Genomic DNA, 42,385 nt, shown 5'->3' with positions numbered 1-42,385 from the left:
GGTGTTTTTTTTTTTGGGGGGGGGGGGGGGGGGGGGGGGGGGGGGGGGGGGGGGGGGGGGGGGGGGGGGGCGTGCCGGGTCGGGGGTTCCCCCCCGCACCCGGAACGTGCGGGTTACTCGATGGCGGCCGCGATGTCCGCGGTCATCTTCTGCCACAGCTGAACGGGGTCACCCTGGTTGCTGATGATCGCGGCCTCGGTCACGCCCCAGAACTGCCAGACCTTGCCCATCTGCGGGATGTTGGGCATCGGCACGGCGGTGGCGCCGACGGCACCGAAACCGGCGGTGATCGGGTCGGAGCTGGCGGCCTCGAACGCGGCGATCAGTGCCGGCGGGCGGCCGCCGACCTCATAGAGCGCGGTCTGCACGTCTTCGCTGCCGATGTAGTTCACCAGGAACTCGTTCGCGGCGATGGCGTTCTTGGTCTTGGCGCTCACCATGAAACCCGCGACACCCACGAAAGGCTGAGCGGCCTGGCCGCCGGCAGACGGCACGGCGTCGACGGACACGTCGATGCCGGCAGCCACGGCGTCCGGCACGTTCCACGGTCCGGTGAGGAGGAACGGTGAGGCGCCGGCGTAGAACTTCTCCTTGGCGATGTCGCCGGTGAGGTTCACGCTCATGCGGCCTGCGGCACCCTCGGCGGCGAGCCACGTGGCGAAGGCCTCTCCGCCGGCGTTGCCGACGGTGAGGTCCTCGGGGTTGTAGCTGCCGTCGGCGTTGGTGCCGAAGACCGGGGCGCCGAAAGAGGTCTGGAACGGGTACAGGTGGTACGGGTCGGCTTCGGGGCCGATCTGCACGAGGTACGGGAACTCGGTGCCGGCGGCGATGCCGGCGGCGGTCATGTCGTCGAAGGTGGCCGGGGCGGTCGCCGCGAGCGCGGTGTTGCGCAGCAGGGCGATGTTCTCGATCGAGTACGGCACGCCGTAGGTCTTGCCCTCATAACTCATGGCGGTGACGGCGACCTGCTGGTAGTCGGCCGCGGTGTCACCGAGCTCGACGGGCTGGACCACGCCGTTGCTCACGAAGTTGCCGAGCCAGTCGTGCGCCGCGACGGTGATGTCCGGACCCTTGCCGGTGGGCACCTGGGCGATGAACTCTTCCTGGATCTTCGCGAAGTCCTTCTGGACCAGCTTCACCTTGACGCCGGACTCCTTGGTGAAGGCCGCAGCAGCGTCCTTCAGCACGGCGGCGCGGTCGGCGTCCACCCACACGGTCAGTGTGCTGGAATCGGCATCCGACGTGCTGCCGCCGGATTCGGATCCTGCCGAGCATCCGGCCAGGGCCAGGGATGCGGCGACGGCTAACGCGCCGGCGGCGCGCAGGCCATTCTTCTTCACCATCATTGGTGTGCCTTTCATAATCAACATTGACGTTTAGTGCAAGCGGTTACATGTATACCTGCCATTTCGGCGAATGGCAACCCCGGAGTCTGGTTATCCGGAGATAACCGGCACCATTTGCCCGGCAGATTTGTGGAAGCGCTTGCAGTCACCCGAAAATGCCGTAGTCTGTCCGTCATGACAGGCACAGAGTGGTGGCGTACAGCCGTTATTTATCAGATCTACCCACGGTCGTTCGCTGACGCGAACGGCGACGGCATGGGCGACCTCGCGGGCATCCAGTCGCGGTTGCCGCAGCTGGCCGAGCTGGGGGTGGATGCCATCTGGTTGTCGCCCTTCTACCGGTCGCCCCAGCGTGACGCCGGCTACGACGTCTCCGACTACTGCGACGTCGACCCGCTGTTCGGCACCCTCGCCGACTACGACTCCATGCAGGCGGCCGCACACGCCCTCGGCATCCGGGTGATCGTGGACATCGTGCCGAACCACTCCTCCAGCGACCACCCCTGGTTCCAGGCCGCGTTGGCCGCCGGTCCCGGCAGCGAGGAGCGCGGGCACTACATCTTCCGCGACGGACTGGGCGAGAACGGCGAACTGCCCCCGAACAATTGGGAGTCCGTGTTCGGCGGCAACGCCTGGACCCGCACCGTCGATCCCGACGGGACCCCTGGCCAGTGGTACCTGCACCTCTTCGACACCACCCAGCCCGACTTCGACTGGGACAACGAGTGGGTGCGCGCCGAATTCCGCGACGTGCTCCGGTTCTGGCTCGACCGCGGCGTCGACGGCTTCCGGGTGGACGTCGCCCACGGCATGATCAAGGCCAAGGGCCTGCCCGACTACACGCCTCCCGCGGACGGCGGCAGCATGGGCGGCGCGACAACGGCGCTCGAACCCGGCGTCGTGGCTGAGCCCGTGGCCGGCGCCCCGTACTGGGCCCAAGACGGTGTGCACGACATCTACCGCGACTGGCGGCTCGTGCTCGACGAGTACGAAGGCGACCGCATCCTGGCCGCCGAGGCCTGGGTCGACCCGCTGGAGCGGGTGGCCCAGTGGGTGCGCTCTGACGAGATGCACCAGGCGTTCAACTTCGCCTACCTGGAGACCCCGTGGCACGCCGAGCCGCTGCGCCGCGTGATCGACGACTCCCTCGCCGCGTTCAGCGCCGTGGGCGCCCCGAGTACCTGGGTGCTCTCCAACCACGACGTGGTGCGCCACGCCACCCGGTTGGCCCTCACGGCCGACAACCTCCAGGGCCACGGCATCGGCCCGAACACCGTCGGCCTGCCCGACACCGCCGACGGCCTTCGCCGGGCCCGCGCGGCCTCCGCGCTGATGCTCGCGCTGCCCGGTTCCAGCTACATCTACCAGGGTGAGGAACTCGGCCTGCCCGAGGTCGTCCACCTGCCGGACGCCTCCCGCGAGGACCCCACCTGGTTCCGCACCAACGGCGAACGCTACGGCCGCGACGGTTGCCGCGTGCCCATCCCGTGGGAGGCCGCCGAACCGTCGTACGGTTTCGGCCCGACCGCCGCCAGCTGGCTGCCGCAGCCGGCCGAATGGGCCGGTCTGGCCCGCGACGCCCAGCAGGGTGTGCCCGGCTCCACGCTGGAGCTGTACACCCTCGCACTGGCCCTCCGCCGGGAGCACGCCCTCGGCCTGGGCTCGGTGGACTGGCAGCCCTCCCCCGCCGCGGATGTGCTCGTATTCCGCAACGGGAATGTCACCGTGGTGGCCAACACCGGCGACCAGCCCGTGGAACTGCCGGCCGGTGAGGTGCTGCTGAGCAGCGAACCCCTCATCGGGCGCACCCTGCCCGGCGACACGACGGCCTGGCTGCGGGGCTGACACCCGCCCTGCGCCGCGCCCCTGCGCTGCACCCCTGCACCCCCTGCTCTCCCACCTCGCTCCCAGCGAGTCGGGCGCAGGGGGTGACAGACTCTAGGTGGCCCTAGCCTTCCGCGGGGCCATTTTCCAGCAAGGAGCATTCCGTGACCGACCAGGACGTCGATTGGCCGACCGACCTCCAGGCGATCCGCACCGAGCTCACCCGGTTCATGATGTCGTACAAGTTCGCGACCGACGAGATGATGACCAAGGTCAACATCCTCAAGGAAGAGTTCAGCGCCATCCACGACTACTCCCCGATCGAACACGTCAGCCATCGGCTGAAGTCGCCGGAGGGGATCCTCAAGAAGGCCAACCGCAAGGGCTACCCCCTCAATCTCGAGGGCATCCGTGAGAACATCCAGGACATCGCGGGTATCCGCATCACCTGCAGCTTCATCTCGGACACCTACCGGGTGCTGGAGATGCTGACCAGTCAGCGGGACATCACCGTGCTGCAGGTCAAGGACTACATCAAGAACCCCAAGCCGAACGGCTACAAGAGCCTGCACCTGATCGTGGCGATCCCGGTCTTCATGTCCGACCGGGTGCAGCCCGTCACGGTCGAGGTGCAGATCCGCACCGTCGCCATGGACTTCTGGGCCAGCCTGGAGCACAAGATCTTCTACAAGTACGACGGCGCGGTTCCGGCCGCGCTGGTCGGGGAACTCAAGCAGGCCGCCGACGTGGCCAACCGGCTCGACATCGACATGGAGCGTCTGCACGACCAGGTGGTGTCGCTGGGCGAGACCTCGGAGGCTGTGACGGCCCGTACCGCCCAGCAATCCCCGCATGGCGCAGACGGCCTGGCGCCGTTCCCGCTCCCCCGGTCGCTCCTCGAGGCCTTCCTCGACAAAGCCGTCTGACCCTGAGCTCGCGAGAGCGGCGTTCTGGTCGCTTCGGTGCCCCCGAAGCAGCCACACGAGCGCTTTCGCGGTACTCCTCACGCGAGGGCGGCACTACGCGGCCAGAGCCGCTCGGGCTCGGAAGGCCGGGCTAGTTGGTGTTGGCGTAGAGCCAGGCGAGGGGATCGACCTTGGTGCCCTTGAGCCCGCCGATGCGGATCTCGAAGTGCAGGTGCGGGCCCGTTGACATTCCGGTGGATCCGACCTGGCCGATGACCTGGCCGACCTTCACGACGTCTCCGGTCTTCAGGAGCATCGAACCGTGGATCATGTGCGCGTAGACGCTGGAGACCAGTTCGCCGTCGATCATGTGGTCGATGACCATGTGCACGCCGAGGCTGGCCTCGCCGTCTTCGGTGTAGCTGACCACACCGTCGGCGATCGCCTGGATGGGCGCACCGAGTCCGGGGTTGAAGTCCTGGCCGCCGTGGTTGACCGAGCAGCCCGCGCAGTTGCGGTAGCCGAACTGGTCGCCCACGTGCACGCCGACCGCAAACGGCCACTGGATGGTGCCGTTCGGGTTGTTGCTGAAGCTGTCTTCCATGCGGATGCCGCTCGCGGCCGCGACCTCGGCGATGGACTGCGACTGGTAGCTGTCCTGCTCCACCGTGATGGTGTCGGCGCCGTTGGCCAGGTTGATGACCTGGGCCGGCTCGTTGCCGTTCGTGGGCTTCTTGGCCTCGAGGGCCGCCGCCTGCACGTCACTCGAAGACAGCAGCGCATCGGCGGGAACAGAGGTGGCGACGGCCATCAGGGCGACGAGGGACATCGCAATGATCGAGCCGCCCTTGGTAGCAAGCACGCGCATGCGGTGGTGGCCGGAGCGGGTCGATGCCGAACCGCGCTTCGCGGAGGCCGGCAGCGCCCGGGTGCGCGGCACGAAGTCGGGCAGCGTGCGCTCGGGCTCGGCAGGCTCCGTGGGGGCCGCTGAGGCTGCTGCCGGCGCGGCGGCGGGCGTTGGCTCGTCGCTGGCCTGTTCGGCGCGCAGCTGGGCTCGCAGGGCCGCGCGGGACGGCAGGATGATGGTGGTGGTCGTGGTGTTCGGCGAGACGTCGGTCGGAATCTGCTCGTAGGCCGGCTCGGCGGGCAGGGCCAGGTCGCGTTCCTTGATGACGACGGCCTCGAGGTGGGGTTCGGCCAGCTCGGCACCGACCAGGCGGTGCGCCTCGGGCGACAGCTCAGCTGCACGCTCGGATTCTTCGTCTGCGACGACAACAAAGTCGGGGGTTTCGCGATCGACGGTCTCGGCTACCGGCGACCCCTCAGCGGGGAGCGTCGCACGGCGCTCGAGCTCGCGCTGCTCGCGACGGGTGAGCGCGCGCGGCGGCGCGACGGTTTCACCGGTCGGTTCGTTCGAATTGTGCCAGCCGAGCTCGCTCTGTGAGGGGTCACTGGAGTCGGGTGCGGAGGCATCCGACAACGGGGCGTGACGTGACAAAGGGAGGGTACTTTCGGCGCGATTTACAGGACTAATGGCTCGTGGTGTGACCCGAGCCAAAGTAACGAATAGATAAAGGCTAGCTTGCGAGGCGCGAAATCGCCATTTGATGTTGTCGAATCACACCCGAAAACGGGGTACTCCCCACCCTGTGGAGGATGCGCGGGAGCAGCTCGGCGTGATAGCGAATCCGGCGTCTGGCCCGGCATGTCGCGGTGAAAGTACCGGCGACGGGCCCCCGATTGCTAAATGTCGTCATCCGCCATAAATTGCTCGAAAAGTTTCGCGAGCAAAGGCTCGGCGGCGGCGTAAAGGTCGGGAGCGGCGGCGATGAGAAGGCTGAGGCCTTCACGGTCGTCGCCGAACGCGCCCACCTTGGCCCCGGCCTCGGCGGCGACCAGAGCGCCGGCGGCGTGGTCCCAGGGGTGCAGTCCGCGTTCGTAATAGAGGTCGAGCCGGCCGGCGGCGACCGAGCACAGGTCCAGCGACGCGGCGCCCATCCTCCGCACGTCGCGCACCCGGTGGATGAGCCCGTGCAGAACCTGCGCCTGACGGGTGCGGCGCGCAGAGTCATAGGAGAATCCGGTGCCGAACATGGCCAGCGACAGCGGCACCCCGCCGGGCACCTGCAGGCGTCGCCCGTTCAGCTCGGCGCCGCCGCCGGCCCGCGCCGAGAAGAGTTCGTCGATGGCCGGGTTTCGCACGGCTCCGGCCAAGGCGCTCCAGGTGGCCGGGTCGGCGTCGCCCTCCACCACGGCGATGCTCACGGCGTAGAACGGGATGCCGTAGAGGTAATTGACGGTGCCGTCGATGGGGTCGACCACCCAGGTGAGACCTGAGGTGCCCGTGGTGGCGGTGGACTCCTCGCCGTAGAAGCCGTCGTTCGGCCGCGCATCCGCGAGCAGGCCGCGGATGAGCGCCTCGGTCTCCCGATCCGCGAGAGTCACCACGTCTTCGGGAGACGACTTCGACGCCGCGATCTCCACCCCCTCCGCGCGCCGGCGCCTGGCCAGCTCTCCGGCCGTCACGGCGGTCTGCCGGGCGAGGGTGAGCAGTTCGGTCGAGGTGGGAGTGGTCATCCGCCCACGGTACGCCAGGGCGCCGACCGGCGTCAGGTCCGAAGAGGCGACAGGAGGGTTAACGAGAGAAACGCGCCGGAGTCCGGCGCGTTTCTGCTGGTGCTGGTGATGCGGTACTGCCCCATTCTTGCTGTGGCGAGTGCGAGATTCGAACTCACGAAGGCTACGCCGTCTGATTTACAGTCAGATCCCTTTGGCCGCTTGGGTAACTCGCCAGTGCATACCCGGCCATATGTAGCCACGTGACCGGAGACGCTCAGACAGAATACAAGCCGAAGGGCCCAAGTGCGAAATCAGCCCCGGCGGCCGGTGCCCAAACCGGTGGATATGATCACTGCGTACCCCTTCTTGCACGCCGGTAAGGAACCCGAATGGTCGGCATCGATGAGGTCGCCCGCCGCGCGGGCGTCTCCACAGCCACGGTTTCGCGCGCCCTGAGCGGCAACGGCCACGTGTCGCCCGCGACCAGGCTCAAGGTCAAGGCCGCGGCGCTCGAGCTGGGCTATGTGGTGTCTTCGAACGCGTCCAGCCTGGCCTCGGGGCGCATGAAGAATATCGGCGTCGTTGTGCCGTTCCTCAACCGCTGGTTCTTCTCCAGCGTCGTCGAGGGCGCGCAGAAGGAGCTGTTGCACAACGGCTACGACCTCACCCTGTACAACCTCACCGGCGGCGGCGACGAACGCCGCAGCGTCTTTGAGCACTTCCTGCTGCGCCAGCGGGTGGATGCCGTGATCGCGATCTCCCTCGAACTCACCGAGAGCGAGGTGGCCAGGCTGCACGCCCTGGGCAAGCCCCTGGTCGGCGTCGGCGGTCCCATCGAGGGCGTGCGCACCCTCACCATCGACGACGTTGCCGTGGCCAGGCTCGCCACCGAGCACCTGCTGGCCCTCGGCCACACCCGCATTGCCCACATCGGCGGCAACAAGGACTTCGACCTCGACTTCCACCTGCCCACCAACCGGCGTTTCGGCTACGAGGCCGCCCTGGAGGCCGCGGGCATCGGCCAGGCTCCCGAGCTGTTCCAACCGGCCGACTTCACCATCCGCGGCGGTTACCAGGCCGCCAAGCAACTGTTGGGCAGCCCGCACGACCGCCCGACAGCGATCTTCGCCGCGTCCGACGAAATGGCGATCGGCAGCATCCTGGCCGCCCGCGACCTGGGCCTGGTCGTGCCCCGTGACGTCTCGGTGATCGGCATCGACGACCACGAGCTGGCCGATTTCTTCGGCCTGAGCACCATCGCGCAGTTCCCGCAGGGCCAGGGGGCCAAGGCCGTGGAGATCCTGATGGATCAGCTGCACCCAGGCCAGCACGACCAGGCGGCGTTGAACACCCCGATGCCCTTCGAGCTCATCGTGCGCTCGAGCACGGCGCGCCCCGGCGACTGACGCCGGGGAACTTGCCGATGGGCGGCATCCCGCCCTTCTCGGTAACATGGCTGACATGGCAGATTCAACGTTCGACATCGTCAGCAAGGTCGACCCCATGGAGATCGACAACGCGCTCAACCAGGCTCACAAAGAGGTGGTTCAGCGCTACGACTTCAAGAACGTCGGGGCGTCCATCGAGATGAGCGGCGAGAAGGTGCTCATGAAGGCCAATACCGAGGAACGCGTCAAGGCGATCCTCGAGGTGTTCGAGTCGAAACTGATCAAGCGCGGCATCTCGCTGCGCAGCCTCGACGCCGGCGAACCGTACGCCTCGGGCAAGGAGTACCGCATCGAGGCCAGCATGAAGGCCGGCATCGACCAGGAGAACGCCAAGAAGATCAACAAGATCATCCGCGACGAGGGCCCCAAGGGCGTCAAGAGCCAGATCCAGGGCGACGAGCTCCGCGTCTCCTCGAAGAGCCGCGACGATCTGCAGTCCACCATGGCCCTGCTCAAGGGCAAGGACCTCGACGTGGCCCTGCAGTTCGTCAACTTCCGCTGACCGACGGCCGGAGTCAGGGCGCGTATGCGCTCAGCCAGCGGGTGAGGGCGGCGTAGGCCACCTCCCGCGGGGCGGTGGCGGAGAGAACCACGTCGTGCAGCGCCCCCTCGATGCGGGCGACGGTCACCGTGGATCCGAGCCGCACGGCGGCCCTGGCGATGTCGTCGACCACCAGCACGCTGTCGGTGTGGCGCATCTGGTCGCTCCACCGCGGCAGGATCGTCGACCGCGCCGACAGCAAGGTGAGAATGGGCACGTCGATGCCCAGCCCGGCCGCCACGGCGGCGTGGCCCTCGATCACGGCGTTCAGCCAGGCCCGGTGCGCCGGGAAGCCGCGCGCCGGACGCCAGCGCGGCTCGTAGGACCATTCACCGCCGAAGTCGGCCGAGACCGAACGGCTGTAGAAGCCCAGGTCCACCTGCGGCAGGGTGCCCAGCGGCTGCACGCGGGCGCCCAGCTGCACCAAAGGTGTGAGGAAGGCCCTCCCGACGCCGCCGGTCTGAAACTCCAGCCAGGGGCTGTTCAGCACCAGGGCCTGCGCCCGGCCCGGGTGCCTGGCCGCCCACAGGCTCAGGGTGAGGCCGCCGGTGGAGTGGCCCATCAGCACCAGACGCCTCCGTGACGGCCGTTCGGCGTCTTCGCCGTGGCCCATCGCGGTGAGGGCCGCTTCAATATCGGCGTCGTAGGTCGCCAGGTCGGCCACGTAGCCGGGCGTCTGATGCTCGCGCAGGCTGCGGCCGTACTTACGCAGGTCGAGGGCGTAGAACCGGGCGCCCAGGCCGTGCCAGCGCTCGGCGAGGCCGGTCTGAAAGAAGTAGTCCGACCATCCGTGCAGGTAGAGCACGTCGGTGCCGTGCGCCGGGGCGAACGGTGAGACCAGGTCGGTCAGCGGCGGCCGGAAGCGCACCAGCGTGGCGACGACATCGCCTTCACCGTCGCTGCCGAGTGGCAGCGTGGCCTGCTGGAAGCGCTCCCCCAGCAGGTCCTCGCGCCAGTCAAGCTCCCCCATGGTCCCCCCTGGACGTTCAGAGTTCGGCGGGAACCTGGGGGCGCGAAATGGCCACCATCTCGTGCCGGGGAACGACCTTGACCCGCACACGGCCGTTCTCGGCGCCGAGCGCCAGCTCGTGCTGGTCGAGCAGGTGCCAGCCGTCCAGGTTGGTGTACAACACTCCGCGTTCGTCGAGCAGGTCGAGGATGCTGTCTTCAGCGGGCGATTCGGGGCGCCACCAGTTGCCCACGTCGTTGATCAGGTGCCGCACGGTCTCCATGGCATCGGACTTGGTGTGCCCGATCAGGCCCACCGGTCCGCGCTTGATCCAGCCGGTGGCGTAGACACCGTACATCTGCTGGCTGGCGGTGCTGGACTCGAATCCCGGTTCGCCCTTCCAGAGAACCTGGCCCTCACGGTTGGGGATCACGCCGCGCTTCTTGTCGAACGGAATGCCCGGCAGCGCGGAGCCGTAGTAACCGACAGCCCGGTAGATGGCCTGGATCGGCACCTCGCGGATCTCGCCGGTACCCACGACGCCGCCGTGGCCATCCGGTGCGGTGCGTTCGTACCTGAAGCCGCCGACATGGCCGTTGCCGTCGTCGGTGACCTCCACCGGGCGGGCGAAGAAGTGCAGGTGCAGGCGCCGAGAGGCCGTGCCGGTCTCGCGCTTCCGCCACTGGTTGAGCACCTTGTCGATCACGAAGACCTGCTTGTTGCTCGCCACCGCGGCGCGGGCGGCATCGTCGTAGTCGAAGTCCTCGTCGTGCACGATGATGTCCACGTCGTTGAGTTCGCCGAGCTCCCGCAGTTCCAGCGGCGTGAACTTGACCGAGGTGGGGCCACGGCGTCCGAACACATGCACATCGGTCACCGGGGAGGCCTTGAGGCCCTCGTAGACGTTGGCGGGGATCTCGGTGGGCAGCAGGTCGTCGGCGTGCTTGGCGAGCATCCGGGACACGTCGAGGGCGACGTTGCCGTTGCCGATCACGGCCACGGACGCAGCCTCGAGCGGCCAGGTGCGGGGCACGTCGGGGTGGCCGTCGAACCAGCTCACGAAGCGGGCGGCGCCGTAGGAGCCCTCCAGCTCGATGCCCGGAATGGCCAGGTCGGCGTCGTGCACGGCGCCGGTGGCGAAGATCACGGCGTTGTAGTGCTTCTTCAGGTCGTCCAGGGTGATGTCGGTGCCGAAGCGCACGTTGCCGAACAGGCGGATGTCGCCGCGGTCGAGAACATCGCGGAGCGCGTTGATGATGCCCTTGATGCGGGGGTGGTCCGGCGCGACGCCGTAACGGACCAGACCGTACGGGGCCGGCAGGTGGTCGAAAAGGTCGATCGAAACATCGAAGTTCCGCTCCGCCTTCAGGAGGATGTCTGCGGCGTAGATGCCGGCGGGGCCCGCACCGACTATGGCCAATCGCAACTTGGTCATGGAAGCCTTTCTAGCTGGATCGCTCGACGATGGTCTCGGCGAAGCGGGTGAGCGCCTTCTTGACCGAGCCTTGCGGCAGGGGCTCGAGGGCGTCGACGGCATCACGGGCCCAACCGTGGGCCTCCGCGAGGGTCTGGGTGGTCACGTCGTGTTCGCGAAGCGCCGCGATGGCGGAGTCGGCGGCCTCGGTGGCCACACCGTTGCTGTTCATCACATCGGCCTCGAGGCGGGCGGCGAGATCCGCGGCGCGCGCATCCGTGGCGGCCCGCTCACGCAGGCGCAGCAGCGGCAGGGTGGCGACACCGGCGCGCAGGTCGGTGCCGGGCACCTTGCCGGTCTCCTCGGGCTGGGGCGACAGGTCGAGCACATCGTCGATGATCTGGAAGGCGACACCGATCCGCTCGCCGAACAGCACGACGGGATCCTCGAACTCGGTGGGCGCGTTGGAGAAAATGATGCCGGCCTGGGCGGCGGCGGCGATCAGTGAGCCGGTCTTGTCGGCGAGCACCTGGATGTAGTGCTCGACGGGGTCCTCGCCCTCCTTGGGCCCCACCGTTTCGTGCAGCTGGCCGAGGACCAGGCGCTCGAAGGTGTCGCCCTGCAGGCGCACCGCGCGTTCGCCGAGCCGGCCCATCAGCTGGTTGGCGCGGGAGAAGAGCAGGTCGCCGGCGAGGATGGCGATGGAGTTGCCCCAGACCACCTGGGCGCTGGGCACGCCGCGGCGCTTCTCGGCGTCGTCCATGACGTCGTCGTGGTACAGCGAGGCGAGGTGGGTGATCTCGATCGCGGCGGCGGCCCTGATGACATCGGGGACGGTGCCGTCGCCGAGGTGCGAGGTGAGCAGGGCGAGCATCGGGCGCACCCGCTTGCCGCCGGCGTCGAGCAGGTACCGGCTGGTGACAGCGGCGATCTCGTCGGCGAAAACGAGTTCGCCGAGCAGGGTCGTCGTCACCTCTTCCAGGCCGGTGTCGATGCTGGCAGCGAGCCCGCGGTCGGCGGAGGTGGAGAAGATTCGATCGCTCAGGCCCAGCTGCGACGTTACCGACGGGCTCCGGCGGGCCACGGGGGCGGTCAATTTCACTCTGTCAGCCTAACGATCGGATCTGGGAGTTTCAGGAAGTTGGAACGGGGGCACCAGCGGTCTTGATTCCACGGTGCAGAGCCACGATACCGACAGTGAGGTTGCGGTACGCGACGGCATCGTATCCAGCGTCGCGCAACCAGGCACTCAGGGTGGGCTGGTTCGGCCAGGCGGCGATGGATTCGCCCAGGTAGTCGTAGGCCTCGGCGTTGGACGAGGCCAGCTTCACGATGCGCGGCATCACGTGGTTGAGGTAAGCGAAGTAGCCCAGCCGGATCGGCGTGAACGGCGGAGTGGAGAACTCGCAGATGACCACGCGGCCGCCGGGCTTGGTCACCCGGTAGAACTCGGCGATGGCCTTCTTGGGCTCCACCACGTTGCGCAGGCCGAACGAGATGGTCACGGCGTCGAACTCGCCGTCCTTGAAGGGCAGCTTGGTGGCATCCGCCTGCACGAACTCGACGTTCGGGTTGTCGCCGTGGCGTTCGCGGCCGACCTTGATCATGCCCTCGGAGAAGTCGGCGGCCACGACGTGGGCGCCGGTGTGCGCGAGCGCGACACTGGAGGTTCCGGTGCCGGCGGCGATGTCGAGGATCCGCTCGCCCCGCTTCGGGTTGACGGCCTTCGTGGTGGCGACGCGCCACAGTGAGGCGTTGCCCACCGACAACAGCGCATTGGTGCGGTCATAGTGGGTCGAGACCAAATCGAACATGGCGGCGACCTGCGCGGGCTGCTTATTAAGATCTGCTCTACTCACCGGTCCAGTCTAGATTGCGGCGCGCGGCCCGGCTATCCGCGGGCGCGGGCGTAGGCTAGACAAGTGAATGCGCCAGCTCTAACGGTTGAGACCTCCCCGATTGCCGACATTCGCCAGCTGATCCTGCTCCTGGATGAGCGTCAGCCGCTGCTGTGGATGCGCCGCAACCAGGGCCTCGCCGGCATCGGCACGGCCCTGCGCCTCGAGTTCTCCGGGCCCACCCGCATGACGGATGCCGCCGCCGCCTGGCGGGACGTCGTCGCGGCCGCCACGGTGACCGACCCGCTGACGCGCACCGGCACCGGGCTGCTGGCCTTCGGTACCTTCGCCTTCGACGACTCGTCCAACCAGACCAGCGTGCTGATCGTGCCCGAGGTGATCGTGGGCCGCGAGGACGGCCAGTGCTGGGTCACCCGCATCTGGCCCACGGGCCAGACCGCCCCCCAGATCCCGCTGACGATGCACGCCCTCGGCGACGAATACCGCATCTCGCTGCTGCCCGGCGCGCTCAAGCCGGCCGGCTACCGGGACGCCGTCACCGCCGCGGTGGCGCACATCGGCGCCCAGGACCTCAGCAAGGTGGTGCTCGCGCGCGACCTCGTCGGCCGGCTGCCCGCGGAGTCCGACCTGCGCCGTCTGTTGAGCGAACTGGCCCTGGGCTACCCGGACTGCTGGACCTACGCCGTCGACGGCCTGGTCGGCTCCAGCCCGGAGACCCTCATCCGCGCCGACCACAACGAGGTGAACGCCCGAGTGCTCGCCGGCACCATTTCCCGCGGGGCGGATGCCGCGGCCGACCTCGAGGCCGCCCTCGCGCTGGCGACGTCGAGCAAGGACGGCGACGAACACGAATTCGCCGTGCAGAGTGTGCTCGCCGCGCTCCGCCCGCACACCTCGGTGCTCACCACGAGCGAGATCCCGTTCACGGTGAAGCTGCCCAACCTCTGGCATCTGGCCACCGACGTCGAGGGCACCCTGAGCGACGGATCCACCTCCCTGGACCTGATCGCGGCGATGCACCCGACCGCGGCGGTGGCCGGCACCCCCACGCAAGACGCGCTGGCGCTCATCCGCGAACTGGAGCCCTTCGACCGCGGCCGCTACGCCGGTCCGGTGGGCTGGGTGGGCGCGGACGGCGACGGCGAGTGGGCCATCGCGCTGCGCTGCGCGCAGGTGACCCCCACCGGCGACGTCACCGCGTATGCCGGCTGCGGCATCGTGCTGGACTCGGACCCCGACCGCGAGCTGGCCGAGACGAAGATGAAGTTCCGCCCGATGGTCGAGGCCTTCGGCTAACAGCCCGCCCGGCCCCGCCCGCCCCGGTCGCACGCCAGGGCAGCCGGCGCCACGCCCGCGGTCGCGGTCGCGCGACGCTCGGGTTCCGTCCCGGCGCCCCTACTGTTCCCGAAGCGGACATGTGCGTCCGGCGCACCGGGCCCAAATGTCCGCTTCAGAAACAGTTGGCGGATGCTCAGCGCGGGCGCCCGCGCACGCGGGCCTACCCGGGCAGGTTGTTGGCCTGGGTCACGATGAGGACAACCACGATCACGTCGACCACGATATTGGTCAGCACCGCGAGGATCGAGAGGATCAGAGCGGTCAGGCCGAGTTCGGGGCGGTTGGAGCGCCGTTTGGCCAGCAGGCCGAGGATCACCCCGGCGGCACCGAGGATCAGGCCGAGCACGGGCAGCCAGCCGCCGAGGAACGCGACGATGCCGACGATCATGGCGGACAGGGCGAGCGGGTCGGCCTTGACCCTGGCCGGCGGAGAGGCGGCGGGTGCTGATGATGCGGTTCTACCGGGCATGACGCGCTCCTTGGCCGTTCCCGCGGGAGTCGCACGGAACGAGAGCAACGGTACCAAACACCCGCCGCCCGACCTGCCCGCGACTGTTACCGCTTCGGACATATGCACCTGGTGCGCCGGGTGCAATTGTCCGCACCGGCAACAGTTGGGCAAGACCCGGCGGTCAGCGGGCCAGGGGGACTTCGAGCAGCATCGGGCGGGCCGCCGGGGCGGTCAGGGCGCTCTCCAGGGCGCTGCGGGTGGCCGCCTGCGCGTAGTCCCAGCCGTAGGCAGCGGCGAGGGCCTCGAGGTTCACCTGCTGGGGAGTGAAGAGCACCCTGTCGATGGCTGATGGAGCGGCCGTGGCCGCCACCTCGAGGCCGTCGAAGATGGTGCCGCCGCCGTCGTTGCCCACAATCACCTGCAGCCGCGGCCGCACCTCTCCGGGCGGGATCAGCAGGGAGCCGGCGTCGTGCAGCAGGGTGACGTCGCCGACGAGCAGCCGAGTGGTGCCCGTCGAGAGCGGATGCGCGCCCGCCTGGCTGGCCAGCGCGATACCCAGCGCCGTGGCGATGGTGCCGTCGATGCCGGCCAGACCGCGGTTGGCGTGTACGGGAATCTTCTTGCCGGTCACCCGGGCGTCCAGCTCCCGGATCAGCCGCGAGGCGCCGAGCACCAGGCGGTCGTGCGGCCAGGAGGCCCGCCAGACGGCATCGGCGAGGATCGCCCGGGTGACCGGCGCCTTCATCGCGGCGAACTCGGCTTTTGTCATGCCGTGGGCGCCGAAGGCCGGAGCGTCGAGCTGGGTGTCCTGGGCCAGGATGCCGCGGCTCGCCATCACCCAGCGGCCCGCCCAGGCCCTGGCCTCGCGGGTGCTCGCGACCGCGATGGCCTCGTCGGTGGCGGCGACGGCACGCACGAACCGGGCCACTCGGTGCCCGGGGTTGTACCACTCGGCGCCGGTCGGGGCCACGACGATGGTCTCCACGTTCTCCCGCAGCACCAGCGCCGGAACCTCCCGGCTCAGGGTGGGGTGGCCGAACACGATCACGCGCTGCACCTGGCCGCCGAAGTCGGGCTCTCCAAGCAGGTCGCGGTAGGCCACGACAAGGTTGGGGCCGAACCTGGAGCCGCTGGACACCTCGGCGATCAGCGGCCAGCCGGCGGTGCGGGCGAGTTGCTCGGCGGCGGGCCCGGCGCCCGCGCCGGCGACGACCACGGTGCGGGGCCCGGGTGACAACGGCAACGATGGTGCGGCGTCGACGATGGCGGCCGCCGCATCCGCCCGCCCGGGCCGTGACCCGTCGGGGGCGCCGGCGACGAGCTCGACAGCGGCCGACAGCGGTTCACGGAACGCCAGGTTGAGGTGCACAGGTCCAGGGTTGAGCGTCTGGCTGCCCGTCGCCGCCTCGTAGGCGAGCCGGGCCAGTGCGTGTGCGGCCTCGGGTTCCCCCGTGGACCCGTCGGGCGCGGCGACGTCTTCGCAGAGGCGCACGGCCCCGGCGAAGATGCCCGGCTGCACGGTGGTCTGGTTCGAGCGGATGCCCCGCAGCTCGGCCGGCCGGTCGGCCGTGAGCAGGATCATCGGCACGTTGGAGTGGTGGGCCTCGAGCACGGCCGGGTGCAGGTTGGCCACCGCGGTGCCGGAGGTGCAGGCCACGAGGGCGGGCTGCCCGCTCTCGATGGCGAGTCCGAGCGCGATGAACCCCGCGCCGCGCTCGTCGATGCGCACGTGCAGCCGGAGCAGGCCGAGACGCTCGAATTCCGTGGCGGCCAAGGCCAGCGCCTGCGACCGTGAGCCCGGGCTCAGCACGATGTCGCGCACGCCGAGGTGCACGAATTCGGTGAGCAACGCCACGCTGAAGTCGGTGGCGGGGCTGCCGCTGGGGGCGACCTGGCGCACGGCGGCCAGGTCAGGCGGTGTGATCGATCCGGTGTCCGCGGAGGTTTCAGGCATCCCGTCGGCCCGGCTGGTCGCCCTCACCGGGTTCGGTCTTCTTGGGGTCGAATCCGGCGGTGCCGGGGCGGGACGGCGAATCGTCGGCCGGCGGGTCCATCTTGTCGAAGTCGGCCAGTTCCTGCTCGAGATCGCGGATGCGCTGGTCCTGGTCTTTCACGCGGTCCAGGCCGCGCAGGAAGTCGGGGTCGTCGTCCGGAGCCATCGACCGGGTGACCCGGCCGCCCGCGGCGGCGGCGGCGCTGCGGCGGCCGCGACCGATCAGCAGCCACAGGACTGGGCCGATCACGGGCAGCAGGATGATCACCAGGATCCACGCCCACCGAGGTATTCCACGAATACGATTGCGGTCGAACACCGCACAATCCACCGCCGCATAGACGGTGAGAATGACGACGACGACTCCGAGGCCGAACAACAGGCGGAACATGCTGCCAATTGTAGGCCGGTCAGCCGAGAGATCGGTGAGTACTCTCAGCGGCACGGTTTAAGCTGCAGGTATGAAAGCTGTTCCAGCGTGGTTGGTGTTCACCGTGCTCCGGGTCCTCACGTTCACCGTGCCCTTCGTGATCCTGCTGCTGCTGGGCATCGAGGGTTGGTTGGCGGCACTGCTTGCGGCGGTCATCGGCCTCTGCCTGTCCTACATCTTCCTACGCGCCCCGCGCGACACCGTGGCCCGCGGCCTCTACGAGGTGCGGCACCGCGAGAAGGAGCCCGTGCACCCGGACGCCGACTCTGAAGACGCCGCGGTGGACCGTGCCGAGGCCGGCCGCAGCACCGACCCGAGCTGACTCATCCCTAGGCCGGCCGCCCGGGCGGCGCCGGCAGGCCGGGCGCTACAGCGCGAAGGCCAGACCCAGCAGGATGCCGTAGAGCAGCGCCGCCATGCTGGTGAGCTTGAGCGCCAGGATCAGTTCCTTCGCCGTCTTCGCCGTGGCCACGATCAGGCAGGCCGGCAGTGCCAACAGCAACACGAAGAAGGTGAGCCAGGCCAGCGGGTAGAACAGCGCGAAGAATCCCGCGATGGCGAACGGCACGAGCAGGAAGACGCAGAACACCACCCGGGACGCGCGGGCGCCGATCCAGACGGCGAGGGTGCGCTTGCCTGCAACCTTGTCCGGCTTGATGTCGCGGAGGTTGTTCACCATCAGCACCGCGCAGGCGATCAGGCCGATGCCCACGGCGCTCAGCCAGCTCTCCAGGTTGACGGTGCCCACCTGCACGTAGGTGGTGCCGACGGTGGCGACCAGGCCGAAGAAGACGAACACGAAGAGCTCGCCCAGACCCAGGTAGCCGTACGGCTTCTTGCCGCCGGTGTAGAACCAGGCCGCCACGATGGCCAGGGCACCCACGGCGAGCAGCCACCAGAACTGGCTCACGATCACGAGCACCAGGCCTGCGACGGCGGCGATGCCGAAGAACGCCAACGCCACGGTGAGCACGGTGCGGGGTTTCGCGGCTCCCCCGCCGGTGAGGCGGGCCGGGCCGACCCGGTGATTGTCGGTGCCGCGGATGCCGTCGGAATAGTCGTTCGCGTAGTTCACGCCGATCTGCAGGCTGACCGCCACCACCAGGGCGAGCAGCGCGCGCACCCAGTGGAACTCGCCGGCGCCGCCGGCCACGACGGCCGCTCCGGTTCCCAGTGCCACCGGCGCGACGGCCAGCGGCAGGGTGCGCAGGCGCGCGCCGGAAATCCAGTCACCGACACCGGCCGGTCCGGTGCGGGCGGGTCCGGTCAATGAACCGTTCTTCCGGGCCGGGTTGCCCGATCTTGCCGGGTTCTTGCGCCCGGCGTGCGCCGTGTTCGCGGCACCGTTCTGGCCGGTCTGACGGGATTTCTGTTGTTTCGGCTCGTTCGGCCGCGCTCCATGTGCCACGACCTCATGCTACTGGCCGCATCCGGGTGACCGCCGAGCTGCCCGGCATCCGGTGCCCCGGCCGACCGGACCAGCCGACTCAGCGGCCGGCGAGCGCTTCCAGCGCCTGCCGGTCCGGTTTTCCGGAGGCCAGAAGCGGGAGGGCCTCGACCAGCACCAGGCAGGCCGGGCGCGCGGCCGGGCCGAGCCGCAGGGCTACCGCGGCGCGCACCTGGTCGAGGTCGGGCGGCTCGGCCGCGGCCAGCACGACCACGGGCACCTGACCCCAGACGGGGTCGCCGGAGCGCACCACAACTGCCTCGCTCAGGCCGGGCAGGGCGCGCACCAGGGCCTCGACAGCGTCGAGCGACACCTTCTCGCCGCCGGAGATGATCACGTTGTCGGCCCGGCCGGTGACGCTCACGGTGCCGTCGGCGGCGACCGCCCCCAGGTCGCCGGTGCGGTACCAGCGCAGCCCACGGTCGTCCACGAACCTGTCGCGGGTGCGCTCCTCGTCGCCGAGGTAACCGTCGGCCAGCACCGAGCCGCTGATCTCGAGTTGTCCGTCGACGGCGCGCACTACGGTGTTGCCGATCGGGACGCCGTCGTACACGCAGCCACCGGCGGTCTCGGAGGAGCCATAGGTGCGCAATACCCGCACACCGAGCAGCACGGCCCGCTCGATCAGCGCCGGCGAAACAGCCTGGCCACCCACGAGGATGCCGGTGAACCGGGTGAGCACGGCCAGGATCGCCGGGTTGTCGGCCGCGGCATCCAGCAGGCGGGCCAGCTGCACCGGAACCAGCGAGGTGAACCGCAACGGTTCGACGAGCCGGCCCGCGTACTCGGCGAACACGGCGGGGTCGAAATGCCCAGGCGGCAGCAGCACGGGCTCGGTGCCCGCGGCGATCGACCGCACCAGCACCTGCACCCCGGCGATGTAGTGCGCGGGCAGGGCGAGCAACCATTGGCCGTCGCCGCCGAGCGCGACGCTCGACGCGGCGGCGGAGGCGAGCAGCGCATCGGTGCTGAGCATCACCCGCTTGGGCGCGGCCGTGGAGCCCGACGTCTCGATCACCACGGCCACCCGGCGCGGCACCGGCCCAAGCCGATCGGGGCGGGAACTTTCGGCGACTTCGGTCGCCGGAACCGGCAGCAGGGCGTCGCCAGACGCCGAGAGCGCCAGGCGTAACTCAGTCAGCACGTGCAACGGATCCCCGACGGGCACGACGCGAAGGGGCCTCACCGTGACTCCTAGAACTGCCAGGGGTACGGCGACCAGTCGGGTTCGCGCTTTTCCAGGAACGAATCGCGACCCTCAACGGCCTCATCGGTACCGTAGGCCAGACGGGTGGCTTCGCCGGCGAAGACCTGCTGGCCGACCATGCCGTCGTCGACGGCGTTGAAGGCGAATTTGAGCATGCGGATGGCCGTGGGCGACTTGGTCAGAATGGTGCGCGCCCAGTCCAGGGCCTCGTTCTCCAGCTCGGCGTGCGGAACGACGGCGTTGATCGCCCCCATCTCCAGGGCGCGCTGGGCGGAGTACTCGCGGGCGAGGAAGAAGACCTCTCTGGCCGCCTTCTGGCCCACCTGCCTGGCGAAGTAGGCGCTGCCGTAGCCGCCGTCGAAGGAGCCGACGTCGGCATCCGTCTGCTTGAACTTGCCGTGCTCGGCGCTGGCGATGCTGAGGTCGCAGACCACGTGCAGCGAGTGGCCGCCGCCGGCCGCCCAGCCCGGGATGACGGCGATGACGACCTTGGGCATGAAGCGGATCAGCCGCTGCACCTCGAGGATGTGCAGGCGACCGCCCCTGGCCTTGTCGATGCCGCTGGCGGTCTCGCCGTCGCCGTATTTGTAGCCGTCCCTGCCGCGGATGCGCTGGTCGCCGCCCGAGCAGAACGCCCAACCGCCGTCGCGCGGGCTCGGGCCGTTGCCAGTGAGCAGAACCACGCCGATCTGCGGATTGGTGCGGGCGTCTTCGAGGGCGGCGTAAAGCTCGTCCACGGTCTGCGGCCTGAAGGCGTTGCGCACCTCGGGGCGGTTGAAGGCCACCCGGGCGATGCGGCCGGTGAGGTCGTGGTGATAGGTGATGTCGGCGAGCGAGCCGAAGCCATCCACCGAACGCCACTGGGTGGGGTCGAAGATCTCTGAAACCAGTTCGGGCATGCCATCAGCCTACGCGGCGGCTCCGCCTGGCGGCTCCTGCCGGCAGGCGGAACCCGGGGTCCGCGGCGGGTGCCACTGGCTGAGACCGCTCACACCAGACATGAGGGCTATTCAGGTGTACCTCTTCGGCGGCGTCCACGTCAACCCCTTGAACGGGTCTGAGGCCGGGCTGTGTACTTATGTCACCCGAAAGACCTGGAGGTGGTCATGCTACTCAACAGCCCCTCGGCACCCGACACCGCGTTACCCGAACACGCACCCGTCACCAGCGCCGAAACCCACACTGCTCCCGCTCTGCCCCTCGACCTCGCGGATGTCGAGATCACCGAACTCTCCCCCACGGAATGGCGCGTCGCCGATCATTCCATCGAGCATGACGATCCGACCGCCCTCCTGGGCTTCATCCAGATCGTCGGCAGCGCATACGAGGTGACCAACCTTGGTCGCCCCCGGGAACGGGCCTACTTCACCTCTTTTGACCGTGCAACCGCAAGTCTTCTCTCCCGGGGGGTCCTCGCATGACAACCATCGTCCAGTCCCCCACCACCCGCGCCACCCGGGCCCCTGCCCAGGCGCCGTCCTCAGACGAGTCCGCGCCCTCGTCGTATTCGCCGTCTGCCGCTGCCAGCGCCGCGGCCACCTCCCGCTACAGCCGCGCGTCCACGGATGCGTTCGGCGACTACCTGCGCCGCATCGGCAAGGGCCCGCTGCTCTCGGCCGAGGACGAGGTGGATCTGGCCCGCAAGATCGAGGTCGGTCTGTTCGCCGAGGAGAAGATCAACCGGGCCGACGCCGAGGGAGACCCGGTGAACCCTGAGTTCAAACGCGAACTGATGACCCTGGTGTTCGAGGGCCGGCGGGCGAAGAACCACTTCATCGAGGCCAATCTGCGCCTCGTGGTGAGCATCGCCAAGCACTATTCAGGTCGCGGCGTACCGATCATGGACCTCGTGCAGGACGGCAACATCGGCCTGGTCCGGGCGGTGGAGAAGTACGACTTCATGACCGGTTTCAAGTTCTCCACCTATGCGACCTGGTGGATCCGTCAGGCCATCCACCGTGGCATGGCCGACAAGTCGCGCATGATCCGCATCCCGGTGCACACCGCCGAGAAGCTCAACAAGATCAAGCGCATCCGCCGCGACCTCACGAGCACCCTCGACAGGGAGCCGACGCTCAAGGAGATCGCCGAACTGTCGCAGATCGCGGTGCGGGACGTGTCCCGGTTGCTGCAGTACGACAACGAGCCCATTTCCCTGCACGCCCCGGTCGGTGACGGCATCGGGGACATCGCCGAACTGATCATCGACGACGACCTGCCCCAGCCCGACGAATGCGCCACGATCACGTTGAGGGCGGCCGACATCACCTTCTACCTCGACGCCCTGCCCGACCGGGAACGCTCAATTCTCACGGCCCGGTTCGGCCTCACCGGTGAGGAACCGCGCACCCTCGACCAGATCGCGGTCATCCAGGGCGTGACCCGGGAGCGGGTACGGCAGATTGAAAAGCGGGCCTTGGCCCTCCTTAAGGTGCCACGACTTGAGCGATATCTCAGGGACTAGAAGTGAAAACCGGCGTAGCGTAACACCTACCCCTATCAACGGAGTGGTGCAATGGGCAAGCTGACGTACGATTCGAGCCTCACGGCGGATTTCGATGATCGGGTGCTCGCGCACATCCAGGTAGTGATCGGTGCCAAGCTACGCCGGGGCGAGTGCTTCTATTTCACCTGGCGTGACGACCCGCAGGGCGGGGATGGCCGCAGCACGATCTGGATGCACCCGAGCATCCCGCTGGCGTACAAGTACTTCGGCGGGCGCTCTCCCACTCTCAACCGGGACTGGATCGAGGCGCTGATGCTGACCGCGAACTCGTCTGGCGGGCTGCAGATCGTGCCCGAGCCGCACCGGCTCGGAACCACCTCGCCCGCGAAGGACGACTCGTGACCCGCATCGACATCGTCTACGGCGGCAAACCGTACACTCTCGGCGATCGCACCATCGAGTCGCTGCGAACCGAGATCACCGACGCGGTGACCTCTGGCGCACCCACCTGGCTGAGGGTCAACAGTGGGGCCGGGCGCTATCAGGACGCCTTTCTTCTGATCTCGCCCGGCACCGCGATCGCGATCGTAGACGTGCAGCCCAACGGCCCCGACATCGCCCTCACCGACGAGCAGCTCTTCGTCGCCGATTCCACCGAATGAGCCGGTCAGGGCCGGGGCCGCGGATGCTGGCACACTAGAGCCATGCTTCCTTCACTCAACGATGTGATCGCCACCGCCCGCGTGGTCGACCTTCCTCTCGTCACCGGTTTTCGCGGCCTCACCAGCCGTGAGGCCGTGCTGATCGAGGGCCCCGCCGGCTGGACCGAGTTCTCACCCTTTGTGGAGTACGCCGACGACGAGGCCGTCGCGTGGCTGCGCGCCGCCCTGGAGTTCGGTTGGGAGGCGACCCCGGAGCTGCGGCGTGACCGGGTGCCGGTCAATGCCACGGTGCCGGCCATCGACGCCGCCGACGTGCCGGCCCTGCTCGCGAGGTTCCCCGGCTGCCGCACCGCCAAGGTGAAGGTCGCCGACGCCGGTCAGACCCTGGCCGAGGACGTCGAGCGAGTGCGCGCCGTGCGCCGGGTGCTCGGCCCGGAGGGACGCATCCGGGTGGATGCGAACGGGCTCTGGAACCTCGATGAGGCCGAACACGCCATTCACGCCCTGGCCGAGTTCGACCTCGAGTACGTCGAGCAGCCGTGCGCGTCGATCGACGAGCTCGCCGAGATCCGCCGCCGCACCGACTACCTCGACCTGCCGATCGCCGCCGACGAAAGCGTGCGCAAGGAGACCGACCCCCTGCTCGTGTCCCGGTCCGGCGCCGCCGACCTCCTGGTGGTGAAGGTGCAGCCGCTCGGCGGCATCCGCGCTGTGCTCGCCATTCAGGCGGAGACCGGCCTGCCGCTCATCGTCTCCAGCGCCCTGGACACCTCCGTGGGCATCTCGATGGGAGCGTTCCTCGCGGGGGCGCTGCCCGAACTCGACTACGACTGCGGCCTGGCGACGGCGTCACTGCTGGCCGCCGACGTGACCCACGACCCGCTGCTGCCTGTCGACGGCAGCATCCCCGTGCGCCGGGTGGTTCCGGATGCCGACCTGCTCGACACCTACGCCGCGAGCCCTGAGCGGCGCGACTGGTGGCTGGCCCGCATCACGCGCACCTACGCCCTGCTCGCCGGCTGACGCCGGCGCGACCCGGGGCGCGACCCTGGGACCGGTTAGAGGCCAGAGTAGGCGTGCAGGCCCTTGAAGAACACGTTGACGATGCCGAAGTTGAACATCACCGCAGCGAAGCCGATGATCGCCAGCCAGGCCGACCGCGATCCGCGCCAGCCGCGGGTGGCCCGCGCGTGGATGTACCCGGCGTAGATCACCCAGATGATGAAGGTCCAGACCTCTTTGGTGTCCCAGCCCCAGTAGCGACCCCAGGCGCGCTCGGCCCAGATCGAGCCGGCCATGAGGGTGAAGGTCCACAGGATGAAGCCGATGATGTTGACCCGGTAGGCCAGGTTCTCCAGGGTGAACGCCGACGGCAGCGTCTTGAGGAACTTGAGCCGGCCCGGCTTCTCGGTGCCCGCGCGTTCCTCGCGGCGGGACTGCAACAGCTGCACGAACGAGAGCGCGAAGCCGAGCGCGAAGAAGCCGGTGCCCAGCGACGCCACAAACACGTGGATGACCAGCCACACCGACTGCAGTGCGGGCGGCAGCGGGGCGACCTCCACATAGAACTGCAGGGCGGCGATGCCGAGCAGAATCAGGATCAGCCCGCTGACGAAGGTGCCGAGAAACCGCAGGTCGGTGCGGGTGAGCACGATGAGGAACACGGTGACGATCAGCAGGGTGCCGGTCATCGCGAACTCGTACATGTTGGCCCACGGCACCCGCTCGGCGGCGATGCCACGCAGCACCGCTGCCACGAGGTGCAGGCCCCAGGCCAGAACGAGGAGGGAGACGCCCACGCGGAGGCTCGCCGAGCGGCCGTACGGGGTGGCGGCGTCATTGGCCATCCGGACGCTCAGCCGGGTGAGCGTGGTGGTGTTACCGCCCGCGACCGCACCGGCCACCGAGACCTCGTCGGCCGCGACGGCGGGCACATCGGCCGAGTCAACGGCGGCGCTGCGCTTGGCCAGGTCGATCGCGAAGGCGATGAACGCCAGCGCATAGACGGCCATGGCCGAGTACAGGCTGAGGATCGAGAGCTCGTTCAGATTCACGTTTTACAGCCTAAGCGGGATCGATGGGTTTAACGACCGGGGCGGAACGTTCCAGCAGGGCGATATGCCGGTCGGCGAGGGCGGTCACGGCCGATTCCAGGCCGGGATCCTCACCGCGGGCGAGCCCGGCGTATTCGAGCCGCACCGTGCCATCCGCCTGGTCGATGGCCTTCACCCAGAGCCGGCGGCGCGGCACGAAGAGGGAGGTGAGCAGACCGCCGAGCACCAGCACCGCGAACAGCAGCACCCAGCCCTGGGTGGGGTCGTGGTGGATGTCGAACGAGGCGAACCGGGGCACCGAGGTCGAATAGTCGCCCGCGGCGGCGTTCGGCGACGCATTCTCGAAGGTGACCGAACCCAGCCCGTTGGGCAGTTCCTGGGTCTCGCCGGGCTTCAGCTCGAGGGGTTTGATCTCGCTGGTGCGGGTGGCCAACGGCTCCATGGTGTCGGTGTCGAGGGCGTACACCGAGGTGGGCACACCGTCGTTGAGGCCGAGATCACCGGCGTACACGTTGAGAGTGAGCACCGGGTACTCGAGGTCGGGGAAGCTGGAGTAGTAGGACCCGGTGCTGGTTTCGTCCTGGGTCGGGTAGAAGAAGCCGACGAGCCCCACCTGCTCGGCCAGGCCGTCCGGAACCTTCACGATGCCCAGCGAGGTGAGGTTGGCGTCCTGCGGCAGGAACGGCACGGAGTCGGTGAACACCACGGTTCCGCTCGGATCCTTCACCGTGATGGTGGGCGCGTAGCCGTTGCCGAGCAGGTAGATGCTGGTGCCGCCGGTGCGCAGGGGGTCGTTGACCCGAACCGCGCCAGGCTGCGCCGCGCCGCCGCGCGGGGTGACCGTGACGCCGGCGGTGAAGTCCACGGGCTGGCCGAACGCCTCCAGGTTCTGCGTTTCGTAGCTCACCTCGAGGTCGTCGAGGGTGAGCGTGTACGGGTCGAGGCCGGTGTCATTGAAGAACCGGCCGGGGTTGAACGAGTCGTAGGCCAGCAGGGTGTTCACGAAGGTCTGGCCCTCCACGAGCACCCGTTGGCCGCTGAAGCCGAAGCCGCTGCCGAAGCCAACGACCAGGAGCAAGCCCACCAGGGCGGAGTGGAAGACCAGGTTGCCGGTCTCGCGCAGGTAGCCGCGCTCGGCAGAGGCGGAGAACTCCTTCGGGCCGTCGAACAGGGCCACGCGGTACCGGCCCTGCTTGAGCAGGGTGCGGGCGGATGCGACGGCGGTGGCCGCATCCGTGCCGGCCGGGGCCGTGCGGGTGGTGAAGCCGGCTAGCCGAGCAAGCCGCGCGGGGGTCTTGGGCGGCTTGGCGCGCAGGGCCTGCAGGTGGTGCTTGGTGCGCGGGATGACGCAGCCGATCAGCGAGACGAACAGCAGCAGGTAGATGGAGGAGAACCAGGCCGACGAGTACACGTCGAACGCCTGGATCTTGTCGAGGATCGGCGCGAGGTCGGGGTTGTCGGCGAAGTACTGGGTGACACCGTTCGGGTCGGAGCTGCGCTGGGGCACCAGAGACCCCGGCACCGCCGCGATAGCGAGCAGCAGCAGCAGGAACAGCGCGGTGCGCATGCTGGTGAGCTGGCGCCAGAACCAGCGCAGGGTGCCGACGAAGCCGAGTTTGGGTTGGTTGATGCCGTCGCGGGCCGGGGCCGGCGCGGAGTCGATGTGGTCAGATGGCCGGGACATAGCTGCCAATCACCCCTTGCAGGTTCAGGAGCCAGGCATTCCACACGCCGCTCACCATGAGCACCCCGATAACGATCAGGAGCACGCCGCCGAACAGGTTGATCGCTCGGATGTGGCGCTTGAGAAAGGCTACGGCCCCGGTGGCCCAGTTCAGGCCCAAAGCGATGAGCAGGAAGGGGATGCCCAGGCCGAGCGCGTAGAACAGGGCGAGAAGGCCGCCCTGCCAGGGCGAGCCGGTGCTGAGGCTGAGCGAGTTGATGGCGGTGAGCGTAGGTCCCGTGCACGGGGTCCAGCCGACCGCGAACACCGCGCCCAACAGGGGCGCGCCGGCCAGGCCCATCCGTGGCCGCCAGGAGGTCTTGATGGTGCGCTGCATGGCACCGAATTGGCCGACGAAGACCAGGCCGAGCAGAATCACGATGACGCCGGCGATGCGGGTGATCAGGTCGCGGTACTGGTTGAGCCAGAAGCCGGCGAAGCCGAAAACCACTCCGGTGAGCACGAAGACCAGGGTGAAGCCGAGGATGAACAGGGCGACGCCGACCAGCAGCCGGTTGCGGCCGCGCCGGGCGGAGCGTGTGGAGCCGCTGCTGCCGTCGGCGAAGCCGCCGATGTAGGCGAGGTAGCCGGGCACGAGCGGCAGGATGCACGGGGAGGCGAACGAGACCAGCCCGGCCAGCACCGCGATCGGGATCGCCAGGAACAGTTGCCCGCTGAAGACGATCTCGCCGAAGGGATTGCCCACGCCTAGCCGTCCTCGGCAATCGTGTCTTCGATCAGGGTTTCCAGAATCGACGGCGAGTTCACCTGGCCGAGGATGCGCGCGGCGACCCGGCCGGACGAGTCCAGCACCAGCGTCGTCGGCACGGCGTTCGGCGGGATGCTGCCGCTGAAAGCCAGCTGCATTCCGCCGTCGTCGACATCCATCACCGACGGGTAGGTGATGGCGTAGCTCTCGTTGAAGGCGATGGCGCTGGCCGCTTTGTCTCGCACGTTCACGCCGAGGAAGCTGGCACCCTGGTCGGCGAACTGCTCGCTGAGGTCCTTGAGGTCGGGGGCTTCGGCTCGGCACGGGGCGCAGCTGGCGTACCAGAAGTTGACCACGAGCACCTCGCCGGCGTAGTCGGCGGAGCTGACGGTGGAGCCGTCTTCGAGGGTGCCGTCGAACTCGATCACATCGCCGCGGTCGTCCACGGGGATCTCGGTGACGCTGCCGTCACCGGCGATGTAGCCCTTGCCGCTGCCGGCGCGGTACTGCTCGGCGAGGGAGTCGTCGCTGGTGCAGCCGCTGAGGGCGAGGGCGACGGTGACGAGGCCGGCCACGGCCAGCGGAAGTCTTCTGCGCCTCACACTGCACCCACGTCGTTGGCCGGCACCAGGAGCGCGGCGGCGGGACTCACGTAGCCGAGCTCGGCGGGCACGTTGTGATGCAGCCTCAGGGTGGTGATGCTGGACAGGTCGCAGCGGCGCTTACGCGGGTCATGGGCCAGGCGTTCCCCGGCCAGGGCTCGGTGCACCATCCAAATCGGCAACTGGTGGCTGACGAGAACGACGTCGCCGTCGTCGACAGATTTGAACGCGTCATCGATGGCGTCCAGCATCCGGCTGGAGATGGAACTGAACGGTTCGCCCCAGCTGGGCCGGGCCGGGTTCACCAGGCTGGGCCAGTTGCGCGGGTCGCGCAGGGCGCCGCCCTGGCCGCGCATGCGCTTGCCCTCGAACCTGTTCGCGGGTTCGATGATGCGCTCGTCGAGGTGGATCGGCAGGCCGAAGGCCGCCGCGATCGGGGCGGCGGACTCCTGGGTACGCTGCAGCGGCGAGGCGATGACGCGCACGACGGGGCGCCCACGGTCGACGAGGTCTGCGGCAGCCGCCTCGGCCATCCGCTGCCCCAAATCGGACAGCTTGAAGCCGGGAAGTCTGCCGTAAAGCACGCGCTGGGGGTTGAAAACCTCACCGTGACGCACGAGATGTACCTGGCTAGCTACCACGCTCCCCAGTCTACGGAGAGGTCACCCGCGAATTCGCCGAGAGCTGTGCGGCTAAACTCAGGGGGTGAATGCGCGCGTACTGATCAAGAACCTGGCTGCCCTCGACGACGGCTTCGTCTCCGTGTCTGGATGGGTCGAGACCGTCCGAGACCAGAAGAAGGTGCAATTCGTCGTTCTGCGCGACGAATCCGGTGCCGTGCAGCTGGTCAATCCACGCACGACGGATGCCGAGGGCGTCGTCGTCGACGACGAGCCCGCCAGCACCATTTCCACCCTCTCTCAGGGCAGCTTCGTCACCGTGACCGGGCAGCTCAAGCACGATGAGCGGGTGAAGCTCGGTGGCATCGAGATCAAGCTGGCGTCCCTCGAGGTCGTCACCCTGGCCATCCCGGAGACGCCGATCGCGGCGGACTCGAGCCTGGACAAGCGCATGGACTGGCGCTTCCTCGACCTGCGTCAGCCCAAGTCGAACCTCATCTTCCGTCTGCAGACCACCTTCGAGCACGCTCTGCGCACGTACTGGATCGAGCACGACTTCATCGAGCTGCACACCCCGAAGCTGATGGCCAGCGCGAGCGAGTCCCGCGCCGAGCTGTTCGAGGTGGAGTACTTCGACACCAAGGCCTACCTGGCGCAGAGCCCGCAGTTCTTCAAGCAGATGGCGCAGTCGTCCGGCTTCGGCAAGATCTTCGAGGTGGGGCCGGCGTTCCGGGCCGACCCGTCGTTCACCAGCCGGCACGCCACCGAGTTCACCAGCGTCGACTCGGAGATCAGCTGGATCGACAGCCACGAAGACGTCATGCAGCTGCACGAGGACCTGCTCGTGGCCGCGTTCACCGCTGTCAAGGCCAAGCACGGCGAAGAGGTGCTCGCGCTGTTCGGCGTCGAGGTCACCGTGCCGAGCACGCCGTTCCCACGCATCCCGCTGGCCGAGGCCAAGGAGATCGTGAAGAGCCGCGGCTACGAGGTTCCCCGCGACGACGACGACATGGATCCGGAAGGCGAGCGTCAGATCGCGGCGTACGTCGCCGAGACCTACGGGCACGAATTCGTCTTCCTCACCGACTACGCGTCGAGCATCCGCCCGTTCTATCACATGCGCCACGAGGGCGACGCGAGCCTGACCAAGAGCTATGACCTGATCTTCAACGGCACCGAGATCTCCACCGGAGCGCAGCGCGAGCATCGCATCGACGTGCTGATCGAGCAGGCCGTTGAGAAGGGCCTGGACCCGGCCGAGGTCGAGGGCTACCTCGACTTCTTCCGCTACGGCGTTCCGTCGCACGGTGGTTTCGGCATGGGCCTGGCCCGCGTGCTGATGCTGATGCTGCACCAGGCATCCATCCGCGAGGTCACCTACCTGTTCCGCGGCCCGACCCGCCTGGAGCCGTAACCTCCGCTCACCCGTTGCCGAAGTCGCGCCCGTCCAATGGACGGGCGCGATTCCTCGTTAACCCGCAAGCCGAACTCGTGGACGCGGCCAGCGGCCAGCGGACGAGTTTTGAGATCGACCAAACCTTTTTCTGGATGGGGCCGAACCACCTGCATACCAAGCAAGCCCCCACATTCCACAGCAAAGGATCACATCATGCGCACCTTCACCAAGACCGCACTCGGACTGACCACCGCCGGCCTGCTCGTCGCCGGCCTCGCCGCCTGCTCCACGCCCGCCGCCGAGACCTCGACGTCGTCGTCCAGCTCCTCCAGCTCCTCCGCCGAGGCCACCCCCACCCCCGTCGCCTCGATCCCCAGCCTCACCGGCGTCGACACCGCCGTGCTCCTGGACGCCGACTTCGCCGCCGCCCTCACCAGCCTCGGCCTGACCCCCGGCACCGTCGGCACCGCCACCCTCGAAGAAGGCAGCCTGCACTTCCCGATCACCGGCGGCAACGTGGACTACTACGACCCCGCCGAGGACTACCGTCCCTACGTCCAGGGCAACATCGAACACGAAGGATCCGGCTTCTCCCTCACCGCCGGCGACACCGTCGTCGAACTGACCAACTTCACCATCGACCCCGGCACCAGCGAACTCTTCGGCGACGTCACCGCCAACGGCGAATCCGCCGCCACCCAGGTCAAGCTCTTCGACCTCTACGGCGGAACCCTCGAACCCCTCAAGATGGACGGCGACAACGCCATCCTCACCGGCACCACCGTGCACATCTCCGCCGACGCCGCCGCCCTCCTGAACACCACCTTCAACACCGACGCCGTCGCCGACCAGCTCCTCGTCGGCATCGCCACCATCACCGTCAACACCAAGTAACACCCGCAGCACCCGCACCACCCACGAAAAACGGCCGAGCACACGCTCGGCCGTTTTTCGCGCGTCACCACTCCGCACCCAACACCGGTCGCGAAAGCGGCCAAACGGTCACCTCAGCCCCACCAAGCAACCACACCACCGCTCTCGCGAAAGCGGGGCAACGGTCATTGCAGCGGGAACCAGCCCCGGCTCCACCACGCGAAAGCGGGCAAACGGTCACCTCAGCGCCACGAAGCAACCACATCACCGCTCTCGCGGATGGCACCTCCCGCGAAAGCGGGGAAACGGTGACCTCAGGTCCGGGAAGCAACCACATCACCGCTTTCGCGGATGACAGCCTCTCGCGAGAGCGGGGTAGCGGTCACCTCAGGTGGTTGGGTCAGATGGCGAGGTCTACGGCCATCCGCTCGGCGGTGACCGACTTCACGTAGACGCCGGCCTCCACATGGGCGGGATGCACCTGGTAGCGGGCCAGGGCGGCTTCATCGGCGTATTCGGCGACGAGGGCGATGTCCCAGTTGGTGCCGCCCACCACGTCGGGGCCGATCCGCAGGGTCTGGATCTCGTCGATCACGCCGACGAGTCCGCCGAGCCGTGCAACGATCTGGGCGGCGTGCTCGGCCTTGTCGGCCGGGTCGGTCGCTGCCAGCTTCCACGACACGATGTGCAGAATGGTCATCGGACCTCCAGGAGTGCTTTGTGCAGGCGCGCCGGGTCGATGCGCCAGTAGTTGTGCACCAGACCGTTGATGAGCAGCACCGGGATCTCCTCGACATAGAGTTCGTGCAGCTCAGGGTCGTCGAGAATCGACTTCTCCTCGAGCATCACCTCCGGCGCGCCAGGCTCGGCGGCGACCTCCGCGAGCACCGTGCTGACCACGGTCCTGGCGTCATCGCAGAGGTGGCACCCCGGCTTGCCGATCAGGGTCAGGTTCACGGTGGACATGCCCCCAGCCTAGGCCGCTGCGCGCAGCGACCCTGAGTAGACTCAGGCGCAATGCCCGACGAATCCGGTCCCCGCGCCATCGCGTTCTTCGACGTGGACAACACGCTGCTGCGCGGCGCGAGCCTGTACCACGTGGGCGTCGGGGCGTGGCGGATGCGTTTCATCTCGCTCGCCGACATCCTCTCGTTCGGCTGGAACCAGACCCGGTTCCTCTACATCGGCGAGAGCGGCGTCAACATCTCCCGGCTTCGGCTGCGCGCCATGGACATCATCACCGGGCACACCCGCGACGAACTCGTCACCCTCAGCCACGAGATCTTCGACAGCCGGCTCATCCAACGCCTCTGGCCCGAGACCGTCGCCGTGGCGCAGGCTCACCTCAGGGCCGGACGCGAGGTCTGGCTGGTCACCGCCACGGCCCAGGAGGTCGCCGACGTGATTGCGGAGCGTCTGGACTTCACGGGCGCGCTCGGCACCAGGCTCGCCACGGTTGACGGCATCTTCACCGGCGCGCTCGTCGACGGCATCTGCCACGCCGGCCGCAAGGCGGTCGTCGCCCGAGAGGTCGCCGAGGCGCGCGCAATCGACCTGGCCGACTGCTGGGCGTACTCCGATTCGCACAACGACATTCCGTTGCTCGAACTCGTCGGCAACCCTGTCGCCGTGAATCCGGACAGCACCCTGCGCCGTTACGCGCTCGCACGCGGCTGGCCGATCATGACGATGAAGGTCGCCCAACTCAAGGCAGCGCGCGCAAGCAAAAAGCGCTAGGTCACAGACCTAGCGCTCAGCTCAGATGAACGGTCGGAACCGTCTACTTCTTATTACGACGCTGGTGGCGAGTCTTACGAAGCAGCTTGCGGTGCTTCTTCTTCGCCATACGCTTGCGTCGCTTCTTGATTACAGAACCCACACGGACCTCACAAAGATTTGGTTAAGCCGCGGGATTCGCGACCGACACGAAAACCCCATTCTAACGGATAAAGAAAGTCCCGTCCGACTCACTTCCTCCGCGAGTGGGTTCGATCGCCCTCAGAACGGCCGATTCGGGCACCCGGAACGAGCGTCCGAAGCGGATGGCGGGCAACTCGCCGGCGTGCACCAGGCGGTACACGGTCATCCTCGACACCCGCATGACCGCGGCAACCTCGGCAACCGTCAGGAAGCGCAGGTCATCCAGTCGCGGGTCTGGAAGCTCGCGTGACATGGGCGGCTCCCTGGTGTCGGCTGGTGCGTGTGCCGCAACTCTAGGGCGAAGCCCCAGCGCCCGCTAGTCGTTTCTGCGCCACTTCTTGACGCTCTTCTTCACCCCGGAGTCCTTGACCACGTGCTGCATCTGGAAGGAGGTATCGGCGAAGGCCTTGCCGATGGCTGCCGCGAACGCGCGCTGCTCATCCTTGAGAACCTCGGTGTCATCCACCACACCAACGAGAGAGGTGTCCACATCAATGCTGAGGAACGGGATCAACCAATCCTCGATCTGCTCGAGCGGGGCGTAGTCGAGGTGGTAGTACCGGTGCTGCCCCTCTTCGCGCACGCCGACCAGCCCGGCCTCGCGCAACACCTTGAGGTGCTTGGATACCGTCGGCTGGCTGAGCCCGAGCGAGCTGACGATGTCGGAAACGCTCAGCTCCCCCTGGGCGACGCTTGACTGGTTGTAGCGCTCGAGGAGAATGCGTAAGATATCGCGTCGGGTCGAGTCCGCCACCACGCCAAAGATGTCTGCCATGCCCCAAGGCTAGTCATTCCCGGTGCGCGTACCATGACAAGTTGTCAGCGACCATAGGCCAGGCGAGGCGATTCGAGTGAAAACGCAGGCCCCCAACGTACGGTTCACGCACCATTCCAACACCTGGTACGGACGCATCCGCGACTCCGTCGACGGCATCGTGCGCAAATCGCCGTCCCGGTTCGCGCTCTTTGTATTCACCGCCCTGATCCTGCTCTTCACCCTGTTGTTCTCCCTGCCGATCGCCACGGCCGGCGACACCGAAACCCCGTTGCATGACGCCGTCTTCACCGCGGTGTCGGTGATCTGCGTCACCGGCCTGAGCACCGTGGACATGGCCACGCACTGGTCGGCGTTCGGCAACGCCCTGGTCGTCATCGGCGTGAACATCGGCGGTATGGGCGTGCTCACCCTGGCCTCGCTCATGGGCCTGGTCATCTCCCGCCGGCTGGGCCTGCGCGCCAAGCTCATGGCGGCCAGCGACTCGAACCCGTCACGCATCCACATGGGCCCGGTCAACGAGGGCCAGGCCGTGCGTCTCGGCGAGGTCGGCAGCCTGCTGCTCACCGTGGCGATCAGCACCCTGGCCATCGAGGCCGCCGTCGCCATGCTCCTGTTCCCACGGATGCTGATCGACGGTGTCCCATTCGGCGAGGCGCTCTGGCAGAGCATCTACTACGCCGCCATGGCCTTCACCAACACGGGGTTCAGCCCGAATGCCGGCGGCATCGGGCAGTTCGCCAACGACTACTGGTTCCTCGGCGCGCTCATGGTCGGCGTGTTCCTGGGCAGCCTGGGCTTCCCGGTGCTGATGACCTTCGCCAGACACTGGCGCACGCCCCGCCGCTGGTCGGTGCACGTGAAGCTCACCCTGTGGACCACGACGGCGCTGATGGTCATCGGCATGATCTTCTACATCATCCTGGAATTCGACAATCCGTTGACCTTCGGGTCGCTGAACGCCGGCGACACGATCTTCCAATCCCTCTTCATGTCGGTGATGACCCGATCGGGCGGCTTCGCCACCATCGACATCGCCGATCTGCACGGCTCCAGCCTGCTGCTCAGCGACATGCTGATGTTCATCGGTGGCGGTTCGGCCTCCACCGCCGGCGGTATCAAGGTGACCACCCTCGCGGTGCTGTTCCTGGCCGCCTTCGCCGAGGCCCAGGGCAAGGAACAGATGGAGGCCTTCGGCCGCCGCATCCCCAGCGACATCCTGCGCCTGGCGGTCAGCGTGGTGCTCTGGGGCGCCACGACCGTGGCGGTGTCGAGCATCCTGATCCTGCACATCTCCAAGCAGGCCCTGGACGTGGTGCTCTTCGATGTGATCTCGGCGTTCGCCACCGTGGGTCTGTCGACGGGGTTGACGGCGGAGCTGCCCCCTGAGGGTGTCTATGTGCTGGCTGCGACGATGTTCATGGGCCGGGTTGGTACAGTGACTCTCGCGGCGGCGCTGGCAGCGAGCCAGAGTAGACAGTTGTTCAAACGCCCCGAGGAAAGGCCCATCGTTGGTTGACCGGATCAAGCACGACGCCCCCGTGCTCATCATCGGCTTGGGCCGCTTCGGCGCCGCGACAGCCGGCAAGCTCGACCGTCTGGGCCGAGAGGTCCTCGCGGTGGACAGCAGCGAGGCTCTCGTGCAGAAGTGGTCGGAGCGCATCACGCACGCCGTGCAGGCCGACGCCAAGTCCATCGACGCGCTGCGCCAGATCGGCGCCCAGGACTTCTCCGTGGCCGTCTGCGCCGTCGGCTCCTCGGTCGAGGCCAGCGTGCTGATCGTCGCCAACCTCGTGGACCTCAAGATTCCGCAGATCTGGGCCAAGGCCATTTCGCAGACGCACGGCAAGATCCTCGAACGCATCGGCGCCAACCACGTGATCTACCCCGAGGCCGACTCGGGTGAACGCGTCGCCCACCTCGTGTCGGGGCGGATGCTCGACTTCATCGAGTTCGACGATGACTTCGCGCTGGTGAAGATGTACCCGCCCAAGCCGATCCGCGGGCTGAACCTCACCGAATCCGGGGTGCGCACCAAGCACCACGTAACCGTGGTGGGCGTGAAGAGTCCCGGTCGGCCGTTCTCCTACGCCACTGCGGAGACCGTCGTCTCCGATCACGACCTGATCATCGTGGCCGGCACCGAGGGCGACATCGAGCGGTTCGCGGCCCTCGGCTCCTAACCGCACGACGAGCGCGTCACCAGGTCTCGACAAGCTCGACCAGCGATGGTGGCGGGGCCGGTCAGGAGGCGGCGAGCTCCCTGGCCCGCGCGAGCGCGGCATCCGTCGCCTTGTCGAACAGACCCTTGACGTCACCGGTTTCGAGCTGCTGCACGGCGCGTTCGGTGGTGCCCTTGGGGCTGGTCACCTGGCGGCGCAGCTCGGTGGGGGTGAGGTCGGACATCGCCAGCAGGGCGCTCGCGCCCAGGAACGTGCCGTTGACCATGGTGGCCGCCTGCTCGGGCGTGAAACCCTTGTCGATGGCCGTGAGGGTGAGCTGTTCGATGAGGTAGAAGACGTAGGCGGGCCCCGAGCCGGAGATGGTGCTCAGGGCGTCGATCTTGTCTTCGGGCACCACGAGCACCTCGCCCACGGTTTCGAACAGCGCGGTCGCCAGCTGCATCTGCGCCGGCGTCGACCGGGTGCCGGCGCTGAGCCCGGTGACGGCCATGCCCACCACGGCGGGGGTGTTCGGCATCGACCGGATCACGGACACCCCGGTCGGCAGGTGCTTTTCGAACGTGGCGATCGTGACCCCGGCGGCCACGCTCACGACGAGGGTGCCGGGTTCGAGGCTGCCGGCGATCTCGGCGAGCAGGTCGGGCACCATCGCGGGCTTCACGGCCACGATCACGATGCCGGCTCCGGCTACCGCGAGGCGGTTGGCGTTCGGCTCGGTCTCGGTCGCCCACGCGCTCACCCCGGCGGTGCCGGCGAGTTCGGCGGCCTTGGCCGCCGTCCGGTTGGTGGTGCGGATGCCGCCGTCCACGGTGACGGTGGGCTTGAGCAGGCCGGCCAGGACGGCTCTGGCCATCGATCCGGCGCCCAGGAAGGCGATGGCGGGCAGGGTGACGGGTGCGGTCGAAGTCATCCTGCCAGTGTAGTTTTCGAGCGCTCCGGGCACCTGCCCGCCCTGGCCTGCCGGCCGAGCAGACAGTTCTAGGATTGGTCGCATGAGCGCATCAGGCGGAAACAAGGCGATTGTGGCGGCACTGCTGGCCAATCTCGGTATCGCGATCACCAAGTTCATCGCCTGGTTCGTGTCGGGGTCCTCCTCGATGCTCGCCGAGGGCGTGCACTCGCTGGCCGACTCGGGCAACCAGATCCTGCTGTTGATCGGTGGTCGCAAGTCGAAGAAGGCGGCCGACACCGAGCATCCGTTCGGCTACGGACGCGAACGCTACGTCTATGCCTTCGTGGTGTCGATCATCCTGTTCTCGGTCGGAGGCGTGTTCTCGATCTACGAGGGCATCGAGAAGCTGCAGCACCCGCACGAACTCGAAAACGCCTGGCTGCCGATCCTGGTGCTCCTCGTCGCCATCGGCCTGGAATCCTTCTCGCTGCGCACCGCCGTCAAGGAGTCCAACCACACCCGCAAGGACGAGAGCTGGGTGCAGTTCATCCGCCACTCCAAGGCCCCCGAGCTTCCCGTCGTGCTGCTCGAAGACGTCGCGGCGCTGACCGGCCTGGTGCTGGCCCTGGGCGGCGTGGGCCTCACCGTGCTCACCGGCGACGCCACCTGGGACGCCATCGGCACCCTCGCGATCGGCGTGCTCCTCGTGCTGGTCGCGATCGTGCTGGGCATCGAAACCAAGAGCCTGCTGGTGGGCGAGGGCGCCAACGTCAAGGATGTCGACGCCATCAAGGCCGCGATCCTCGCCGGACCCGAGACCAAGAACCTCATCCACCTCAAGACCCTCTACCTCGGCCCCGACGAACTACTGGTCGCCGCCAAGCTGTCCTTCGATTCGAGCCAGCGGTTCTCCGACGTCGCCGCCGGCATCGACGTCATCGAGGCCCGCATCCGCGAAGCCGTGCCGAGCGCCCGGGTGGTCTACCTGGAGCCGGACGTCTACATCGACCCGGCCAGCGTCAACCCGCCCACCGACACGATTTTCATCAAGGGTCGCGAGTGAGCCAGAGCCGCATCGCACTCGTCCTGCGGCATGCCGAGCAGATCCACCTGGGCAACCTGGAACAGGTGCTGCTCGAGCACGGCTACACGATTCGCTACGTCGACACCCTCGCCGGCGACGGCGTGCGCGGCATCGACCCGGCCGAGGCCGATCTGCTCGTGGTGCTCGGCGGCGAGATGGGCGTGTACGAAACCGACCTCTTCCCGGTGCTCGCCGACGAGATCGACCTGCTCGCCGACCGGCTCGCGGCCCGTCGGCCGATCTTCGGTGTCTGCCTGGGCGCGCAGCTGATGGCCAGCGCCCTCGGCTCCCCCGTCTACCGGGGCCCGAGCAACGAGATCGGCTACCGCCTGGTGGAGCCCACCGAGGCCGGTCAGGACTCGCCGCTGCGGCACGTCGACGGCATCCCGATGATGCAGTGGCACAGCGACACCTTCGACCTGCCCGCGGGCACCACGCGGCTCGCCGGGTCGGCCGCCTACGGCAACGAGGCCTACGCGATCGACGACTGGGCCCTCGCCGTGCAGTTCCACCCCGAGCTCACCGCTGCGATGCACGAAACCTGGCTGACCTCCTCCGATGCCGAGGTGCGCGCGGAGGGCCTGGACCCCGACGCCCTGCGGCAGGAGCGCGCGCAGCACTCCGACGCCATGCAGCGGGCATCGAGCGCGATGTTCAGCGAGTGGCTGTCGGCCCTGCCGGGCGCCGCAGCGGATCCTCGAAGAACTCCGTGAGCAGCCGGCCGCACTCGGCCTCATCGACTCCGGACACCACTTCGACCCTGTGATTGAGCCGGCGGTCGCGCAGCACGTCGTAGAGGGAGCCGGCGGCGCCGGCCTTCTCGTCCCAGGCCCCGAACACCACTCGGGGAATGCGGGCCGCCACGATCGCTCCGGCGCACATCACGCACGGCTCCAGCGTCACCACCAGGGTGCAACCGGTGAGGTGCCAGTCCTGGGTAGCCAGGGCCGCCTCACGGATCGCCACGACCTCGGCGTGCAGCGTCGGATCCTGGTGCAACTCGCGTTCGTTCCGGCCGCGGCCGATCACCTGGCCTGCCGCGTCCAGCACGACGGCGCCCACGGGCACGTCGCCGCTGGCCAGGGCACCCCGGGCTTCGGCGATGGCCAGTGTCATCCAGGCCGCGTATTCGTCGCTGTATCGCATCCGCCACCTCGGTCCCGGCCGCCCCACGAGAGCCGGATGCCCGCGTGAGCTAGTAGATTGAGCCTATGCGAGTCCACGTAGCCGACCATCCGCTCATCACCCACAAGCTCACCGTGCTGCGTGATCAGAGCACCTCGTCGCCGATGTTCCGGGCGCTGGTGGAAGAGCTGATGACCCTGCTGGCGTACGAGGGCACCCGCGGTGTTCGCGTCGAGGAAGTCACCGTGCAGACGCCGGTCGCCCTCGCCAAGGGCGTGAAGATCAGCGACCCGAAGCCCCTCGTGGTTCCGATCCTCCGCGCGGGCCTCGGCATGCTCGAGGGCATGGTCAAGCTGCTCCCCACCGCCGAGGTCGGCTTCCTGGGCATGGCGCGCAATGAAGAGACCCTGCAGCCCACGACGTATGCAGAGCGCCTACCGGACGACCTGTCTGATCGGCAGTGTTTTGTGCTCGACCCGATGCTGGCCACCGGCGGCTCGCTGATCGCCGCCATCGAGTTCCTCTTCGACCGCGGCGCCGTCGACGTCACCGCCATCTGCATCCTGGCCGCTCCCGAGGGCCTCGCCGCCGTTGAAAAGGCACTGGCCGGCCGCGAGGTCACCATCGTTCTCGGTGCCGTCGACGAACGCCTCGACGAGCACGGCTACATCGTGCCCGGCCTCGGCGATGCCGGTGACAGGCTCTACGGCCTCGTCTGACCCGTGCGGCAGCGGGCGTCGTCACATTCGGCGCGCCCGCAGCACGCAGATCCTGCGACGCGCAACAGGCCGGGCGCAGGAAAATTCACAAAACTTTGAAATAATTGATTTGGCCGTGCTTTTCTTTGACGAAAAGCCCTTTCACGCGAGATCCTCCGATTTCGCACAATCCCCGTGAACGTGATGCGGGCGCCGCTCCGACTGCGGCCGTCACCGAATTGACACACCTCGTCATAGTCGGCTTTACTCGCATTCATGACTTCCACCACACGCATCCCGACCTCCATCGAGGCTTTGGGGACTGCCGGCATGATGATGCCCGGTAGCGTGATGGCGTGTTGCCGAATGTGCCGCTAGACCAGACAGGCATTCGCGCCGAGTCGATCGCCCCTCACCCGCTCATCTGCAGCCGCTGAGGACGCCGCCACCGCGGCAGACCGACTCCAGGGCCCTCTCCTTCGAGACCGCCCGAACCACCGGCCGCTACGGCCGCCCTTTCTCGAACCCAGGAGCGCTGACGCGCCGGGTTCTCTGCGCATCATCACCCCCAAGGATTCCGACCATGTCTCTCGCACACATCGACTCAGCCCGTTCAGTCCAGTCCTACCGTCCCGAGCTCACCCTGGCGCCGGCACCGGCTCCGGCCGCCCCGCGCATCCGCGCCGTGCCGGACGGCAGCCAGGCCCGCGGCTTCGTGCTCTACGTCGGCATCGACGAAGCCAAGGCCGCCGCGGCCGGCACAAGCCTGCACCGCATCGTTGAGGAGCTGAAGAAGCTCACCCAGGCGATCGCCCCCACATCGGAGACGCACGCCGCCGTGGCGCTGGCACCCGACGGCGTGGGTGGACGCGACGTGGACGTCGTGCGCCTGGCCCTGCAGGACCCGGCCGCTCTCGCCAAGCACCGCAACTCGGCCGAGGACGCCGACCGGGCACCCGGCGGCGTGGTCGTCGACATCTCCCGCAAGCGCGTGATCCTCGACAACGAGACCGCCGCGCTCACCTACAAGGAGTTCGAGCTGCTGCAGTACCTGGTGCTGCGCGAAGGCCGCACCATCGAGCGCGCCGAGCTCATCTCCAAGCTGTGGGATGCTGAGAGCGAAGAGGACGCCCCGAACGAACGCACCATCGACGTGCACGTGCGCCGCCTGCGTTCCAAGCTCGGACGCTACGAAGACATCGTGCGCACGGTGCGCGGCGTGGGCTACCGCTTCGACCGCCACGCCGACGTGTCGATCCGCCAGGCGAGCACGCCCAGCCCCGACCGCTTCTAGCCGCCAACCGCCTCGGGTCGCGCCCGATCGTCGGTCGCGCCCGATCGTGGTCGAGCTCGCAGGGCCCGGATGCGGCTACCGCCCGTTAACGTGATTGAGGGCCGGTCGTAGAGGCAAACGACCGACCCTCTTCCCTTGCACCAAGAGTGTCCTGCAATCACATTCGCGTCTTCCGCCACAGCAAACGGTTGACGCACTACGAATATATAACGAAGAGGTAACGGAGCGCCAGTTATCCAATCGTTATTTTCCTGCGAGTTCACCTTGCGTTCGCTTGGACCCCGATGTGCGCCCTCTGTGCGGGGCCGACGACTCGGGCCGGCCGGGTCGTTTCGGGCGTAGTTTGGCACCCACGAGCCACGCCCCACGCACTGATCGTGGGGCCCGATGCAGAGGAGTAACCGTGGAGATCATCCGCTTGCAACCAGCCGGACTCGTCGTGAGCCCGGCATTCAGTCATGCCGCGATAGTTCCCGCCGGGGCCACCACCATCTACGTGGGCGGCCAGAACGGCGTAGACGAGACCGGCGCGGTCGTCTCGCCCCGGATTGCGGAGCAATCCAGCCGAGCCATCGACAACGTGGCCGTCGCGCTCGAGGCGGCCGGCGCATCCCTCACCGACGTGGTGCAGTGGACGGTGTTGATCGACGCGGACGCCGACCTCGGGGCCGCCTACGGCGCCATCGCGCCCCGCCTGGCGGGTCCGGGGGCGCCGCCGCTGGTGACCGCCGCCCGGGTGGCCGGGCTCGGAGTGCCCGGCGCGCTCATCGAGGTGAGCGCGATCGCCGCGGTGCTGTCCTCGTAATCCGGGCCTGCCGGGCGGGGGACGGGACGGGCCACCGGGCCGACCGGTGACCGGCGTCGACGCGCCAGCCTGACGACCAGATCGATGATCACGCCGCCGCCGAGCGCGATGACGACCGCAACCACGGCGCCCAGAACCGGTTGGTCCCGCAGCCACGCGCCCGCGAAGACGCCGACCAGAACCGAGTAGCCCGCCCACGCCACGCCCGACACGGCGCTGAGCGGCACGAACCGGCGCCGGGGAAACCCGCTCGAGCCGGCCATGACGTTCACCGCGACCCGGCCGACCGGCACGAACCGGGCCGAGAGAATGACGGATGCCGCGCGCCGGTCCAGGGCGCCGCGCGCGCGGTTGAGCAGCCGGGCCGCTCTCGGACCGCGAGTCCACCGAAAGCGGTCGAGGTCGATGCGGCGGCCCAGGGAGAACGCCAGGTTGTCGCCGGTGAACGAGCCGATCGCCGCCACCAGGAAGACCGCCCACGGATTCGGTGTGCCGGTGGCAAGCCCGATCGCGGCAACGGCCACCACGACGGGCTCACTGGGCATCGGCGGAAAGAACCCGTCCAGCGCCACCAGCAGCAGAATCACCACGAGCACGACGGGGGATGCCGCCCAGGAAACCACGAGCTCGTTGAGCGCCTCCACGTGAATCCGATCTGTCGGGAAGGCCACCCCAGGCGATTGCGGTGAGGCGTGACTTCGTTGTCTCCGACGCTACGGACGCCCTCCAGCGGGCACTAGCTGTACTGGGCCATGACCTGGGTGACACTTCTGGGCTTGTGAAAGAGGAGAACCTCCGGGCTTAGTGGAGGGG

46 protein-coding genes, 1 tRNA gene and 1 pseudogene are annotated in these 42,385 nt (G+C 68.2%); 21 read left to right on the top strand and 27 right to left on the bottom strand.

Features of this window, described 5'->3' with window-relative positions; all coding sequences use genetic code 11:
- Positions 1 to 113 precede the first annotated feature (113 nt).
- The gene (locus ACEN2M_RS17820) at positions 114 to 1,346 is read right to left on the bottom strand and encodes a sugar ABC transporter substrate-binding protein (protein WP_441649478.1); all 1,233 of its coding nucleotides are present in this window, start codon (positions 1,344 to 1,346) and stop codon (positions 114 to 116) included.
- A gap of 174 nt (positions 1,347 to 1,520) precedes the next feature.
- Between ACEN2M_RS17820 and ACEN2M_RS17815 the strand changes: the two genes are divergently transcribed.
- Together ACEN2M_RS17815 and ACEN2M_RS17810 are read left to right on the top strand one after the other, a co-directional pair.
- Positions 1,521 to 3,191, top strand: a complete 1,671-nt coding sequence (locus tag ACEN2M_RS17815; RefSeq protein ID WP_441649477.1) for a glycoside hydrolase family 13 protein — start codon at positions 1,521 to 1,523, stop codon at positions 3,189 to 3,191.
- Positions 3,192 to 3,334: 143 nt separating this feature from the next.
- Positions 3,335 to 4,096, top strand: coding sequence for a GTP pyrophosphokinase (locus ACEN2M_RS17810; RefSeq protein ID WP_441649476.1), 762 nt, complete (start codon positions 3,335 to 3,337; stop codon positions 4,094 to 4,096).
- Positions 4,097 to 4,226: 130 nt separating this feature from the next.
- On the opposite strand, the gene ACEN2M_RS17805 is transcribed toward ACEN2M_RS17810, so the two are convergent.
- From ACEN2M_RS17805 to ACEN2M_RS17795, 3 genes are all read right to left on the bottom strand, one after another.
- Positions 4,227 to 5,573, bottom strand: a complete 1,347-nt coding sequence (locus ACEN2M_RS17805) for a M23 family metallopeptidase (RefSeq protein ID WP_441649475.1) — start codon at positions 5,571 to 5,573, stop codon at positions 4,227 to 4,229.
- A gap of 245 nt (positions 5,574 to 5,818) precedes the next feature.
- A complete protein-coding gene (locus ACEN2M_RS17800) occupies positions 5,819 to 6,652 on the bottom strand; it encodes an inositol monophosphatase family protein (protein WP_441649474.1) in 834 nt (277 codons plus the stop codon).
- Positions 6,653 to 6,785: 133 nt separating this feature from the next.
- A tRNA-Tyr gene (locus ACEN2M_RS17795) sits at positions 6,786 to 6,867 on the bottom strand.
- Between the two features lie 156 nt (positions 6,868 to 7,023).
- Between ACEN2M_RS17795 and ACEN2M_RS17790 the strand changes: the two genes are divergently transcribed.
- A complete protein-coding gene (locus ACEN2M_RS17790; RefSeq protein WP_441649473.1) occupies positions 7,024 to 8,040 on the top strand; it encodes a LacI family DNA-binding transcriptional regulator in 1,017 nt (338 codons plus the stop codon).
- 55 nt (positions 8,041 to 8,095) lie between these two features.
- A complete protein-coding gene (locus tag ACEN2M_RS17785; protein WP_441649472.1) occupies positions 8,096 to 8,584 on the top strand; it encodes a YajQ family cyclic di-GMP-binding protein in 489 nt (162 codons plus the stop codon).
- Positions 8,585 to 8,597: 13 nt separating this feature from the next.
- On the opposite strand, the gene ACEN2M_RS17780 is transcribed toward ACEN2M_RS17785, so the two are convergent.
- From ACEN2M_RS17780 to ACEN2M_RS17765, 4 genes are read right to left on the bottom strand one after another with little or no spacing between them, the layout of a single operon-like run.
- Positions 8,598 to 9,593 (bottom strand): alpha/beta hydrolase, encoded by a 996-nt coding sequence (locus ACEN2M_RS17780; protein ID WP_441649471.1) that lies wholly within the window; start codon positions 9,591 to 9,593, stop codon positions 8,598 to 8,600.
- A 16-nt stretch (positions 9,594 to 9,609) separates the two neighbouring features.
- Positions 9,610 to 11,007 carry an FAD-dependent oxidoreductase gene (locus ACEN2M_RS17775; RefSeq protein WP_441649470.1) on the bottom strand — a complete coding sequence of 466 codons (1,398 nt, stop codon included), beginning with the start codon at positions 11,005 to 11,007 and terminating at the stop codon, positions 9,610 to 9,612.
- Between the two features lie 10 nt (positions 11,008 to 11,017).
- A complete protein-coding gene (locus ACEN2M_RS17770; RefSeq protein WP_441649469.1) occupies positions 11,018 to 12,088 on the bottom strand; it encodes a polyprenyl synthetase family protein in 1,071 nt (356 codons plus the stop codon).
- A gap of 31 nt (positions 12,089 to 12,119) precedes the next feature.
- Entirely contained in the window at positions 12,120 to 12,845 is a 726-nt protein-coding gene (locus ACEN2M_RS17765; protein ID WP_441649468.1) for a class I SAM-dependent methyltransferase, read from the bottom strand.
- Positions 12,846 to 12,908: 63 nt separating this feature from the next.
- Between ACEN2M_RS17765 and ACEN2M_RS17760 the strand changes: the two genes are divergently transcribed.
- The gene (locus ACEN2M_RS17760) at positions 12,909 to 14,141 is read left to right on the top strand and encodes an isochorismate synthase (protein ID WP_441649467.1); all 1,233 of its coding nucleotides are present in this window, start codon (positions 12,909 to 12,911) and stop codon (positions 14,139 to 14,141) included.
- Positions 14,142 to 14,343: 202 nt separating this feature from the next.
- On the opposite strand, the gene ACEN2M_RS17755 is transcribed toward ACEN2M_RS17760, so the two are convergent.
- The 3 genes from ACEN2M_RS17755 to ACEN2M_RS17745 form a co-directional block, all read right to left on the bottom strand.
- Positions 14,344 to 14,652, bottom strand: coding sequence for a hypothetical protein (locus tag ACEN2M_RS17755; RefSeq protein ID WP_441649466.1), 309 nt, complete (start codon positions 14,650 to 14,652; stop codon positions 14,344 to 14,346).
- 163 nt (positions 14,653 to 14,815) lie between these two features.
- Complete coding sequence (menD, locus tag ACEN2M_RS17750; RefSeq protein ID WP_441649465.1) at positions 14,816 to 16,588, bottom strand: 2-succinyl-5-enolpyruvyl-6-hydroxy-3-cyclohexene-1-carboxylic-acid synthase; 1,773 nt, start codon at positions 16,586 to 16,588, stop codon at positions 14,816 to 14,818.
- A complete protein-coding gene (locus ACEN2M_RS17745) occupies positions 16,581 to 17,018 on the bottom strand; it encodes a PLD nuclease N-terminal domain-containing protein (RefSeq protein WP_441649464.1) in 438 nt (145 codons plus the stop codon). Before ACEN2M_RS17745 ends, menD begins: the two co-directional genes overlap by 8 nt.
- Before the next feature lie 70 nt (positions 17,019 to 17,088).
- Here ACEN2M_RS17745 and ACEN2M_RS17740 point away from each other — a divergent pair, with 70 nt between their 5' ends.
- Positions 17,089 to 17,379, top strand: a complete 291-nt coding sequence (locus ACEN2M_RS17740; RefSeq protein WP_441649463.1) for a DUF4229 domain-containing protein — start codon at positions 17,089 to 17,091, stop codon at positions 17,377 to 17,379.
- Between the two features lie 45 nt (positions 17,380 to 17,424).
- On the opposite strand, the gene ACEN2M_RS17735 is transcribed toward ACEN2M_RS17740, so the two are convergent.
- The 3 genes from ACEN2M_RS17735 to ACEN2M_RS17725 all read right to left on the bottom strand — a co-directional run bounded on the left by ACEN2M_RS17735 (position 17,425) and on the right by ACEN2M_RS17725 (position 20,610).
- Positions 17,425 to 18,327 carry a 1,4-dihydroxy-2-naphthoate polyprenyltransferase gene (locus ACEN2M_RS17735; RefSeq protein ID WP_441649481.1) on the bottom strand — a complete coding sequence of 301 codons (903 nt, stop codon included), beginning with the start codon at positions 18,325 to 18,327 and terminating at the stop codon, positions 17,425 to 17,427.
- A gap of 217 nt (positions 18,328 to 18,544) precedes the next feature.
- Positions 18,545 to 19,690, bottom strand: a complete 1,146-nt coding sequence (locus tag ACEN2M_RS17730; RefSeq protein WP_441649462.1) for an AMP-binding protein — start codon at positions 19,688 to 19,690, stop codon at positions 18,545 to 18,547.
- A gap of 8 nt (positions 19,691 to 19,698) precedes the next feature.
- Positions 19,699 to 20,610, bottom strand: a complete 912-nt coding sequence (locus ACEN2M_RS17725) for a 1,4-dihydroxy-2-naphthoyl-CoA synthase (RefSeq protein ID WP_441649461.1) — start codon at positions 20,608 to 20,610, stop codon at positions 19,699 to 19,701.
- A gap of 207 nt (positions 20,611 to 20,817) precedes the next feature.
- On the opposite strand from ACEN2M_RS17725, the gene ACEN2M_RS17720 reads away from it, so the two are divergent.
- The 5 genes from ACEN2M_RS17720 to ACEN2M_RS17700 are packed head-to-tail and all read left to right on the top strand — an operon-like array spanning position 20,818 to position 23,842.
- Positions 20,818 to 21,132: a hypothetical protein gene (locus ACEN2M_RS17720; protein ID WP_441649460.1), complete on the top strand. Its 315-nt coding sequence runs from the start codon at positions 20,818 to 20,820 to the stop codon at positions 21,130 to 21,132.
- Positions 21,129 to 22,175, top strand: a complete 1,047-nt coding sequence (locus ACEN2M_RS17715) for a sigma-70 family RNA polymerase sigma factor (RefSeq protein WP_441649459.1) — start codon at positions 21,129 to 21,131, stop codon at positions 22,173 to 22,175. Before ACEN2M_RS17720 ends, ACEN2M_RS17715 begins: the two co-directional genes overlap by 4 nt.
- Positions 22,176 to 22,226: 51 nt before the next feature.
- Entirely contained in the window at positions 22,227 to 22,559 is a 333-nt protein-coding gene (locus tag ACEN2M_RS17710) for a DUF7882 family protein (RefSeq protein ID WP_441649458.1), read from the top strand.
- Entirely contained in the window at positions 22,556 to 22,819 is a 264-nt protein-coding gene (locus ACEN2M_RS17705; RefSeq protein WP_441649457.1) for a hypothetical protein, read from the top strand. Before ACEN2M_RS17710 ends, ACEN2M_RS17705 begins: the two co-directional genes overlap by 4 nt.
- Before the next feature lie 42 nt (positions 22,820 to 22,861).
- Complete coding sequence (locus ACEN2M_RS17700; RefSeq protein ID WP_441649456.1) at positions 22,862 to 23,842, top strand: o-succinylbenzoate synthase; 981 nt, start codon at positions 22,862 to 22,864, stop codon at positions 23,840 to 23,842.
- Positions 23,843 to 23,877: 35 nt separating this feature from the next.
- Here ACEN2M_RS17700 and ccsB read toward each other — a convergent pair whose 3' ends face one another.
- Genes ccsB through ACEN2M_RS17675 form a run of 5 tightly spaced genes read right to left on the bottom strand, consistent with a single transcriptional unit; the run spans position 23,878 to position 28,548 of the window.
- Positions 23,878 to 24,831 carry a c-type cytochrome biogenesis protein CcsB gene (gene ccsB / locus ACEN2M_RS17695; RefSeq protein WP_441649480.1) on the bottom strand — a complete coding sequence of 318 codons (954 nt, stop codon included), beginning with the start codon at positions 24,829 to 24,831 and terminating at the stop codon, positions 23,878 to 23,880.
- 52 nt (positions 24,832 to 24,883) lie between these two features.
- Positions 24,884 to 26,557, bottom strand: coding sequence for a cytochrome c biogenesis protein ResB (gene resB, locus ACEN2M_RS17690; RefSeq protein WP_441649455.1), 1,674 nt, complete (start codon positions 26,555 to 26,557; stop codon positions 24,884 to 24,886).
- On the bottom strand, positions 26,541 to 27,302 hold the full coding sequence (locus ACEN2M_RS17685; RefSeq protein ID WP_441649454.1) for a cytochrome c biogenesis CcdA family protein: 762 nt from the start codon (positions 27,300 to 27,302) through the stop codon (positions 26,541 to 26,543). The genes resB and ACEN2M_RS17685 overlap by 17 nt, the downstream gene beginning before the upstream one ends.
- Before the next feature lie 2 nt (positions 27,303 to 27,304).
- Positions 27,305 to 27,907: a TlpA family protein disulfide reductase gene (locus ACEN2M_RS17680; RefSeq protein ID WP_441649453.1), complete on the bottom strand. Its 603-nt coding sequence runs from the start codon at positions 27,905 to 27,907 to the stop codon at positions 27,305 to 27,307.
- The gene (locus ACEN2M_RS17675) at positions 27,904 to 28,548 is read right to left on the bottom strand and encodes a histidine phosphatase family protein (protein ID WP_441649452.1); all 645 of its coding nucleotides are present in this window, start codon (positions 28,546 to 28,548) and stop codon (positions 27,904 to 27,906) included. The genes ACEN2M_RS17680 and ACEN2M_RS17675 overlap by 4 nt, the downstream gene beginning before the upstream one ends.
- Positions 28,549 to 28,627: 79 nt before the next feature.
- On the opposite strand from ACEN2M_RS17675, the gene aspS reads away from it, so the two are divergent.
- On the top strand, positions 28,628 to 29,941 hold the full coding sequence (gene aspS, locus ACEN2M_RS17670) for an aspartate--tRNA(Asn) ligase (RefSeq protein WP_441649479.1): 1,314 nt from the start codon (positions 28,628 to 28,630) through the stop codon (positions 29,939 to 29,941).
- Between the two features lie 195 nt (positions 29,942 to 30,136).
- The gene (locus ACEN2M_RS17665; RefSeq protein WP_441648653.1) at positions 30,137 to 30,817 is read left to right on the top strand and encodes a hypothetical protein; all 681 of its coding nucleotides are present in this window, start codon (positions 30,137 to 30,139) and stop codon (positions 30,815 to 30,817) included.
- 379 nt (positions 30,818 to 31,196) lie between these two features.
- On the opposite strand, the gene ACEN2M_RS17660 is transcribed toward ACEN2M_RS17665, so the two are convergent.
- The gene (locus tag ACEN2M_RS17660; protein WP_441649451.1) at positions 31,197 to 31,496 is read right to left on the bottom strand and encodes a Dabb family protein; all 300 of its coding nucleotides are present in this window, start codon (positions 31,494 to 31,496) and stop codon (positions 31,197 to 31,199) included.
- Positions 31,493 to 31,762, bottom strand: coding sequence for a glutaredoxin family protein (locus ACEN2M_RS17655; protein ID WP_441649450.1), 270 nt, complete (start codon positions 31,760 to 31,762; stop codon positions 31,493 to 31,495). The genes ACEN2M_RS17660 and ACEN2M_RS17655 overlap by 4 nt, the downstream gene beginning before the upstream one ends.
- A gap of 51 nt (positions 31,763 to 31,813) precedes the next feature.
- On the opposite strand from ACEN2M_RS17655, the gene ACEN2M_RS17650 reads away from it, so the two are divergent.
- Positions 31,814 to 32,533: an HAD family hydrolase gene (locus tag ACEN2M_RS17650; protein ID WP_441649449.1), complete on the top strand. Its 720-nt coding sequence runs from the start codon at positions 31,814 to 31,816 to the stop codon at positions 32,531 to 32,533.
- A 43-nt stretch (positions 32,534 to 32,576) separates the two neighbouring features.
- On the opposite strand, the gene ACEN2M_RS17645 is transcribed toward ACEN2M_RS17650, so the two are convergent.
- From ACEN2M_RS17645 to ACEN2M_RS17635, 3 genes are all read right to left on the bottom strand, one after another.
- A complete protein-coding gene (locus ACEN2M_RS17645; protein WP_003792170.1) occupies positions 32,577 to 32,675 on the bottom strand; it encodes a 30S ribosomal protein bS22 in 99 nt (32 codons plus the stop codon).
- 60 nt (positions 32,676 to 32,735) lie between these two features.
- Positions 32,736 to 32,969, bottom strand: a complete 234-nt coding sequence (locus ACEN2M_RS17640; protein WP_441649448.1) for a helix-turn-helix domain-containing protein — start codon at positions 32,967 to 32,969, stop codon at positions 32,736 to 32,738.
- A gap of 63 nt (positions 32,970 to 33,032) precedes the next feature.
- Positions 33,033 to 33,491 carry an ArsR/SmtB family transcription factor gene (locus ACEN2M_RS17635; RefSeq protein ID WP_441649447.1) on the bottom strand — a complete coding sequence of 153 codons (459 nt, stop codon included), beginning with the start codon at positions 33,489 to 33,491 and terminating at the stop codon, positions 33,033 to 33,035.
- 76 nt (positions 33,492 to 33,567) lie between these two features.
- On the opposite strand from ACEN2M_RS17635, the gene ACEN2M_RS17630 reads away from it, so the two are divergent.
- Positions 33,568 to 35,010 (top strand): TrkH family potassium uptake protein, encoded by a 1,443-nt coding sequence (locus ACEN2M_RS17630; protein ID WP_441649446.1) that lies wholly within the window; start codon positions 33,568 to 33,570, stop codon positions 35,008 to 35,010.
- The gene (locus ACEN2M_RS17625) at positions 35,003 to 35,674 is read left to right on the top strand and encodes a potassium channel family protein (RefSeq protein ID WP_110126414.1); all 672 of its coding nucleotides are present in this window, start codon (positions 35,003 to 35,005) and stop codon (positions 35,672 to 35,674) included. Before ACEN2M_RS17630 ends, ACEN2M_RS17625 begins: the two co-directional genes overlap by 8 nt.
- A 61-nt stretch (positions 35,675 to 35,735) precedes the next feature.
- Here ACEN2M_RS17625 and proC read toward each other — a convergent pair whose 3' ends face one another.
- Complete coding sequence (gene proC, locus ACEN2M_RS17620; protein ID WP_441649445.1) at positions 35,736 to 36,584, bottom strand: pyrroline-5-carboxylate reductase; 849 nt, start codon at positions 36,582 to 36,584, stop codon at positions 35,736 to 35,738.
- 82 nt (positions 36,585 to 36,666) lie between these two features.
- Between proC and ACEN2M_RS17615 the strand changes: the two genes are divergently transcribed.
- Both ACEN2M_RS17615 and ACEN2M_RS17610 read left to right on the top strand, forming a co-directional pair.
- Entirely contained in the window at positions 36,667 to 37,629 is a 963-nt protein-coding gene (locus tag ACEN2M_RS17615; protein ID WP_441649444.1) for a cation diffusion facilitator family transporter, read from the top strand.
- Complete coding sequence (locus ACEN2M_RS17610; RefSeq protein ID WP_441649443.1) at positions 37,626 to 38,363, top strand: glutamine amidotransferase; 738 nt, start codon at positions 37,626 to 37,628, stop codon at positions 38,361 to 38,363. The genes ACEN2M_RS17615 and ACEN2M_RS17610 overlap by 4 nt, the downstream gene beginning before the upstream one ends.
- Here ACEN2M_RS17610 and tadA read toward each other — a convergent pair.
- A complete protein-coding gene (gene tadA, locus ACEN2M_RS17605; RefSeq protein ID WP_441649442.1) occupies positions 38,305 to 38,796 on the bottom strand; it encodes a tRNA adenosine(34) deaminase TadA in 492 nt (163 codons plus the stop codon). The two genes, ACEN2M_RS17610 and tadA, sit on opposite strands and share 59 nt — an antisense overlap.
- 65 nt (positions 38,797 to 38,861) lie before the next feature.
- On the opposite strand from tadA, the gene upp reads away from it, so the two are divergent.
- From upp to ACEN2M_RS17590, 3 genes are all read left to right on the top strand, one after another.
- Positions 38,862 to 39,494 (top strand): uracil phosphoribosyltransferase, encoded by a 633-nt coding sequence (gene upp / locus ACEN2M_RS17600; RefSeq protein WP_134642739.1) that lies wholly within the window; start codon positions 38,862 to 38,864, stop codon positions 39,492 to 39,494.
- Positions 39,495 to 40,056: 562 nt separating this feature from the next.
- Positions 40,057 to 40,767, top strand: a complete 711-nt coding sequence (locus ACEN2M_RS17595; RefSeq protein ID WP_441649441.1) for a winged helix-turn-helix domain-containing protein — start codon at positions 40,057 to 40,059, stop codon at positions 40,765 to 40,767.
- A gap of 403 nt (positions 40,768 to 41,170) precedes the next feature.
- Positions 41,171 to 41,572 (top strand): RidA family protein, encoded by a 402-nt coding sequence (locus ACEN2M_RS17590; RefSeq protein WP_441649440.1) that lies wholly within the window; start codon positions 41,171 to 41,173, stop codon positions 41,570 to 41,572.
- 182 nt (positions 41,573 to 41,754) lie between these two features.
- Here ACEN2M_RS17590 and ACEN2M_RS17585 read toward each other — a convergent pair.
- Positions 41,755 to 42,117, bottom strand: a pseudogene (locus ACEN2M_RS17585) (DedA family protein); the annotation flags it as partial.
- Positions 42,118 to 42,385: the final 268 nt, after the last annotated feature.

This window comes from Cryobacterium sp. W22_MBD10_FK3 (assembly GCF_052113745.1).
Taxonomy (GTDB): Bacteria; Actinomycetota; Actinomycetes; order Actinomycetales; family Microbacteriaceae; genus Cryobacterium.
Note: the sequence above shows the minus strand (reverse complement) of the source record. Positions and strands in the feature narration are given on the sequence as shown.

Excerpts from the sequence above, each read along its gene's own strand:
- tadA (WP_441649442.1), bottom strand. The coding sequence starts at position 38,796 with ATGCGATACAGCGACGAATACGCGGCCTGGATGACACTGGCCATCGCC.
- ACEN2M_RS17615 (WP_441649444.1), top strand. The coding sequence starts at position 36,667 with ATGAGCGCATCAGGCGGAAACAAGGCGATTGTGGCGGCACTGCTGGCC.
- ACEN2M_RS17720 (WP_441649460.1), top strand. The coding sequence starts at position 20,818 with ATGCTACTCAACAGCCCCTCGGCACCCGACACCGCGTTACCCGAACAC.
- ACEN2M_RS17595 (WP_441649441.1), top strand. The coding sequence starts at position 40,057 with ATGTCTCTCGCACACATCGACTCAGCCCGTTCAGTCCAGTCCTACCGT.
- ACEN2M_RS17635 (WP_441649447.1), bottom strand. The coding sequence starts at position 33,491 with ATGGCAGACATCTTTGGCGTGGTGGCGGACTCGACCCGACGCGATATC.
- ACEN2M_RS17785 (WP_441649472.1), top strand. The coding sequence starts at position 8,096 with ATGGCAGATTCAACGTTCGACATCGTCAGCAAGGTCGACCCCATGGAG.
- ACEN2M_RS17820 (WP_441649478.1), bottom strand. The coding sequence starts at position 1,346 with ATGATGGTGAAGAAGAATGGCCTGCGCGCCGCCGGCGCGTTAGCCGTC.
- ACEN2M_RS17715 (WP_441649459.1), top strand. The coding sequence starts at position 21,129 with ATGACAACCATCGTCCAGTCCCCCACCACCCGCGCCACCCGGGCCCCT.
- ACEN2M_RS17780 (WP_441649471.1), bottom strand. The coding sequence starts at position 9,593 with ATGGGGGAGCTTGACTGGCGCGAGGACCTGCTGGGGGAGCGCTTCCAG.
- ACEN2M_RS17640 (WP_441649448.1), bottom strand. The coding sequence starts at position 32,969 with ATGTCACGCGAGCTTCCAGACCCGCGACTGGATGACCTGCGCTTCCTG.
- ACEN2M_RS17740 (WP_441649463.1), top strand. The coding sequence starts at position 17,089 with ATGAAAGCTGTTCCAGCGTGGTTGGTGTTCACCGTGCTCCGGGTCCTC.
- ACEN2M_RS17655 (WP_441649450.1), bottom strand. The coding sequence starts at position 31,762 with ATGTCCACCGTGAACCTGACCCTGATCGGCAAGCCGGGGTGCCACCTC.
- menD (WP_441649465.1), bottom strand. The coding sequence starts at position 16,588 with ATGCCTGAAACCTCCGCGGACACCGGATCGATCACACCGCCTGACCTG.
- ACEN2M_RS17700 (WP_441649456.1), top strand. The coding sequence starts at position 22,862 with ATGCTTCCTTCACTCAACGATGTGATCGCCACCGCCCGCGTGGTCGAC.
- proC (WP_441649445.1), bottom strand. The coding sequence starts at position 36,584 with ATGACTTCGACCGCACCCGTCACCCTGCCCGCCATCGCCTTCCTGGGC.
- ACEN2M_RS17710 (WP_441649458.1), top strand. The coding sequence starts at position 22,227 with ATGGGCAAGCTGACGTACGATTCGAGCCTCACGGCGGATTTCGATGAT.
- ccsB (WP_441649480.1), bottom strand. The coding sequence starts at position 24,831 with ATGGCCGTCTATGCGCTGGCGTTCATCGCCTTCGCGATCGACCTGGCC.
- ACEN2M_RS17660 (WP_441649451.1), bottom strand. The coding sequence starts at position 31,496 with ATGACCATTCTGCACATCGTGTCGTGGAAGCTGGCAGCGACCGACCCG.
- ACEN2M_RS17815 (WP_441649477.1), top strand. The coding sequence starts at position 1,521 with ATGACAGGCACAGAGTGGTGGCGTACAGCCGTTATTTATCAGATCTAC.
- resB (WP_441649455.1), bottom strand. The coding sequence starts at position 26,557 with ATGTCCCGGCCATCTGACCACATCGACTCCGCGCCGGCCCCGGCCCGC.
- ACEN2M_RS17800 (WP_441649474.1), bottom strand. The coding sequence starts at position 6,652 with ATGACCACTCCCACCTCGACCGAACTGCTCACCCTCGCCCGGCAGACC.
- ACEN2M_RS17725 (WP_441649461.1), bottom strand. The coding sequence starts at position 20,610 with ATGCCCGAACTGGTTTCAGAGATCTTCGACCCCACCCAGTGGCGTTCG.
- ACEN2M_RS17650 (WP_441649449.1), top strand. The coding sequence starts at position 31,814 with ATGCCCGACGAATCCGGTCCCCGCGCCATCGCGTTCTTCGACGTGGAC.
- upp (WP_134642739.1), top strand. The coding sequence starts at position 38,862 with ATGCGAGTCCACGTAGCCGACCATCCGCTCATCACCCACAAGCTCACC.
- ACEN2M_RS17665 (WP_441648653.1), top strand. The coding sequence starts at position 30,137 with ATGCGCACCTTCACCAAGACCGCACTCGGACTGACCACCGCCGGCCTG.
- ACEN2M_RS17790 (WP_441649473.1), top strand. The coding sequence starts at position 7,024 with ATGGTCGGCATCGATGAGGTCGCCCGCCGCGCGGGCGTCTCCACAGCC.
- ACEN2M_RS17755 (WP_441649466.1), bottom strand. The coding sequence starts at position 14,652 with ATGCCCGGTAGAACCGCATCATCAGCACCCGCCGCCTCTCCGCCGGCC.
- ACEN2M_RS17745 (WP_441649464.1), bottom strand. The coding sequence starts at position 17,018 with ATGTTCCGCCTGTTGTTCGGCCTCGGAGTCGTCGTCGTCATTCTCACC.
- ACEN2M_RS17775 (WP_441649470.1), bottom strand. The coding sequence starts at position 11,007 with ATGACCAAGTTGCGATTGGCCATAGTCGGTGCGGGCCCCGCCGGCATC.